Origin of the sequence: Paenibacillus sp. M2, assembly GCF_046713495.1 — a bacterium.
Classification (GTDB): Bacteria; Bacillota; Bacilli; order Paenibacillales; family Paenibacillaceae; genus Paenibacillus; species Paenibacillus amylolyticus_B.
In genome coordinates, this window is record NZ_CP169648.1 from 5,641,837 (window position 1) to 5,699,507 (window position 57,671).

Here is a 57,671-nt window from a genome sequence, read left to right on the forward strand (position 1 = left end):
AAACGCGAACTACTCTTCCTCGCTTGTGTGCTCGCCGGTTCAACCCTGTTAAATGCATTGCTCAAGCTGGTATTCCAGCGTGCCAGACCTACCATTAACGGGATTATCGAAGTGAGCGGCTATAGCTTTCCCAGTGGGCATTCTATGGCAGCATTTAGCCTGTACGGTGGACTGGCCTTTCTAATCTGGAAACATGTACCCACCGTCACAGGACGTGTTCTGATGATTGTTGCCAGCGCCGTATTTATACTGACCATTGGTATAAGTCGTATCTACTTGGGGGTGCATTATCCAAGTGATATCGTAGGCGGATACTTCTTGAGTGGTTGCTGGCTCTCCACATGCATATGGTTTTATCGGCGGCATTTGGAGCGCATGTCCCAACTGCAAAGCAGAAGACTGGCATAATCTCCGACAGCTCTCGCACATAGAAATACCCGGCTTTCCTTAACTGAAGGATAGCCGGGTATTTTTATATTCTTATATTTGATCCTGAATCCATCCTGAACGAGTTCAGAACCTATAAGAACCCGCCTGTCCTATTTCAAGGAACAGACGGGTCTTGATTTTTATACCAAATTATAACACTTCACCATTGGATTCGATGACTTTTTTGTACCAGTGGAAGCTCTTCTTCGGTGTTCTGCTCAAGTCTCCGTTACCATCATTGTCCTTGTTGACATGAATGAAGCCATAACGCTTCTTCATCTCTCCAGTGGACGCACTAACCAGGTCAATACATCCCCACATCGTGTAGGCAATCAGATCCACGCCATCCGCTACCGCTTCTTTCATCTGTTCAATGTGACCTTTCAGATAATCAATACGATAGTCATCTTGAATGGAGCCATCTTCCTCAACCACATCGACAGCACCTAGGCCATTCTCAACGACCATCAGTGGAATCTGGTAACGGTCATACAGATGATTCAGCGTGTAACGCAATCCTTTTGGATCGATCTGCCATCCCCAGTCGGAAGCTTCGAGATATGGATTTTTGATACCACCCAGCAGATTGCCTTCAGCTCTCTCCAGGGACTCATCTGCACTTTCTACTAGAGACATGTAATAACTGAAGGAGTAGAAGTCTACGCAACCTTCACGCAAGGTCTGCTCGTCTCCCGGTTGCATCTCGATCTGGATACCTTCTTCGGCGAAGAAACGTTTGGCGAATCCAGGATATGCTCCACGAACCTGTACATCACCGCAGATCATATTGGAGATTTGGTCTTTCTTCTGTGCAAGCAGCATGTCGTCCGGGTTACATGTGTTTGGATAGGTTGTCATGAAAGCGACCATACAGCCGATCTGGAAATCAGGGTTGATCTCATGTCCCAGCTTCACCGCTTTGGCACTAGCAACGAATTGGTGATGTAGTGCCTGGAAACGAGTTTGTGGATCATCCACTCCATCCACCAGCGTCTCTTTGCCTTCAAACAGAATACCTGCAGCCATATATGCACCCATTGGCATTGTCAGACAGTTGATCTCGTTAAACGTCAGCCAGTATTTCACTTGATCTTTGTAGCGGTTGAAGAGAGTTGTACAGTAACGAATATAACAGTCGATGACTTCACGGGAAGCCCAGCCGTTATACTTCTGTGTCAGACCGAATGGCGTTTCGTAATGGGAGATCGTTACGAGCGGCTCAATATTGTACTTTTTCAACTCGGCAAAGACATTATCGTAGAACTGCAATCCCTCTTCGTTTGGCTCCAGTTCGTAACCGTTCGGATAGATCCGGGACCAGTTAATGGACATGCGGAACATTTTGAAGCCCATCTCTGCCATCATGGCAATATCTTCTTTGTAATGTCCGTAAAAGTCAACCGCTTCATGGCTCGGATAATACGTGCCCTCTTCCAATACAGGCGTAATCCGGCGTGGAATCGTGTGGGTTCCCCCTGTCATCATGTCAGACGTGCTTGGCCCTTTGCCACCCTGGTTCCATCCACCCTCGAATTGATTGGCAGCCGTTGCGCCACCCCAGTAAAATCCTTCTTTCATTGTCATGACCAGTTCCTCCTTCATAATTAACTCATTTCGATATAAAATGCTTGATATTATGCGAGTAGCCGTTCCGGTCACGAATCGTTCTTCTGATCGCTGTTATCCTCGGATTTCTTTTATTCTTATTTCTAAATGGAAAAAATCCGATGATAGCGTTTGCTTCCAAAGTAGCTTTCTTACAGAAAGCTTTTAGCGAACACTTCGTTTCGTCAGAATCGATATCGTCCCCTTCACTACTTCGCAATAAATGAAGAACAAGTTATAAGACTGAGTCAAAACGTCTTCGTAAGACCATGTAACCAGTGTACCACCCATACCCTGACACCTATTGTCATGGTATAATCAGAGCATGGAAAATAACCGACTATTTCGAATGTTGCTTTTGTTATTGGAGAAAAAGAAAGCCACTGCACCCGAACTCGCCCGTATGTTCGAGATTTCTGTACGTACGGTGTACCGCGATATCGATCGGCTAAGCGCTGCGGGCATCCCCGTCTATACCACGACCGGAAAGCATGGCGGTATTCATCTGATGGACAACTATGTCATGGACAAGTCCCTGCTGTCGGAAGAAGACCAGAATGAAATTTTGATGGGACTATACAGCATCAGTGCGATCCCACACCTTAATAGTGCTCATATGCTGCAACGGCTGACCGCCCTGTTTGATCACAAGCTGGATTGGATCGAATTCAATTTCTCACCATGGGGCAGCATCCCTCTGCAGGAGAGAGAACTGTTCAATCAGGTGAAGCAAGCCATATTAACGAATCAACTGATTACGTTTCATTATGTTAATTCGGATGGAGAGAAGAGCATTCCAACGGTGGAGCCACAGAAACTTATATTCAAAAACAGTACATGGTACTTCAAAGGATATATCCATGATGACCCTGACCGGAGAGAATTCGAGACATTTAAGATGAAACGGATCACCCAGTTGACTTTTCTGGCGAGAAAACACGATCAATCTGTTACTGCCGGATCAAACGACCCTGAATCAGAAGCAGCTCCTGTCCTGACTCCTCTGACACTCTCGTTCTCCAGCAATATTGCATACCGAGTGTATGATTTTTTCGAACCTTCCCTCATTAAAAAAGAGCCTGATGGCAGGCTCCGTGTGTCTCTCGAATTAAATGTAGGGGAATGGCTCTACTCCTTCCTGCTGTCGTTTGGTTCTGAGCTGACCGTCATCGAGCCTGTTCATGTTGGACAGGAATTGCTCAGACGTCATATCCAAGCCGTTGAACATTTGCAGAACGTCATGAACAAACTACCCAACAATGAATGATATAATATAGGCCTATACAACTTTTGATCACAGCTGACTCTCCATCATCCATCCGACCGAAGGAGGTTTATCCATGCAAGACATTAGACGCAACAATGTGGAACGTTTCAAAGGTTTTGGTACGTTATACGATCAGAACCGACCAGCTGCTCCCACTGAAGTGGTGGATATTCTAACGACATATCTTGGCAGCACACCGCGCATGGTCGCAGATGTTGGCTGTGGCACCGGCTTATCTTCGTGGATCTGGCTTAATGAGGCAGAACGCATCATCGGCTTCGAACCCAGCGATGACATGAGGTCTGTAGCAGAATCCAAGTGGGAATCTGCCGGGAAGCCGGATAACTTGCGGTTTGTGTCCGGCTTGTCTCACGACCTCGGACTACCAGATGGCAGTGTGGATGTGCTGACCTGCTCCCAATCATTTCACTGGATGGAGCCGCAACCCACACTGCGTGAGTTTGCACGAGTACTTCGTACAGGGGGCATATTTGCTGCCTACGATTGTGACTGGCCACCAATGCTGGACTGGCAGTTGGAACAAGCCTATCTGCAGCTGAATAAGGAAGCAGATCAACGAGCAGCCAGTCTGGCTCCCCAGGATAGTCAGGCACACAAATGGAGCAAGAATGGGCATTTGCAGCAGATTCAGCAGTCCGGGCTGTTCCGATATGTTCGGGAAATCGTATTTCATCACCACGAGACCTTTGATGCAGACCGATACGTGAACCTGGCCTTGAGCCAAGGCGGCTTGCAAACGGCGTTGAAGCTCGGAGCAGATGATCTATTAACTGCTGCCGACGAGTTCAGAGCGCTGGCTAATCGTGTATTTGACGGACAATCCAGAAGAGTCCTCTTTTCTTATCGCATGCGCCTCGGTATTGTCTGAATGTAGTACGTCGCTTGCATCTCTCCTACATACCAAATGCCAAAAGGAGGTCGTACATGTCATAAGCATGACCTGTACGACCTCCTTTTGGCTATATTCTCAGGAAGAGAATATGTCACTTAATTGTTGCTCTTGTACATTCAATGCCAACACCAATTTTGTCGGGTCTTGTCTTGAATAAATGACGTTAATGATATGGCCTTGCTGCACTTGCGGCAGCGCAGAAGACAAAATTTCTTTTTGCGTTGTCACATTAAACGTTTCACCATTTGTCTTTGTTATGCTAAGTTTGAGTTGAAGCTTGATCTTATTACTGCCTCCACTGCCAAGTGGAGTGACATCGAGAATCTTGGCCATCGCTTTTTCGCCTGTTCGTGCAATATCCATCATCTCAGGGGATACCCCTTGTTGTACCATCTTTTCATCCAACAATTGCTGCATATCCTCCTGTGATAACTGTCCTTTCATATCAAGCCCTACCTTGCGTTCATCCTTCACAGAGACCACTAACGGAATGAAGCTGCCCGGCTGAAACTGTGCCATGGAGGTCAGTGGAATAACGGTTTTCATCTCCGTATCGTATTTCTCGCGCCCCTTACGTGAAACTGTCAGACCCAATCGAACCTCCGGCTGTTCATTAATATACGTCCCCGTCTGTTGTATAGTCTTAATGACCCCAACTGCTGGTAAACCTGTCTTCACTCGACCTACGCCAAAAATATTGCTCAAAATCGCAGGAATAAAGATCAGTGCAAACCCGGCAAAGATCGCCGGAGTGTACCACCATGCCTGCATAATCATAAACGGATCATTCCACATCTTCTGTGCCAGAAATGGGGAGAACCCTACTCCAAACACAGTTAATACGCCAATGAATCTCAGGAAACCTACCATATGATCCACCCTCTCTTAATCCTTCTCTTACTATCTCTATCCATACCTCTAACGATATATCTATTTATCGTTGTTATACGTATTGTACACATGGGGTATCACTGTCTTATAAGCAAAGACCTTCTAAATGGACACTAGTCCCATATAGATCAGTTCGGACGGATTCGCTGGATTCTGACCCAATCCCACCCGATCTCCAACTCGTGGAATCTGCATTTTGGACACCAATGTCTCCAAGGTTCGCTGATACTGGTTACCGTTTGTCTCTGTCACATCCAATACAAGCACAACAATCGGATCAAAGTTGATCAGTTTGCCTGTATCGGTGATCGTCACCACCGTTGCTGTTGCCGTTAATGGAAGCGAACCACTCGCGGCCAATTGTGCCTGCTTTGCCGAATCCAGACTTTGGTTGATTGCCTCCCGATGTTCCTTGGATACGAAACCTTTCATCATCCTGCCAGTGAGTCCTTTATTCATCATTTTATCCGCTTTAGCAATCGCATCTTCCTGTTTGTTCTTTTTACCGAACCATCCCATAGTAAGCACCTCATTTGTTTTATTTTTATTTATAGTTAAATTATAAACACCGCGGCTTGTCTTTGAATACCCTTCTGGCGGCATACAAAAAAAACGAAAAATCCGGTAATTGAATGACCGGATAATCGTTTCTTAAGTAAGGATCGAAGCCAATTTCACAAAAAAAGGTCCGCTAATCTGATCTTCATTTCACGATTGCCAGCCATTTTTTGTACCAAGTGCGTTGGCAACGCACAACATCATGCCAAAAACATTAGAATTTTAGCCCATAAGCATAAGTATTACGAATACACACTTTTTCAACCTTTTACACTGAGCGAGCTATTCCCCGGAATCAGCCCCTACCGCTGAAACGTTTGATCGCTTCCTCGGTCACTGGCTGGAATAGATTAACGAGATTTCCATCAGGATCACGAAACAGCACAGCACGATTCCCCCACGGCATCGTGGTCGGTTCCTTTACCCACTCGTACACAAACGGCTTCAAGCGCTCGTATTCGGCTTCAACATCGTGGACACGGAACTCGAGGATGACCGTGTGATTGTTGGCTGCCACGGCAGAATCAATGCCAAACAGGGGCACCGTCTGGGAGTGGCCGATTGCCAGGGTGCAAGATGGCATAACGAGTTCGGCAAAGATAGGCGCGGGACGTACCGCCGAAACACCCATGACTTTCTCATAAAATTCAACAAGACGATTCACGTCGTCGGTAATAATGCGTACAGAAGCAAAATACATAAAATACACCCTTCCTGTTATAGAATAAAAGTACCCTATCATTGTGTGGGGCCTGAATCGGCCTTCTATCCCTTTATATTTACTTCAAATATGTTTACTTAAGTGATGATAAAATAACGCTACTGACAACGGTATGTCAGTAGCGTTATTCAACATTTGTACTTCTCCTGGTTAATACCATTTCGTACTAAAATTAATTTTGATTCATTCTACTTTTTGCGTAACAGATATACCAGCTTCCGATAATACATGGCTGCTTCCTTGTATTTCCGCTGATCCTCAGACACTACAGCCATTCCCTCATATAACGGTTCAAGCCGCATGACGTGCTGCGCGGATTCAAAATAAGGCAGACACGCCAGTGCCCGCTCCATGAAAACCTCGCGATCTCCATGTGCAAGAGCCAGATGGCTCTGGTAGAAGGTTGCGCTCATCTGCTGGTCCTGTGTTGTTGCACATTTCAAAAGTTGATCTACACTCTGTGCAAGCACGCCCCAGTTCTTCCGTGCCAAAGCTACTTCGCATCGATACACACCGATGAGCGGCTGCATGGCCTGCTGTGTTTCTTCCGTTTCCTGCTGCAATAGTGACTCAAATCGTTCAATCTCCGCTTGTGCCTGATCCAGTTCACCTGTCATCGTTAACATAACAATCCGATTGTTGGCAATCGCCGTCACCAGATCTCCCTGATTGCCTGCATACACGAGGTTTGCCTCCGCCATGGTTAATGCAGAAAGTGCCTCCTGAACCAGCCCCATAGCAAAACAATAACCACTATATGCCACATATAACCCAGACAACCGATGGAACATCCGCTGATCATAGACATGACGCATTGTAAGCTCGAATACCTGTTTTGCCTCTTCATACTGTTTGACCTGAATGTAGGCTTCCATCTTGATATTTTGCACAGACAGCCAGAATTCACTCCCAGGAAGCGCCAGATCACTGAGCCTGGTTGCGTGAGTTAGTACATCTACAAAGGCCATTTTGGAGCGATAATATTGTATTTTATAGAATAAAAGTGCTTTGACTAACGGGCGCGGCAGATCGATATCGTCTGGACGACCGTATTTCTCCAGATAAAAATTGAGGTAGGAGGTATGTATATACTCATGAGCCGTAACATCGTTTAATTGTTGATAATAGACCGCCTTCATCAAGGCCGTTGTTAGCTCAACGGTCAGCGTGTCATCCCGATCTGCCAGAGCATGCACCGTATCTTCGGATATCGCCGACGCTGGAACAGACATTTGTTCGAAGATGGCCTCTGCCCGTTCGAGTGTTTCCTCGTCCTGTGCCGCAGCTTTTAGAATATAGGAAGGGGGTACCCCAAGACGCCCGGCGATGGCTTCTGCCAAGTCCTCAGGGAGAGGATAACGATCCGCCAGGATATTGGTAAAGTGGGCCTGCGTGACCAGACCTTCCACAAGGTCTTTACGGGAGATTTGTTTTCTTTTGCTTAGCAGTTCAATGCGTTCCTTCAGCATGGTATCCCTGTCCTTTCTATCCTAACAAGCGAGTACATTCTATTCCATCATCGCAAAATTAGAGATATAACGCCACCCTTCCGGCGAAATCAAACGAAACGGTTTCCGTTTCCGAGGTAATTGTTTTACAATAAGAAAGTATGTGTAAGAGCATTTTATTGAAATGCTGAAACATGAGCTGAATATGAAAGGATGCAAATAAATGATTATTAAACCAAGAACACGTGGTTTTATTTGTACCACTTCCCATCCTGTAGGTTGCGCTGCGCAAGTGCAGGAACAGATTGATTATGTGAAATCCCAGCCGGAGCTGAAAGGACCGCGTAATGTGCTCGTGATCGGTGCTTCCACTGGATACGGTCTGGCGTCACGCGTCGTTTCTGCTTTTGGAGCTGGAGCGAATACAGTCGGCATTTATCGTCCAAGCAGTTCCACAGAGAAACGTACGGCTTCTGCAGGCTGGTACAATTCCGCTGCATTCGAAAAAGCCGCAGAGGAAGCAGGCCTGAAATCGTACAGCGTTACAGGTGATGCATTTGCAAACGAAACACGAGACAAAGCCGTTGAACTGATTCGCAGTGAACTCGGTCAAGTTGATCTGGTTGTATACAGCGTAGCCTCGGCACGCCGTACCGATCCGAACACGGGTGAAGTATTTAACTCTGTGCTGAAGCCAATCGGACAATCCTACACGAACAAAACGGTGAACTTCCACACAGGCGAAATTAGCTCCGTTACCCTTGAACCGGCAAACGAAGAGGAAATTCGTCAGACGGTAACCGTTATGGGCGGAGACGATTGGGAACTTTGGATGGATGCCCTGCAACAAGGCGGCGTGCTTGCTGACGATGCAACAACGATCGCTTTCTCTTATATCGGTCCTGAACTTACGCATGCCATTTATCGTGATGGTTCCATCGGTCAAGCCAAGAATCATCTGGAAGCGACTGCACACAAGCTGAATGATCGTCTAAGTGCAAAAGGTGGACGTGCGTACTTAACTGTAGCCAAGGCGCTGGTGACTCAATCCAGTTCTGCAATTCCAGTCGTGCCGCTGTACATCTCAGCATTGTACAAAGTCATGAAAGAAAAAGGCTTGCATGAAGGATGCATCGAGCAATTGCAACGTCTGTTCGCTGATCGTTTGTATGCGGGGGGAGAAGTTCCAACCGATGCCGAAGGCCGTATTCGCATTGATGATTGGGAGATGAGAGCTGACGTTCAGGAAGAAGTGGCGAAGCTCTGGAATGAGTTGACCACAGAGAACATCTACGATCTGTCCGATCTGGAAGGTTACCGTCGCGAATTCTTCCAGCTGTTTGGTTTTGAAACCGATGGTGTGGATTATGAAGCAGATGTTGATCCCAACGTTGAAATGCCTCATCTGGTGAACTAAAGAAGTTTGGGCGTGGACGTTGAACCTAGGTTATTGTTTTCGTTAGCACTTCTGATGTAATGCTAGAGATATGATATTAAAATCAAATGAAGAAGGAGGAGCCGATTGGCTCCTCCTTTTTTTGTCCTTACTAATTCCGCTCAACAATTCCAATTTCCGTATCCATACATTCTTTCGTATATCCCCTACTTAAATTGATTTAAGCTGCTTTTTCAGCTCTTTCGGTACCGTCTTCTCAATAGTAATAGAACGCGCTCCATGCATGGACGCAAAGAATTGAAGCCCCTCCCGAAAATCCGTAATCCATTCCTCCACAGGTGGAGCAGTCTCTTCCATTGATAACAAACGAACGGTAAGTACTTCAGTTTTGCGATCAAGTCGTGGGTCCATACGCCCAATCAACCGATCACCGTGAAGAATAGGCATGGCATAATAACCGTAGGTTCTCTTCACCTCTGGGGTATAAATCTCCCATTTATAATGAAAATCGAATAAATCAACAATACGTTCTCTTCTCCATAACAGGTTGTCCAGCGGCGGCAGGAAACGGACCGGGCCTGACGGATCATAGTGCGGCTCTTCCCTTTCCATGTGCAGCAGCAATTCCTCATCTTCAGCACGAATATAATAAGGCGTGGCCACGTCCTCCACCTTAAGCGGGATCATTCGCCCATCTGACACACGGGCAGCAATATCGGCGCGTCGTTCAGCCGCTGTAGATTTCAGCCAACCGAGACGGGGATCACGGGCATCTACGACACGATACGCATAAATGTATTTATCCAGCAGAGCCTGTCTCTGGGCCAACACATCCATGTCTTCTTTCATCGGAAGTCCCTGTTGCTGCAATCCGGATTCGGTGATATGGAAATAACGTTCATTCCCCTGCCTCGCCACCACACGAATTACAGCGGAGTCTAACAGTAAATTCAGAGCAAGTGTCGTATCCTTGGTCTTCGGCACATCTGCACTGTCCCAATAACCACTAACCCGCTCAACAGCACGGAAGGCTCTTGAAGGTAAAGGTCCTTCTTCCTTCAAACGCTGTAACACATGCTGCACTGTTTTCTCCAAACCTTGCAAGGACGGAGCCAGACGCTCCCTTAATCGAGCACGCACAGGTTCAAAGAGAGCATAGTCTTCCATTGGAATGACACAGGCAGCATTTGCAAAATATTCAAACACCTTGTGATCACTCAGCAACGTATTTAAGCTGTCAGCAGTATAACCAGGGTCACGGGCTCCCAGCACCAAATGCTGGTTTCCAGTTACAGCAGCCACAGGATCAATCTGCACGCAACCAAGGGAGCGAATCAAACTCAAAACTTGGCTGGGTCCCGAAGGTAAGGAAACGGCGGGCCAACGTCCCAGTAAAGCTTGCGTTTGAAGCAAAAAACGCCGAACGATTTTTTTATTCATGTGCAGCGCTGTTGTCATATGTATAGGTTCTTCCCTTCATTTAGTGTACAAAATTCTATCGTCTTACTTATCCAGCAATCCGTACCTTATAGACAAAATAAAAAGAAGCACTACCATCCTGGATGATCTGCTTCTTGTGTTTGACCTTTTGCAATTTTTCCTGCTTCGTAGGCATGAGCCGTACATGCTGGGATAACGCACCATAATCTCCGTTAACTCTTCGGCTCTGTTCCGAGCACCATTGACCTGACCGCTCTGCTTTACGTAATGCTTTTTGTGTTTGTGTACGTGCCATAATGGATCACACTCTCCTTTGGTTGATATACACTCAATATATCATGTGCAGCTATGCAAGTGAAGGTGAAGCTTTTTTGTTGAAGAGGATAAGTAAACCATGTCATCCAAATTATAATTATTTAAGCTATGGCAAAGGGAAACTGCAACGTAAATTGCCCATTTTCCTCAGGAAGAGTGAATAAAACCTGTTGCAATATAATTAATACAAAAGTTCTTGAAATCAAAAAAGGCCGCTATTAATAGCGGCCTTTTTTGATCTTTCATCTTCTTTATTGTTCAACTTTAAACCATGGACCTGCATTTTGTATGACACCCCATAGTTTCGCTGGCAACACAAGATCTCTAACGTTAGATGATTTAATCACGTTTTGGATTTCCGCCTCCCTTCCTTGTTGAACTTTTTCAACCCACTCTGGATCGGAGATTAATACACGTCCAATTACCGCTAAAGAGAGTCCTTTCTCCATGCTTTCAGAGACATCCTCTGGGCTTTCCAAGGAACCCGCTGCAATTACAAAAATCCGATTGTTGGCATGTTCAACAATCAGCTCAAGATACGTTTTTTTGTTATCTTGGTTATATTTTGGTTTTGATGTAAGGGCTTGTACCAAGGAACCATGAACATAATCAACATTTTCTTCAATCAGTTTATCAATCAGTGCGTAAGTATCTTTCATTCTAAGGGCATCTTGTTGATGTTCCTCTGGGGAAATGCGGTAACCTAAAATAAATGGTTTTGTCGAATATCTCTCAATAGCTTTTTTCACCTCTCGAATAACAGCTATTGGAAAACTCAGACGTTTTTCCAGTGATCCCCCCCATTGGTCTTGACGTTTGTTGAAGAATGGAGATAAAAAGCTTTGAAGTAAAAAACCGTGGGCTCCATGGAGTTCAACACCGTCAAAACCAGCTTCAATTGCACGTCTTGTAGCTTCACCGAACGCATGTATAATTTCCAGAATTTCTTCATGCTTGAGTTCTCTAGGGGATACTGCTTCAGTCAGAGCAACACCGCTCGGACTTACCACGTCACCATTAGGAACTAATTCAGCAATCGCTTTATCTCCAGCATGGAACAATTGAAGAATTGCTGGAGCTCCTCCACTCTTAGCAGCATCTGCCAATTTTTTTAGACTAGGGATAAATGAATCATTATATGCGGCGAATTCATGTGTAAATCCAATCCCATTGGGTAGGACATGAGTACAGCCCGTGATAACTAAACCTACACCATTCACTCTTTTTTTATAATATGCAACTTCCTCATCGGAAATCGTGTAATCATCATTACTTGACCATGTCGTCATCGGAGACATAACCACTCTATTCTTTAAGGTAATCCCTTTATTGAATATAAAGGGTTCAAACAAGTTATTAAATTTACTCATTGTACGTTCTCCTTTGTATTTTGATTTCTAAGTACTTATTTATGGAACAGATGAAGGTAACCCTATCTCATCCATCCCAACCACAAGTTCTACTCAAGAATATCAGGTTAACCTAAGGGGAAGTAAAGCAGGGATTTGATACGTAATTTAAAAGGATTTACTTTTAATAATTTTCTATTTTGATAAAATAACAGTTACAGTAACTGTAACTATGGAGGCGATCAGATGTTTTTTTCAATGAAATATGTGGTGGAGAATTATAATATAACTGCAAAGACACTTCGATTTTATGAAGAGCAAGGGATATTACCGAATATTTCACGCGACGAAAAGGGGAATAGAGTTTATACCGAACAACAAATCGATTGGATTTCTTTTATTCTTTGTCTCAAAGAAACAGGAATGCCACTTTCTAAAATTAAAGACTACAAGGAATCTTATGAGATGGGGAACTCCACCTATTTAGAAAGAGAGGAAATGTTAAAGAAACATAAAATTGAATTACAAAAGAAAATCGAAGAAAGTTTGAAACATATGGAAGAAATAAATTATAAATTAGCTATGTATGAACTTCAAAAAGATGAGGTTAGGAAAAATCCTAACCACAATTTTAAATGTCACGGTCTTGAGGTGAACATTGTCGATACCAGGGGGGGTGAATCAAATATTCGGAATGCTACAACCAACAGATGAACAAACGGAGCACTAAATATCTATCCAGAAAAATAACCAGTCGCCTATATTTACCTAGCGATTGGTTATAATTATTTTAAAATCTGCATCTGTCGCATCATCCATTTTTTTGAGGGAGTCTCCACGGTTTAAAACGTTAATCCTGACTACATTACTACTTTCGATATTTAAAAATCTACATTAAAGCACAGTAGCACAATGCACCCTAACGGGATTGCCGCTTTCGCCGGGACTGCCACGTCTCGATTGGCTCATGGTCATCTTCTTCGATCAGTTCCAATGCTTCTTCCACTCTTCTGGCTTTGAATAACAGAATTAATTCCATCAGGTCCTCCCGGTCCAGCAGCTTCACTCCATTAACCGCTGCAAGCGTCCGACAGGCTTCGGTGTAACGGGCGGACGTTAATACAATTGACCGGTCGGCTTCATAATAACGCATGGATGTATATATCTCCTGCACAGCACTCAACCCTACGGGATGGTTCGCACCATATCGCTTCGCTTGTATAACACTTCGTCTGCCGAGTCTATCGACAAATACCAGATCTGCCCCAAAATCCCGGCTGCTCGTTGTCTTATGCACCTCATCGTACCCGAGCTCTTCGAATAAATGATAGAGATATAATTCAAATTCCGAACCATCCTCCATCTTGTCGATGTCCTTTATTGTAATTTTGCGAGGATTGGCTTCACTTCGGATCCGCTGCCCGCGCCCGATAACACGCCGAATAATCCAGGCCAGCAGCAACAATATGATGATACATCCAATGACCCATTGGGTCACATTTTCACTCCAGTTCATAACTATTCTCCTTGTTTCATTTCCTATGTTCTATCCAACGTCTTACGCAGATATGGCTTGTCACCGCACTAAATATATCAGACTTCCACCTTCATCGAAAGAAGATGAATTCCCTGTAACCGTTACGCTTCTCCAAACATAGCCATTTCGACAAACCAATGATAAAAGGTTACAGTGCGTTCGGTTGAATTCAGCTTAACTTTAATGGTAAAATTCAACAATCGGTTCTATTTTGAACTGAAGAAGAAAGGTGGTTTATCACTTGCATACATTGACCAAACACAAGTCCAAAACATGGGCTGCCCTCATTCTCAGCGGCATGCTCCTCTTCACCATGAATACAACAGGTTACGCCGCTGCTTCAACCGAATCCATGCCCAAACCGGCGTGGACGTCATCTTCCCTGATGTTATCTGAGGCTAATACAGAGAAAGATGTCCTGATCAAGGGAATTCATGCCGTGCCATCCAAAAATCTTGTATATGTACATGCCTCCCAGCCCGTAACGAAAACAAGCAGCAAAACAACACTCGACTGGCAACTGGACTCTCTCCAAGCATTCGATGTTACAACTGGACAATTGAAGTGGAATACGATATTCCATGAGAAAAGTGGTCCTTATACCACCTACTCTGATTCGGTATATGCCAGCAACGGTACGGCTTATGTATATATGGAATATTCAGACAAAACCAAAAAATTGTACTCATTCAATACATCCGGAAAAACCAACTGGGTCAAAACGGTGAACTCACCCGCAAGCATATCCCTATTGGATAACGATACACTGATGGTTGCTTCAAGTCAGGGCGTGCAGTCAAATGGTTCCGTTCGCTCAGCCATCTCGTTATATGACAAAAAGGGCAAATTGATTACCGAAAAGACCATTAACGGTAACGTGCTTAAGGCTGATCATGGTCGAATTGTAGTAGATGCCAGTAAACAAACGAAGGTAGGCAACTTCTGGCAGCAAGCTGCGAATCCCAAAGTAGAGATCTATGATCGTACGTTGAATCGTCTGTCCTTCTATCAATTCCCTGCCAATGCAAATACATTAGGAGATGGCGGGGGTGAATCGCTGGCCATTCTCGACGATGGTTCCATCATTATGCGTGCGAATTTCGAAAACACCGGTAACCGACTGATGGGCTTTGGCACCGATGGCAAGCTTGCTTGGGGACGTGCCATTGCTGGTGATGCCTACATTCAGACAGCTGGCAACGGTTATACAGTCTTTACAGGGCAGAAGCTGGAACTGTACACGATGAAAGGCAAAGTGACTGAGCGTACGTTCAAGGACGCACAGCCTGCATTGATGCATGTCGACCAGACACAGGATGGTCAGTATCAGCTTGATTTTGCCAAAACAGGATACATTCTTGATCCTCAGACGCTGGAAGACGTGCACATCTACACGACCAGTGCCTTAGTTCCTTCATTAGAAGGGGTCTCAACCTATGTCGATGATGTCATCTATTCCATGAACAATGAGACATTGTCCAAATATGTATTAAAGGCTACTGCAAAATAATGAACGGAGCGCTTCTGTATGACCGTCTAAACGGTTGACAGGGCGCTCTTTTATTTCAAATTCGCCTGGCTCCCCTTACTTGTCATTTCTTCTCATCCTGTTATACTGGTAACGTTCTCTTGCTTCACCCTAATCTTGATAGGCAAAAGGAGCTTAACCTTCCTATGATTATTCAGTACATTCGATACAGATAACTTGGGGCATAGCCATAAACCTCTTTTTTTGAATTTCGTGCAGAGGTTTATTTGTTATGCCCTTTTCTTCAGTTATCCAAATCTGAATGAATGGGGTGTTATTCCATGTCTGTCCATCGCAGAGAACGCAGCGCTGCGCTTATTAATCCATACATCCATATGTTGAACTGTCCCATCTGTCATAGCCCTATGGCAACCATTAACTCAGGGAGCATTCAATGTGTGTCCAGACATAGCTTTGATTTTGCAAGACAAGGCTATATCAATTTCATGACACGTTTTTTCAAGGGCAACTATGACAAACGTTTATTTACAGCCAAAAGGAATATCTTATCGGGAACCGGTATTTATGCTCCTTTGACCGAAGTACTACGCAGGTGGATCGCACGTTATTCCGTTGACATCAGCTATCCCGTGCATATTCTGGATGCAGGCACAGGAGAGGGAACATTTCTGCAGCAGATTACGCAGAATACTCCAGCCGTTGGCTGGGGCATCGATATTGCCAAAGAAGGCATTGCCATGGCTTCCTCTGCCTACAACCAGCAAATTTGGTTTGTCGGCGATCTGGCATGCAGTCCGTTTGCAGAAGGTCAGCTGGACATCATCCTGAATATATTTTCTCCTTCCAACTATGAAGAGTTTGGACGAATTCTGAAGGATGGGGGATGGATCATCAAAGTCATCCCCCATGAACGATATTTAATTGAACTGAGAGAAATGCTGTTCCTGAATCGACCTGATCGAGCAGACGTCCGGGAACTTACGCTGGACCGATTCCGCAAACATCATCATCTCATCGCCAGCATTCCGCTGACCTACACGCTGCCCGTCACCGAAAACATGCTAGATTCACTCGTTCATATGACACCACTTTCCTGGCATCGGTCGAGATCATCCCTGGTGAGCATTCAAGCTTCCCTGTCGAAGATTACCATTGACGTAGAAATACTGGTGGGAACAATCAGATAACCATTATGGCTGATTTCAGCCGCCATACAGTCAAAAAGCCGGGCGAGTTCCAACTGGAACTTTCCCGGCTTCTCATTTGATCTGATGCATTATTTCCAGTTCTGCTCGATAAATTCGTCCCGTCCGGATAACGCACGGTCTTCCTTATAATGTTTCTCGTTTTTCTTGTGGTATTCCTGATGATAGTCTTCAGCCGGATAGAACACGACGGCATCCCGAATTTCCGTAACGATCGGTTGAGTGAATCGTCCGCTGGTTGCCAGTTCCTGTTTGGACTGTTCAGCAAGCTCACGTTGACGTTCATTATGCACAAAGATTGCCGTACGATACTGTGTCCCCCGATCCTGGAACTGTCCTCCGTTATCTGTCGGGTCAATCTGAGGCCAGTATAGCTCCAGCAGTCGTTCATAAGGGAATACATCTGGATCAAATGTAATTTCAACCACTTCGACATGACCGCTCTCCCCGGTTTTGACCTGCTCATATGTTGGATTCTCGACGTGGCCGCCAGCGTAACCTGATATAATGCCATGAATGCCCGGTTGTTCTTCAAACGGTGTAACCATACACCAGAAACATCCGCCGGCGAATGTAGCTTTTTCCATTCCGTTCATCCCCTCTTATCTAAACTACGTATGAATATAGATAGCATTACGCATATCTTCTTATATTTTAAAACAACAAGAGGTTGATTGAAAGCCATCGTTATGGCTCTCAATCAACCTCTTCATTGGTAATTTGTTTTATTCATTTGGTAATGCAATTTAGCTGACAACTTTATTCAAGAACTGATCTTGAATGAGTTACCCGCGACTACGTCCCATCGAACGGAAGATCAAGCTTACGATGGCTACAAGAACGATCGCACCGATCAATGCAGGTACAATGTAGAATCCGCCCATCTCAGGACCCATATCTCCCAAGATTACTCCACCTAACCATCCACCGATGAAACCAGCAATGATGTTACCAATAACACCACCTGGAATGTCACGACCAACGATCAAACCTGCCAACCAACCAATGATACCACCGATAATTAATGACCATAACCAACCCATATCATTCACCTCTAATTAAAGTTTTTGTTGTTGTCTGTCTACTATTAACCGCTACAGAAGCATTTAAACAATTGGCATAAAAATTTTTGCATATTACCTTTTGTCCCCATGCATCTTTCTCTGCAAAACAAGCCTTAGTCAGGTATGAAACAGATCGCGTTACTTTCCGGCATCTCACCAGCTCAGGGCTGCGTTATGTACCTCCCGAAAGTCATTGTATGTTAGAGCAGACAAGGTTAGTATCACCAATTGAGGTAGGATTATTTATAAAATTGCGTCATATTATAGGATGGATGGGTTAGATCTGATCAATAAAAGCCTGCACGACCCTTTCCTGGCTGCGCCAGCCAAGTATGTTTATGGCTCTTGTCCAGCTCGCCACGCATCGACTGAATGACTTTCACAATGTCTGTCTGTCCATTCTGATGCCATTCGAGCGCAACGCTCACATACAACTCACCCAGCTGCGCAAGCGAAAACGTGTCGGTCAGACGAGCAGCTTCAATTGCTCCTTCTTCACCAGCAAATATGGTGAAGCCCCGCTGGCGCAAATATTGCAGGCGCAGCGCTTCATCTGGCAGCGGAATTTCGTAAGCCCGGTCAAACCGTCCAGCACGGTTCATGAGGCCAGGGTCTATTTTCTCAGGATAGTTCGTTGTCCCGATCAGGAAAATGCCTTCTTTGGACGTAGCTCCATCCAGTGTATTCAGGAAAAAGGAACGGACTTCATCCGGCATCGAATCGATGTCCTCAATGATCAGTACCATCGGTGCGAGCCGCTTGGCAGCCTCGAACACTTCACGCACCGATTCACTGTTGGTATACTCCGTTATCTGCCAATACGCAGCCGGTCCCGGAATACTTCCTGCAATGGATTTCACCAATGTGGTCTTACCGTTTCCGGGATGTCCATACAATAGAATGCCCCGTTTGTACGGGATATCGTAATCTCTGTAAAAGGAACGATCTGCTTCGAAGAACTGATCCAGCGAGCGGAAAATATCCTGCTTGATCTGTGCCGAGAGAACAACATCCTCTCTTCCTACGGAGCGAGTAATGGATTCAACATGACGATCGCTGCCATTGCGGGCATCGGTATACACCGTCACTTTTTTCATATTTTGCTGACGTTCCCGTTCCCGGACACTTCCCAGAAATTGCTTCATCTCCTCATCACCGATGGCAAAGACAAAGTCTTCACTGTATATCCCGTTCTCTCGGAAAAACGGAACCCGTACGAGCGCAACGCCCCATTTTGGATAGGCAAATACATTGTTTCGAATGGAGTAATGCACACCATAAGTGGGTACATCCCCATCATCGTCGTAATGCAAGGTCTGAAGCTCCAAATCTTCGAATATGCGGGCTACCAACTCCACTTCGTCACTGCCATTTTGCAGATCCTCCCGGAGTAATTCCCAGTATTCATTGTTCGGGTCAGAACTGGCATAAAGCTTGTACTCAACCCCATAGCGCTGATGGAGCGCCTCACTGATTCCACGAATCAGCCTTGAATAGATGGCGTACCCTTCCACTCGAATTCGGGTATCATGTTGTTCGTCATAGGTATAGATCGCCTGGGTTGGATCTGTTTGTTTTTCGTTTATTGTCATTATTTCGCTCCCTTTACCGCTACAAGCGGTTTGCATTTGGCTACAACTTGAGCCAGGCCTGCGCCGGTAACACTGTCTATAATTTCATCTACATTTTTATAAGCCTGAGGTGATTCATCAATAATGGATTCAAGTGAGCGTTGGTTTACCACAATCTCATCTTCTGTACCCACACCCAGTGCCGTAGCAAAATCTTCCACGCTAATCAATCGTTTTGTTGCCGTCCGTGAACGGATACGACCCGCACCGTGACATATTGAATAATAATTATCAGCACCCTGCGGCTGACCTACCATGATATATGAAGCAGTTCCCATGGAACCGGGAATAAGCGCCGGATGCCCTGTTGCCAGATAAGGCTTTGGATTGTCCGGGTGACCTGCCGGCAACGCACGTGTCGCACCTTTACGATGCACAAAAACGGAACCTTGGTCTGCGTGAGATTCCTCCCAAGCATAGTTGTGCATCAGATCGTATAACGTACGAAATTCACATTTGGAGCCAAACACATCCCGGAATGCTTCGCGAATAGCATACGCAATCAGGTGACGATTGACAACAGCGTAATTCAATGCAGAATACATCATGTTCACATAATGACGACCTTCCGCATGCTCCAGTGGAGCAAATACCAGTCTGGGATCGGATGTACCCAGGTTAAGCCGCTGCATGACTTTGGCAATTGCTGACGAACTCGTCTGACTTACATACCCACCCCATGCACGAGAGCCGGAATGAATCATGACCACGATCTGTCCATCGTACAATCCCCAAGCTTCGGCGATTTCACGATTCTCTTCAGCGATCTCAATCGCCTGGATCTCGGCAAAATGATTCCCCCCACCCAGTGTACCGAGCTGACGATGCGAACGATGCCACGTCATATCAGGAACGTGGTTTAACACATCCTCATCGTAACTGAACTTGCTGCTTTCCACATGTGTCATCGCGGTTGATTTTTTCGGTGTATAGCTGTCCGGAATATACTTTTTGGGTAAACCATGCAGTCCTTTACGAACGATATGCTCCAGTCTGATATCCGAGTAATGACCTCGCTGGTTCGCCTCCATCGGCAATACTTTCTCAATGGCCTTGACGAGTTTGCGGCGGAGCTTGATGTCTTTCAATTCGTCCTTATGCAGGTTCGTCATATGCACTCGCATGCCACAGCCAATGTCACTGCCCACAATGGAGGGAGATACGTAGCCGCTCTGCGCATCCCACACGGCTGTCGTTCCAATGCAGGTACCTACACCGACGTGTACGTCTGGCGTGTAACTCATATAAGAAATTCCCGGAATCTGCAGATTATTGTTTGCCATCTCGAACACCTTGTAATCAAGCGAGGAGAAGAGTTGTTGCGCCGCGTATACGGTTAGATCACCTGCAGGCAATTTTACTTCATGCCGGTAGGCTCCTGTTAATTCGTTTGGATTGGTAAATAAATTAAATTCTGTATTCATAAAAGTGTATTATTCCTTCCTGTACGTTCAGCAAATTCGGTTTGCTGATTCATCTGTAAAATAAAACTAAAAAAAGCCATAGGCTAATCGCCCATGACTTCTACTGAATGACAATAACGGAGAACAGAGCAGCATAAACATGCTGTGTGTCTGTCATCCATCGCTATAATATAAGCGAAGAACGCATATCGATTATCAAACCCGCTAAACGATATGCCTATCCCCTATGTCGACCGTATGAGGCCAATGAAACGATGAGCCGGATATGCTATTGTGTCTACGTTGCGCCCTGTTTGAATCAAATCATAACCAAGCATCATGTCTCTCAGCCTCCCTTCGTTAATGTTAGTCTTATATTAAGGGGACTAGAATTCATGTGTCAACCCTTTTCTTGGAAATTGGTCCATGGTGTAGATTGCATATGTAAACAAAAACAGGAGATTGTCCTAGGACAATCTCCTGTTTTCCAAATAATAATGATGTTGTTAGCGTAACATGATTATTACAGTCCTGCTTGTTTTTCCAACTCTTCAACCGGATTTTCGTCTTCTTTTTCAGGTACTTTAGAAGACAGGAACCAACCACATACCGCAATGGTGATCAGTACAATATAGAATCCGAATTTCCAAATTTTATTTTCCGGGAAATGCTCATCCAGAACACCCAATGAAGGGTGTGCAAGTGTAATAACGGCCAGCTTAACCCCTACCCAACCTACGATTACAAATGCCGCAACTTCAAGTCCTGGACGGGAATGAAGCAATTTTACAAAGTATGAGGCTGCAAAACGCATGATCACAAGCCCGATGAATCCACCGAGGAAGATAACGATAAACTGTCCACCGTCGAGTCCGCCAATTGGAGGCAATCCACTTGGTGGCAACGCCACGGCCAAAGCAACAGCAGCCAGAATGGAATCAACTGCAAATGCGATATCCGCTACTTCGACTTTGAAAACGGTCATCCAGAAACCGGATTGTTTTTTCGGTTTCTTCGGCGTTGAATCAGCTGCTTCATCTGTCTTATTGCGACTACCCAGTATCTTTTTAACGATATGGTTAATCGAAATGTACAGGAGATACAAGGCACCGATCGCTTGCACCTGCCATACATCGACGAGGAAAGAGATCAGGAACAACGAACCTAAACGGAAAACAAATGCACCCATCAGACCATAGAACAACGCTTTTTTGCGCTTATCTTCAGGCAAGTGTTTAACCATGATTGCGAGTACCAATGCATTATCTGCTGCGAGTAATCCTTCAAGGACCACTAAGACAGCAAGCACCCACCCATATTCTAATAATAATGAAACATCCAACATTGACTCCTCCTTAATATTCTTATGATGTACAAAAAAAAGGACCTTTACCATCACTGGTAAGGTCCTTTTATATCCACAAAAAGAGACCTTTACCGAGCATGAAAACTTGGTAAAGGTCTCGCTAACAACAAAATTGCTGCCAATAAAGCCGGGGATATGATCCCGAATTGACGACTTTACTGTAAAAGCTACTCCCCTTTAACAGGAATATGTAGTTTTAGTTGGAACGGGTTGTTTAACCTGTACTCATCATATTTCATAACGTTAAATAAAGTCAAGCTTTATTTAGTTGACGATACAGCTTACGGAATACGACAACATCGTAGATCATATTCCCCAGCGGAATGAAAGAAACAAAGAACAGAGCAATTGGACGACGCAGACGCCATTTCTGTGAGGTGTACATAGTCACCATAAATAACAAATACATTAAAAACAAAAAACCGTACAGATTTCCAAACCATGTGACAGCCTGCGGCATAATCCCTGCATCTCTCAACGGAAAAGCAACAAAAAGTAACAACACGTACGAAATGCCCTGCAACCACAACATCAGCCGGAAGCGCCCCAGCGTAGAATGTAACATTATTTTCCTCCTGCTTTTATACATGTAACGAATTCAATTGTTCCCGTACAGTATATCACAAAAGCTGAATATCTCGCTTAATGCCAAGCAGCAGATTATTCCTGCTCGCTTATATGGGTGATTCACCTACCCTTTCGCAGGAGCCAAATGCTTTAACTTCTCATAAGATATATGACGAAGATTGTTACAGATGTCGGACAAGGAGGAGCCGGATCATGAAAATAGCTATGGTTGCACCCGAGAAATTGCCTTTGCCCGGTAATGGTTCCGTGGAAATCTGTATCCTGGGCATCGCTCGTGAACTAGCCCATCGCCATCAGGTAACCATTATAAGTCGTCAAATGAAAGGTCTCGCCGCCACAGAACAGATCGAAGGGATCACCATTCAACGTGTCCCTGCTTCGAGTCCTGTCATGTACACCAAAGCAGTCATACGTTTGTTATCCCAGCAACCCTATGATGTAATTCAAGTGGATAACAGGCCACGAAGTATGGCTACCATCAAACGAGCTTTTCCACGCACTCCCGTTGTACTCTATCTTCACTCATTAACGTTTGCTCAGCCCGGACCTTCCAAACTCACATTAATGAAAAAAGCGGATTGGATTGCCGTCAACAGTCATTCCCTGCGACAAAGGTTAGGCCGCAGATTTCCGTTGGTAAAACACCGAATGAGTGTTGTTCCATTGGGTGCAGATCTAAGCCGCTTCAGACCTGTTGAATCCAGCGAAGAACAGATTCATCTGCGTACACAATTTGGAGTAACGAAACCATTCTCTATTCTGTATGTCGGCAGGCTGATCCCTGGAAAAGGTGTAGACGTATTAATTCGTGCGACTGCCCTCCTTCAGCAACAGATGCCTGTTCAACTGGTTGTTGCAGGCAAAGGACCTCCGTATTACATGCGTAAACTTCGCGAACTTGCCCAAAAACAAAAGGTCCATGTTTCCTTCCGTGGTCAGATAAACCATGAGCACATCGATCAGTTGTATCGGGCAGTGGATTGTCTGGTCTGTCCGTCTCAAGAACATGAAGCTTTTGGCCTGGTTAATGTTGAGGCGATGGCTTCAGGATTACCCGTTATTGCTTCGGATAACGGAGGTATTCGTGAGATTATTGAATCAGGTATCAATGGATACCTTGTCACTGCTTATAAGCGCCCTCAACGTTTCACCTCTTACCTGTACAAACTTGCAAGCAATCCCACTTTTGCCGAGAAGTTAGGAAAGGCTGGCCGGGACAGCGCAAGGGCATATTTCAGTTGGGCAAGAACAGCCATGCATCTGGAAGCGACCTATACCAGGCTCATCCGTAAATGAGCCTTCTTTTGTTACAATGATCAAGCTTTTTCACGAAATTGCCATCCCTTAATCAAAGAATCCATCTGCGGAACAGGAATGTGACTCATCTCAATTAACTCCATAATCACCATATCTCTCATCATGAATCGTACTTTGGCACACGTTAGTTGATGAAACACATCGTAGAATGCCGTCCCGACCCAACATCCATGAGGTACGACCAGCGGATCATTAACGATATAACCTACAGCTCCAATCGGTGGAATAACAACCTTAATTGCTTGATAATCCAAACGATTATCTGGATCTTTGACGAGATACACGGTATCCCCCACATGTAAAGCCTGTACTCCATGGTAGTGGTCCATCCCATACATAGCTGCGAATAATTTGGTGCTCATATTACCTGCTCCTTTTCCTGTATTTCTCCATGATTAAAATTTTTACAATGATACATCGGTTTCATAATGTTCCAACCACTCGACAAGTTGCCTGCGTATCTCTCTACGAAACTCACGAGGTTCAAGTACCTCTGCTTCGGGCCCAAATTGATACAACCATTTCAAAAATTCTCTGCTGCTATTCAGTGTCACTTCAAATAACAATCCCCCATCCGACATATTCGTCATTCGCGGGCGAACAAACATTTCTTCTTCTTTTATGTAGGGGGCCACTTTCTCAGAGAATCTTACCTTGAAATGGATATGCTCGTCTCCACGGTCAATAGACCATGTGTTTTTCATGTACTGCGTTATGTTGAAATCACCCTTGTCGAAACCGGCATTTGTTCGTGTCACATCCAAAAAACGGCTGATCCGAAACAATCGAACTTTTTGCAGCAAATGGCAGTATCCAATCAAATAAAAACGTTGATCACGTGGAATGAGATAATAGGGATCGATATCCCGGACTGTGATCTCATTTCTTGTCAGCGTATGATATTGAGTACGAATGGTTTGCTGGCTTAGAATAGCTTCGATAATGGGAATCAGCAAATTAGGGTCTTTTCCTTCCTCACGATAAGCTGGCGTGCCCATCCGAATAATTCCCGCAATATTCTCTACAATGTCACTGTTTCTTGATTTTAATTTGGTATGAGCCGACATAACCTTGTCAAACGCTGAATCAAACTCAGCAGGTAACTTGGAGGTATCAACTACGGACGGGAGCAAGGAGAAAACCATTGCTTCCTGTTCAGTAAAATCTAACGGATACATCGCAAACTCACCAATAAATCGGTACCCTTTGCCGTATCCTTCATTCATAATCGGGGCGACCCTATCCAAAATCCGGAGATCACGATAAATCGTGCGTACAGTCGTACCGCATTTCAGCGCCAATTCCTTGGCCGAAATTCCAGGATTTGCTTGTATAGCCTGAAGTATACGCAGCAGACGAATTAATTTCTCTGTCATGTAGTTTCTCCCCTTCGATATTTTATCGGCAAGGAAAACTAGTTCCTTTAGTACAGAACTAAATCTTTAGTCCCAATATTATTTTCGCAATTTCACCATTTTTGTATAGTCCAATTGCACTCTTACCCCCTTTTAATATACATTCTCTTACTCGCTTGCGTAAAACATTAACCCAAAAGCCCTTAAACCTAAGCCTGAAAGCCTATACAATTTTCTAAAAATAATACAAAAAAAGCCCAGATCTCACCAAAGAGACAAGGCTTTTCTCGGAATTGCTAGTTATGCAACTGTAATAATTGATTCATCACATTTGCCATATGCTCACAGAGTTCAGGAATGTCCCCCATCTGGTCTTCATTCACACTGCGGTCAAAATGTACGTGTGCCGTAAGGTTATACGTGATTGGCTGTTCATCAAAGATATATTGGATGTTCTGGCACATCCTCTGCTCAGGCCAGCTCTTCTGTAATATCGGACGAATAACCGTGCACTGCTCCTCAGGATGCTTCACAACCATACTGAATCGTAGCTCCAAGCGGCAACCCGGACTCGCACCAGGCGTCTCCAGGATCTCCGCTGCAAGCTCCTCAAGGGAACTGCTTAATACAACTTCCCCTGTTACTTCCGGGCGATCCCTGAGACAGAATTGTAATGTGAATTCTCTGGACATCACTGCCATCTCCAGCCGATCTTTACGCCCCGTAATCTGAATACGTTCATCCAGGTTATCCATATCATAGAGATAATTCTCAAACCCGACTTTCAAATTGTCATACACCGTTGGATCAAACATTGAATTAAACCTACTTTCTTACCCTTTAACAGTATTGTAGTACATTCTCATTTTTCATGCGAACGATGTGCCTATTGAACTCTCTTGCTCGGAAAATAAAAAAAGCCCAGTCACGAGGACTGGGCTTTGGTTAAGAATGGGATCTGGCAAGATCCCGTAGCTTGGCTTATTCTTCTGTAGCTTTTTCTTCAGCTGCCGACTCAGCTTCCTCAGCAGAGGCCGTTGGCTCTTCCTCAGCCGCTTGTGGCGGCATGACGGACGCAATGATGGATTCAGGTGATGTTACGAGTGTCAAACCTTTATCGAGTTTGATATCCGCAGCAGTCAAGCGATCACCAATGTCCAATCCACTGACATCCACCTCAATGGATGTTGGCAGATCCGCAGGCAATCCTTCTACTTCCAGCTGTGTCTCCTGTGTCTGGAATACACCGCCAGCTTTCGAGCCAGCCGCTGTACCCTGGAAGTCGATCGATACACTTACGCTGATTGGCTTGTTCTTGGAAATTTGCAGGAAGTCTACGTGCAGCAAACGTCCATTACGCTCTTGCTGATCCTTGATCAGCACCGGAAGCGTTTTACCGCCCTCAAGTTTCAGGTTGAACATTTCGGAGCGGCCTGTGCGTGCCACTTTCAGCATTTCTTTTTCATCTACATGTATTGAAGCACCTTCAAGTCCCGGGCCGTAAACGACTGCGGGAACTCGTCCGCCTTGTCTTAACAGGCGCAGTGCTGCACCTTTCTTTTCCGTTCTTGGCGTTGCTGTAAGTTGAGCCATTTTTCCGTTGGATTTCATGATTGAACATCCTCCTTCAAGGGATCACTACATTATATTTGTTGGAAAGCACTGAGGCTTATCTCATAGACCTTAATGGTCTTTTTTCCTTTGGCCGAATCGTGGGCCATATCTATATTTACCCCAATGATAGAGGATCTCAAACACGAAACAGGACAATTAATTATTTTTTGGCAAGTTATGCGGCTTCTAATCAGAGCAAAAAAGCAGTCGGAATCTCTTCCAACTGCTGATTTATCAAGGTTTTGACGAACTACATTCGACGTTATACATAAAGAAACTATGCGCTATTACGATCCTCTGTTTTTTCGCTTTCACGAATGATCTGCATCTCGTCTGATCCGCTACGCACAATAATGTGTACATCCCCGTCTTCAGGTACAATGTCCACGTAACGGTCTCCGCACGTATCTTTAGCTTCCCATTCGTTCAATCGAATGATCAATCCCAGGTGATGCAGACCCGGAGCAACCCGGAAGCGGGCTTCGGCGGCATTTCCGACTTGTTCCAGCCGTACTGCTCCGTCCTCCATACCTGTGCCCCACACCCAGACATCCCAACCTTCATAATGCTGGTCTTCCCGTTCGTATCGAAGCGTGACCGTTCGCGAAATCTGTTTATGAATCGTCACGGCAAGCGTTGCCCGAATTCCTCCAGCTTCAGCAATAATATGGGTTACTCCAGGTGTCATCGCACGTACGATCCCTGCTGCACTCACCGCTGCAAGTTCTGGATGAGAAGAGCTCCAGCGTACATTCGAATCCTGAAGCGGCTGACCAAATTGATCAAGGACCAAGGCACGGAAGCGACTGATTCGAGTCATGTACATGACTGGTTCGCCCACAATTTCGATTCGTTCAGCATGACGATAATCCACTTGTAACATACAGCTTGCCGTTATGTTCCCACAGTGGACTGTAATCGAAGCTTCCCCTCGTTCCAGTGCATGGATTGTTCCATCAGGCTGGATCTGAAGAATATCCGGATCAGAAGAAGTCCAGGTAACTGGAGCCTTTTCTACCACATTGCCAATGCTGTCCCGTACGATCGCTCGTAGTTGAGTGGACTCCTTAGGACTATATACCTGGCGAGGAAAACTAATCTCCACTGTTGATGGTTCAGCGCCTCCAGCTCGCTCTGTGTCATACAGTACCATTAATGACCATCGTTCTATCTGCACAGTACCACGAACCGTCTCGATCAGATCTGTACCTGCCTGATGATCATTGACTACGACATGCCAGTCCCCTTCCCCCAGGTCCACATGCTGCTCATGTTCCGTTCCGTTATAGATGACCATAATCTGATTCCAGGTGTCCTGATTCGCACCATCCTGAAGTATAAAGGCAACCACATTGCCATCCGCACGAATTATACGAAGGTGATTTCGTACCTGTTCAGCATCAATCATACGAAAAGCGGGATGTGTGCGACGCAGGTGAATAAGACCACGATAGTAGTCGAACACCGGTCTGAACCGTGATTTGTTGGCCCATGTGATGGCGTTCACCGCATCCCCGCTCCGATAACTGTTATGATCACCGGCTTTGGATCTGAGCATCTCATCCCCTGAATGCAGAAACGGAATTCCCTGAGAAGTAAGCAAAATACCGGAAGACAGTAACGAGCGACGAACCATCTCGTGATCCAAAACATCATCTGCATCCACATACCGATAAGGATCTGCTGCTTTTACAGCGGACTCAGCACTCCCACCACCCACGGGCTGTCCGTCCTTCCATACGGGAAATCCTAATTCATGCCTAAGGTTCATTGTTGTCGCAATTTTATCCCACAGATTGAGATTGTCATGAGCAGTTACATAATTGACAACCTCCACAGGTGAAGATGTGAAATCATCCAGTGCTCCTGCCAATCCTCTGAGAATCTCATATTCCTGCCCTCCGGCACCCGTGACAAACCCTCTGCCACTGCCATCACTATCGCCCTTGATTGCACTGCGAAAATGATCATTAAATACTGCAAATCCCTGACCTCGCTGGGTTCCTTTTAATGTTTTGCGGTCCAAAGGCGAATCTCCACCCGTCCAGGGTTCCCCATAGATCAGAAATGCCGGATCGATATGCTCCCGCAATTCGCGTGTCAACTCATTCATCGTTTCCGTATCAATCAGAGCCATAAGGTCAAATCGAAATCCGTCCACATGATATTCTTCTGCCCAATATCGGAGAGAATCCACAATATATTTTCGCACCATTGGACGCTCAGTCGCCAGTTCATTGCCTACACCGGAACCATCACTGAGGGTGCCATCCTCCCGATAACGGTAATAATAGCCGGGTACAATCCGTTCAAACGGTCCTTCTTCCACGCTGTACGTATGATTATAGACAACATCAAGTACAACGCGAATACCTTGTCTGTGCAGCGACTGTACGAGTGATTTGAGCTCCCGAATTCGAACTGCCGGATCACGAGGGTCGGTAGCGTAGGAACCTTCGGGAACGTTATAATGTTGCGGATCATATCCCCAGTTGTATGGTGCTCTGACATTCGAACCAACATCCGCTGTAGCGAGTTCATTCACCGTCTGATAATCCGCCACAGGCAGAAGATGTACATGAGTGACTCCCAGTTCGGCAAGATGGTCTACGCCAATGCTATTGCCAGCTCTATCCGTCAGACCGGATGCTGTGAATGCCAGATATTTTCCCTTATACGGAATATCTGCATGTGGGTCTGAGGAGAAATCACGGACATGCAACTCATATAACACGGCATCGACAGGACGCAGGAAAGCAGGTTTGACATCCAGGTCCCAATCGGCCGGATTGGTGGTGTCAGGATCTATAATAGCCGTTCGTTGCCCATTGGCCGTTACCGCTCTCGCGTAAGGATCAACAACGACTTCAATCCGCTGATCATCATGGATAATTCGGTACATATAATAATGGCCTGCCCAATCACCGCTGAGCTTCAGACTCCATATTCCGTCCGTATCGCGCGTCAGAGTATGTTCCTGCCCATTTTCATGATCTTGTACTTTACCACTATCGTTGTAATGCCCTTCATCTTCAAAAACCAATATATAAACCCGTTGTGCCGTAGGTGCCCACAATTTAAAAGTACTTGCAGCACGAGTATATGTTAAGCCAAGATCGTTGCCTTCGTAACAAAAAGAAGTCCATTCCGGCATCGTTCCCACCGCCTTTATATCCATTGATTTCGTGTTGTCCCGATGTTACGGAGTGGGACGTTGTTTGTCAACCCGGGGTTGTCTGTACTAACATATCGGTTCGATTCGAGTATTCAATTAGCAATCGCTTTCAAAATATAGGATATGAAAACAAGTGCCATAGATTGACAGCATTTGTACCTGTCCTGACAAAAAAAGTTTGGAATATACAAGAATAAATTACAGGATGTCATTGGGTTGAGATTAAACTACACCAACAGGTGCATAGCATACAAAAGTTCCAGACATGACAATGTATAGCCCTGCGACCAAGGCAATGGTTTCTGACGCATCAATAAATCCCCCTTTCTTACGGAAAAGGGGGATTTGTTTTATCTCAATTTATTTGATTAAATTCGATGGATTGGATATCTAGAACGTGGCCTTGTTAGCAATTTTACTAATGGTTTGTTGGTACCCTTCAATTCTTGGCAATCATTCCATTCATCAGGAATTGGAATACATCACCGTTATGGATAGCCCGTTCACATGTACCTGTCCGCCCTGTACGTTGCGTATCGGATCAACGCCGGCTTGTCCTTTCTCTACAATTACATTCCATGTTCCTGCGGGAACAGAGATGTCACGTTTTCCCTTTGCCCCGTTATAGATCACAACAATGCGATCCCACGAATCTTTAGCTGCTGTACCGTTCAGTTCATACGCTAGCAGCCCATTATTTTTTTCGATTAGACGAACATGCTTCTCGATCTCTTCCCGTGTACGAAGCCGAAATACGGGATGCTCTCGCCGAAGACGGATCAGCCCACGATAATAATCAAACACCGGCTTGAAAAGCTTCTTCTGCTCCCAATGTATGGCATTGACCACGTCTCCACTCTGATGGCTGTTGGCGTCCCCATATTTGCTGCGAAGCAGCTCATCTCCAGCCGCGATCAGAGGAACACCCTGGGAGGTTAGAACAATACCGTTGGCAAGCAGACAACGCCTAACGGTCTCATTCTCCAGAATGTGTTCCGGATCAATCTGCAGGTAAGGCTTAGCCTTCTCTACTGCCTCTTCCGCACTCTGGCATCCACGAATACTTCCATCCTCGTCATAGGTAAGGAAATTCAAGGTATCGTGAAGTCCTTGTGTACGTGCGACTTTGTCCCACAGGTTGAGATTATCATGCACAGTTACATAGTTAATCGTCTCGGATGGACCATCCGTAAAATCCTGAATAGCTCCCCGGACGCCAGTCCATAATTCGTCTTCTTTTCCGTCCGCACCCGTCGCAAATCCCGTACCCATGCCATCGCTGTCTCCCTTGATCACTCCGCGGAAATTATCGTTAAACACAGCAAAACCCGCTCCGCGCTGCGTTCCTTTTAGGGTCATATCATTTCCAAGCGGCGAATCCAGTGCGCCCCATGGTTCACCATATAACAATATGGAAGGTGACACTTCGGAGTGCAACTCCGCTGCAAGCTGTTTCATCGTAGTGGTGTCGATCAGGCCCATCAGATCAAAGCGAAAACCGTCCACATGGTACTCCTCTGCCCAGTAGCGGACCGAATCGATGATAAACTTGCGAACCATGGTGCGTTCAGTAGCCACTTCATTACCTGTACCTGAACCATTGCTATAGGTTCCATCAGCGTTTTGACGATAGTAGTACCCTGGTACAAGTTTTTCAAAAGAGCTGCCTGCCGTATCAAACGTATGATTATATACCACATCCATAATGACACCTATTCCCTTGTTATGAAGGGCAAGCACCATGGATTTGAACTCACGAATTCTTGTCTCCGGGTCGTCTGCACGTGATGCATAGGAACCTTCCGGGACATTATAATGAAGCGGATCATATCCCCAGTTATAGTTGGAGGCATCCGTCGTATCACCATCTACTCTGGATTCATCCACCGTCGCAAAATCAAATACGGGTAGCAAATGCACATGGGTAATCCCGAGTTCAACCAAATGATCGATTCCCAATGTGTTGCCCTCCGAATCAAGCAGACCCGTCTCGGTAAAAGCCATGTATTTGCCTTTATTCGTAATACCAGATGATGGGTGAATGGAAAAATCACGTACATGCAGTTCGTACAGGACTGCATCGTCAGGACTGGTCAATCCCAGGCGAATATCCTCACTCCATCCCTTCGGATGTGTCTGCTCCAGTCTGACAATGACACCCATTTCTCCATTCATGGTCACTGCTCGTGCGTAGGGATCTACAGCATGGGTTGAATGTCCATCTTCGAAAGTAGGCTTGTACATGTAACGGTAGCTACTCAAATCACCCTCCAGTTCCAGCACCCAGATGCCTTCTTCTTTCTTTTGCATAGGTAACGCCTGCTGTTTCCGTTGATTGGGCTCATCCTCCGGGGTCCCCCCTGTCAAAGGTGGATACAGAAGTAGTTCCATCTGAACGGCTAACGGTGACCAGACTTTGAAGCGACAGACTTGTGCTTCTAATGTGACACCTAAATCTCTTCCTTTGTATGTATCTTCTAAAATCAATAGTTCCTGCTTACCCTCTTCAATCATGTGGTTGTTCCCCTCTCGTTGAGAAAATTATGAATATGGATAGAACGAGTGCTCCTTACCCTTTATACCCGTTCTGCTGCCCAACCATAATCCCAATTACACAAAAGAAGACAAACGTCATGTAGATTCACATAACATCTGCCTTCTTTATGGATAAACGAAATCTCTCTAATGAGGTACCTGGGATTGGAAATCATTCCGGCTGGATTGATCGGCGTGGTACAAGACCACGTCCCCATCTTGCATCGGCCAGCTTCTCCCCTGATTATCTACCGGACTATAATCAAAACCTTCCATTTGCCATTGATTCATCAACGGTGCATGAATATATTGCAGATGAGGTGCATTTGTATTGCCACTGCGCAAAGTTTCGATATTGAAGTTGACTGCAATGTAACCGTCCCTCAGAAATACCGTTGCCTTGTCATCCAATCGGTTTTGTCTGGCAAGCGATTCGAGATCGGTTCCTTTGGGCACTGCATATACATCCGCTGGCAAGCTATATTCCCCATACCAACGCTGAATCGCTGCATTCGCCCGATCCACATTAACACTGGAGGGAATATCTGTTTTTGGGCCAATGAGTGTGCGGATCTGTGAAGGAAGAATCATCCAGTTATACCGACCTACCCACGTTTTATGATGAGAGGTCTGATCCACAAATCGAACCATATGTTCCGCCATTGTACCCTGATTGCGTTCCTTCTCCGACAGTTCATAAGTATACTGGTAGCTCGCTGTATCACCTAACTCCGTACCGGGAACATTCCGCAATCGTGAGTTCAGGACAACAAAACGTTTTTCTAAATCTTGTGCCGATCCAATACGAATGAGTCGTTCCTGTCCCCGATGGTAGTATAAATCCACTTCTTGCCTGGTGGTGCCATCTTTACTCACAAAAGAGAACGTTGGCGTGATTCGGATACCATCCTGTTTGCCAAACATATTACCCTTGGTTTTCAGATCAAACTTGAAATGGTAACCCGTCTTCACTGCAGCATTTCGGAACCCCTGTACCGGATGACTGCCGGGACGAATTGGCAGGACATAGGGAGCCAAATTACCTCGGGGATCTCCGTCGATACTGTTTCCTCCGGACCAGTAGCTCACATCCGTTGATTCGGGGCTGCCCATCCGCTTACGGAACACGTTCTCCCAGTTATAGTCTGAAATATCAGTGATGTGAAAATCATATAATCGTCCGATAACCTCTACAGCAACGGTATCTGCTGCGACATGATGGGTCAGATTCGTGTTCGCATCCTGCTGTTCAGTGAAGTTTTCAGGTGCATTTTCGGCGATATTTCGAAACTCAACCTGGTAATTCCCTTCATCTACCCATACAGGAAGATAAAAAGGGGTGTCTAACTGATTTACCGGAATATCCACCCATGTCATGGCCTGAATAAACTGACTTCTGGCACCGTTATAAACATCGAATGGGAAACGAACCTGTTTGATCCGGAAATATTTCGCATAATCATGGTTTCCATAACCAGGGTGACTCGCTACATCCAGATGCTGCCCTGAAGTTGGGATTCGTACAATAAACGGACGCTCTAAAATAAGTGCAGCTCTGGTCGGATCAGGCGTAGTCTTCTGGTTATGCGGCTGATCATCGGATACCCAGGCATAGTTCACAACTGGAGTATGTACTGTCACCGAGTTGATGCCCAGAATGGTAAACTTCTGATCCTGCCCACCGTTAACATTGCCAGGGAGCAGTCCATACGTAATCTCACCTGTGGTGGGCTGGTTAGCTTTGTTCATCAATGTGTTTTTGATCGTCAGACGGTTCTGGTACAGAACATCATCTCCAATCATGCCAGGTTGCGGGATCGTCCCAGGTCTTGGAGCGGTTTTCTCCAATGGGGCAGGATCCATAATTGTCGCTCCATTAAAGGCCACCTTGTCGTTATTAACAGTGTTCTCTCTAACCTTCGCTTCAGCTTCAGATTGAAACAATGACGTTTCATCCGGCGTAGGCGGTTCAGCCGAACCACCCGGAACCCCTTGGATGCCAAGATCAATTTCTTGACATGGCGCAGGTTTCACATGATTGGTAACCGCAGTATCCATAGCCGATTGCAGAGTCGGCGGTGTATATGCATTGGGCATCAGGGTCACGGTGTCACCATAACCGCCTAGTGCATAGTTAGATACTTTGGCCTCATTTAACTTGTATACCTCCAGGTTATCGATCTGCCAATAGCTATATGTCCTTGTTACTTGCATCGTTTTATCCCCAGGGACGTCAAGTTCTCTGGGCTCAGGAGGTGTTCCTGGATCCCCCTCACCACTAGACGCTCTTCCCGGAATCGTCCAGGTTTTATGATAAACCCTTTTCACAGGAACCGTGTAAGTCACCGTTCCTGTCATGTTAACCCAACGGTGCTTAAACAGATATTCCTTGGCCAAGACATGAGCATAGAGATCTTCCGAAGTTGGAATACCACGGGTAACATCGAACTTCTCAGATCCACGCTCGTCTGCCTTCAACACACCTCGGACAGACGGGTCCATAACCGATGCTTCGATAACCGTACCTCTACTAGGTGGACTGATGGTCACAGGGCATGCGTTAACAGGGTCGCCCCCCGGATCACCACCTTCTCCGTTATCCGTACAATCCTTCACCTCAAGCACCTGAGTCCCTTGTTCATCCAGTTGCTGAGCAGAATCAAGAAAATGAGCTTTTATGGTAGTGCTACCCACGATCCCTTTTGTCGTGATTTTGCCATCAGAACCGATCGTTGCCACAGCCGGATTTGAACTCTGCCACGTCAATTTGGGATGAGCCGTCAGTTTATGAACAGAGCGATCCGGTTTGGTTAGAACTGCTTCTGCCTGTAGTGGTGTTGAATTGGCTTTACAAGCATTAGGCAGATTCACAACGAGTCCTGGCTCAGACGTAACTGTTATGGTGGCGGTATCCGAGATCAGGTATGTACCATTGTTCCAGATTGCACGCACAGTGACCATGCCTGGACTTTCGGCTTTTAACATCCCTGTCTTCAACTCTATACTCGCAATTGTCTCGTCAGAAGAAAACCATTTGATCTCTGCTTCTCTTCGGGATACGTCGATGCCAGTGTTGAAATCTGTTTCGCCGTAGTGCCTTGTACTAACATTGGCTTTCATTTGCTTTGTTTGCCCGATTGTTAAACTTGAATCTGGTGTTACATCGATTTCTTTCTCTTCGACCAGATCGCCTTCCCAGATGATGTCCATTGGTGTATGATAGGCAACGATTTGCTTCAGACAACCTTGATTTGTTCTACCACCATTCTCATAATCATCCCACTCAGTTACTTGATGTGAGCCCCCTGTTTTAGTAATGATTTTCACTACACTACTACCTTCTCTTATAACCGTAGTACCAACGCCAGTATAGAATAACTGCTTGTTGCTTGTTTGATAGTCTACACTCTTAATACGAACATTTTCTACCATTCGCTGTGTAACTCTTTGAGATTGAAACTCTGGCCAATGTTCAGCGGGCCATATAGAAAAATCCACCTCATTAGGTATTTCTTTCTCAGCTGGGTACGGTCTAGAACATGAATTACTATTAAGGTTATCCGAGAAAGTTGGTCCGTTAGTGTGATCTGCCCTGAAGCTACCATTATCAAGCTGATACCAATAAACACCCGGATTCGCTACCCTTTCTAACGACTGTATTGTATTTGATATTTCTTGTTTCTTGGGTCCATACGAATCCGAGCTTGCAGCTTCTATAGGAGATGATAAATTCAAACATAGTATATTAATAAGAAAAATTAAGATAACAATTAGGGATTTCTTCTCACCATGGACCTGCAATAATAATTCACCACCATTTAGTACTACTTACATATTCTGAATTTGTAGTACATTTTCACTTTTTTCATTAAAGATATATGCCCCACTTTTCCCTACTAAAACGGATGTGATCCAAAATCTCTTCTTCACATCTTTTTTTATCAAATCTCTCGAACTTTCTGGAATAGTAACTAACCCGTTCTTAGAGGTGTGCTTAAGATCCAATCGATTAAATTGTAAAAAACCACTATATAGGCCGCCATTAAAGGTGATTAAGTTGGATTTATCAATTTTGGATGTAAAAGATATATCTGCAAAAGCCATATAATTACCTTTGAATAGATGTGTTTCTGGACCAATAAATAATGGTGCATAGATACCTTTTGCTTTACCTTGGGTAACATCTACGACAATATATCTATGGAGTGTAACTACACCAGATTTATTAGATAAATTAATTTCTTCTTTAGATATATCACTTACTTTAACTGAGTTCTTCGTATACCTATAATTACTAATCGTCGTTAAATTCGTACCCGTCGTGCCGACCTCTCTCATCTCATTCAGGTCACTGTACTTACCGGCATCCGTGCCCTCCACGTCCATATAACGCAGCAAAATCGCCGATACTTCTGCACGTGTGGTGGAATCCGCGGGTTTTAATGTGCCATCCTGGAAGCCAGCCACAATGCCAGTCCCACGAACAAGGGCAAGATACGGAATCTGCTCGGCACGAATGGTGCCGCGGTTCACTTCTGGTGTAGGAAGTAGCGTATTTGTTGTGTCATTAAACGCATCCTGGAAGCTGGCTCCGGACTTGATCAGTCCATTGGCAATCCATTTCATCATCTCGTAACGCGTTAGCTCCGCATTTGGATTGAAGCCTTTGGCGTAATCGCCCGCGTTAATGAATCCTTGTCCTACAAGCTGGCTAACCGCCGCTTCAGACCAATGTCCCTTGAGATCAGCAAAGGGATTCTGCCCTTGTACCTTCTCTAGTCCAGTCGCGCGGGCGAGTATTGTCGCATATTCCCCACGCGTGATTTTGCCATTGGGACGAAACGTTCCGTCCTGGTAACCAGAGATCAGATTTTTTTCATAAGCTTTGGCTATTGTGGCTTGAGCCCAATGCCCCTTGATATCCTTGAACTTGCTAAGGGCATTGTCACTTGTTCCCGACGCCGCATTCGCTGTTGACGTCAAATGTACGGGGCCAATCGGTAATAGTGCTACTGCCAATACAGCTGTCGTTACCAACCCGACGATCCAAACATTCCGTTTTTTCTTCTTCTCGTGTCCTTCAATCTGCTTCTTCAATCTACTCACGCTCCTATGTACCTTAGTATGGGGATGCTTTACTTGGTCAACCTAGTCACTTCTCTTCATAACCAAAACCTAAATTTGACATAATAATCAATATTCTACCATGTCGTACTAGGCTATTGGTATTATTTTTCGTCCATCCCCATCACATCAAGGCGTGCAACGCTCCTTCCATAGACCCACTTGATTCGCTTAAAACAAAAAAAAGGCCATGAATCCGCAGATTCATAGCCTTATGCTTTAAGGTGTGTGGTCTTTCTTATGATATTGGAAAAAGAACTCTCTCATAGAATAAACCATATCATTCCAATTGATCAACCTTTTTTTTATTTCATTCAGCTTTATTTTCCGTTCAATTCCTTATAGGATGCTTCCAATTCCGTGATCAATTGATCACCACCGGCTTTTCTCCAGTTTGCGATTTCCTGCTCCCAACCTGCATCATCGATTTTACCCATAATGTACTTCGTCTGCGCATCCCAGATCATCTGATCCAGCTCCTGACCACGCTCAGTATATATTGCCGAAGACAATGTGAGTGCCGGATTAGCGATGGCGTATTGCTCATTCTCACGCGCCATCTTTGTACCTTTCATTCCAATGGGAACATCGACCAGTTCAGGTACATTATAACCTTCAATGCTTAACAAATTATCCCGATAGGGCTTCACTTCACGCTGATAAGCGTCAAAATCCTTAAGTTCGGTTTTCCCATCAGCCGTCTTGGTGTAGTGCACATCGAGCAATCCGCGGAGCTGCAAAGCGCTCAATTCCTCATCCATCAACTGATCCAGGAACGTGAGAACCTGCTTCAATTGCTCCTCATCTGTTACGGACGCTTTCGGGATGACCAGCATTCCGTAGTTCCCTGGTTCCCCAGCGATTCGAATGCCGTCGGTTCCCTGGAACGGAGCCACATCAATTTCTCCATCCGGAGCGTTAGGTGTAAGCCGCTGTTGAGAGGACTTTCCGTTCTGGGCCACACCGTTAAGCTTCATACCAACCAGGCCGGAATCCATTTTTTTGTCCGCATCAGAAGGGTCCAGAGCAGGGAAATCACTATTAATCAGTCCCTCGCTGAACAGTCGCTTGAAGAGTTTCATTGTATCCACATATTCGGTAGTCAAGAACTCCGGGGTCAGTTTCCCGGCATCATCCACACCCCATTTGTTGACACCGCCAATACTTACAGCAATCCGCGTCAGTGGGGAAGAGACACCCTCATTATACTTTTTGAAAAGCAGTGCGCCGTACGTATCTTCCTTACCATTCCCGTCCGGGTCATCCTTACGAATAGAGCGCATCACTTCATACCAGTCATCCAGCGTTTTGGGTATATCCAGCTTCAATGTATCAAACCAGTCCTTGCGATATACGATCGCAGTCCGTCCAATATCCCGGAAGTTCGGAATACCGTAGACCTTGCCTTCAATTTTGATATTGTTAAAATAAGCTTCGGATTGGGCAGACAGGTTTTTATAATCCTTCAAGTAAGGCCCAAGTTCCCAGAACAATCCCGTTTTGGCGGCATTAAATGTGGTCGGTACATAATTCACACGCATAATGGTTGGCATCTCACCTGAAGCAACCATAACATTCACCTTATCATCAAAAGCAGACTGCGGAATCCACTGTACATTGACATCCGTATTTGTATATTCCTCAATCTTCTTTTCAATCCCGTTCTCCTTGGCCGGTATATCTCCTACCTGCATTAAAGAGATGGAAATGGGAAGTTTACCTTCCCCTGCAGCAGGTGCTTTTTCTCCCCCACAACCTGCAAGCAATCCAGCGGACATTGCACCAATTACAACGATTCCGCCTAAACGGGACATTGGACCTTTTGGACTCATGAACCATCTCTCCTTTTTCATAGCCAAATTGTTCAGCAATCTTGCCTCACTTTACTCAAACTAGCCATGTATGCGCTGTCATAAGTGTTCTAAAAAGAAGAACCAGCATTACGCCAGTTCAATCTCCACTCCTGCCAAAATGAACGGAGCGACCGATTTCGGATCATTGATCCGAATGGACTCGGTCACATAATACTCATAGGACCCGTCACGATACGGGCTTCCTCCAAGACCGGCTCCGCCATTACACTGCGTCAAGGACAGCACGCCTTCACGATCCGTTTGCAGCAGATGCTGTAGCAGACCCTGATACCCTTTTTCCGCAACCGCTTTGAACTTGCCACTTAGATATCCTTTACGCACACCCTTGGCCAATGCATAGACAAACATTGAGGTGCCTGAAGCCTCCAGATAGTTCCGCTCTCGTCCCGGCTGATCCAGCAAATGTGGCCATAGTCCGGTCTGTTGGTCCTGCACATGCACCAGGGCGTTTGCTACGCGTTCGAAGATACCCACGATCTGCCCTCGCTGCGGATGATCTACCGGCAGATAATCTAATGTATCTATAACCGCCATCACATACCAGCCCATCGCCCGACTCCAGACATGTGGAGAACAGCCCGTTTCTCCCGAACTCCAACGCTGTTCTTTGCTCTCATCCCAGGCATGGTACAAGAGACCGCTACGCGGATCACGTGTACGTTGCTCCACCAGCAAAAGCTGTAGAGCCGCCTTGTCAAACCACTTCTCGTCACCCGTCACCGCGCCATACTGGGTCAGATACGGAGTAGCCATGTACAATCCATCCAGCCACATCTGGAAAGGGTAAATCTTCTTATGCCAGAACCCGCCTTCACTCGTATGTGGCTGTCCCTTGAGCTGAGTCATAAGCAAATCAGCAGCTTTGCGGTACTTTTCTTCACCCGTTTTCTCATGCAGCAGGAACAGTGATTTTCCCTGATTGATCTGATCCAGGTTATACTCCTCGATCGTATAGGAGCGAATCGAGCCATCTTCCTGAACAAAATGATCCATCAGCTCACGGATATAGTCAAAATACTTTTGCTCCCCGGTGTGCGTGTACAGCTCCTCGAGTGCTTTCAGAAAGCAACCATTTTCATAATGCCAAGTGGAGTAAAGCTCATGGTTGCGATAACTTTCCATGAATTGCTGTGCCATGCGCACGGATGTGAATTGCATTGTTTCCTTCATGATCAAGCCTCCGCTTCCGGCTCTTTATTGAGCCTGTTTTTTGTAATCTTCGGCATATTCCTCACGAATCTTGTTTCCACCCGCATTGCCCCAATTCTCGATTTCCTTTTCCCAGCCACTTTGATCGATCTTGCCCATAATGTATTTGGTTTGTGCATCGGCAATCACCTGATCCAGATCCGCACCACGGTCACCATACGTTGGAGAATATAACGTCAGCGCAGGGTTTGGCACAGCGTGCTCCGCCAGTTCCTTGGCAAGTGCCGTACCTTTTTCACCCAGTTCGGTATCCTTCAATTTCGGTACGTTGTATCCTTCGACATAAGGAAGGTTGTCACGGTAAGGTTTCACTTCACGCTGGAATGCATCGAAGTCACTCATCTCCACCTGATCTTCGCTTACTTTGGTGTAATGTTTGTCTTCCATACCACGCATCAACAGGGTCGCCATCTCAGGGTCCATCAGTTTATCCAGGAAAGAGAGCAGGTTCTTGAGTTCTTCTTCCGATTTCACCGTCGATTTAGGGAATGCCAGAATGCCCGAGTTACCCGTCTGTCCTGCAACACGATCTCCATTGGGTCCGAGCAAACCAGCGATGTCTACCACACCATCCGGATTGTTTTTGGACAGACGCTCTTGCTGACTTTTTCCATTCTGAGCAACACCTACACGGATACCCACAACGCCAGAATCATACTTTTTCTCCGCTTCCGTAGAATCGAATACGGCAAAGTCCTGGTTCAGCAGTTTCTCGTCATACAAACGTTTCAGCAGATCCAGTACCTGCATATATTCCGGTGTCATGAATTCCGGCGTGAAGCTGCCATCCTCCTCGACCTTCCACTTGTTAGGTGCACCAAAACTTACACCAAGGCGCGTCGTGAAGGAATATTGGTCCTCATTGTATTTTTTGAAAAGCATCAGTCCAAACGTATTATCCTGACCATCTCCATCCGGATCGGAGGTTGCCAGTGTTTTAATCGTCTCATACCATTCATCCGGTGTGGTTGGCACCTTAAGATTCAGCTTCTCGAACCAGTCCTTGCGATAGATCACGGTAGCTCGCGCAATATCGGAGAAAACAGGAACCCCATAGATTTTGCCCTCTACCTTGATGTTGTCAAAAAAACGCTCATTCTGTGCCGACAGATTTTTGTAGTCTTTCAGCAATGGGCCCACTTCCCAGAACACGTCATTACGCATCGCGCTGGTCACCGTTGGGTTATATTGCACTTTCACAATTTTTGGCATATCGCTTGATGCGATCATCACGTTAATTTTGTCATTGTAGGCCGATGCCGGAATCCACTGGATATCCAGTTTGGTATTGGTATACGCTTCAATCTTTTGCTGAACTTCATTGCCCTTGCTTGGCACGTCACCCACCTGTGCAATGGCTATAGACACATTTTGTACGCCGCCCTCGGCAGCCTGACCCTCGTCTGATCCGCATCCTGCCAGCAAACCTGTCACCAGTGCCAGTGTGCTCAAGACAGCTACGGCTTTCTTTTTTGTTGCTTTCATAACATGAAAACCTCCCCTTTTTTATGCAGTCATATTGTCAAAATGTACTGGCTTTGATGCATGTGACGACTCAACCTTTCACCGAACCCAACATTACTCCTTTGGCAAAGTGCTTTTGCAGGAATGGATACACCAGCATAATCGGGATCGTGGAGAATACGATTACCGCCATGCGAATGGTAAGCGGCTGGATCTCGGTCTCTTCGATACTTGTGTCTCCGATTCGGCTCTGTGCCAGAATGACAATCTCACGTAGCCAGACTTGGACAGGCCACTTCTCACTATCGTTGATATAGATAACAGCGCTGAAGAAACTGTTCCAGTGGGCCACCGCGTAAAAGAGTGAAAAGGTTGCCATGGCTGGCATGGATAACGGCAGTACAATCCGGAACAATACGCTGACATCGTTACATCCATCAATTTTGGCTGCATCCTCCAGTTCGTCGGGAATGGCCTGGAAGAAGTTTTTCAGTACGATCAAGTTAAAAGCACTAATGGCAGTAGGTAACATCAGCGACCATAACGTATCCGTCAGGTGCAAGGATTTCACGACAAAGTATGTTGGAATCATCCCGCCACTGAAGAGCATCGTGAACAATACACCGAGCAAAATAGGCTGGCGTCCACGCAAATATCTTCTGGAGAGCGGATAGGCCATAAGTGACGTAAACAGCAGGTTAATGAAAGTACCGATCACCGTAATATAGACCGATACACCCAGACTGCGAATCAAAGTATCTGTAGAGAAAATGTAACGGTATGCCGCCAGAGAGAACTCTTTTGGAAAAAGGATGAATCCTCCCTTAGCCACTTCATGCGGACTGGTAAACGAGACGGCCAAAATATAAATGAACGGGATGACCGTCACGATTCCAATCAACAGCAGCAAGCCGTGATTGAGAAAATCAAAGATCCGGTTGCCCCACGTTTTATCCTGTTGCATCTTAATGTTCACTCCTGTCTGGTGAAGAACGTCTGCTCCCGAGGGTTAGTAAACGCCTTCCTCCCCGAATTTTTTGGCCATCGTATTGGCACCAAGGACAAGCGCCAGCCCAACGACCGATTTGAACAACCCGACAGCAGCACTATAACTGTACTGTGCCTGTGTAAGACCCTTCGTGTACACGTAGGTATCAAATACCTCGCCCACATCCCGGTTCGTCGGAGTCAGCATCAGGAAGATCTGTTCAAAGCCAGTATCCAGGAAATTGCCCAGACGCAGAATGAGCAAAATGACGATTGTACTGCGAATGGCCGGCAACGTAATGTGCCAGGTTTGGCGCCACCGATTGGCGCCATCAATCCGGGCAGCCTCATAGAGCTGTGTATCAACACCGGAAAGTGCTGCCAGGAAGATAATTGTGCCCCAACCGACTTCTTTCCAGATGGATTGTCCGACAATCATCGTTCGGAACCAACCGGGTTCAAGCAGGAACGCCACTTTTTGTCCAGTCAGGTTATAGAGCAATTCATTAATTGCACCACCCTCAGTTGTGAACAGCATGTAGAACACACCGACAACAACGACCCAGGAAACAAAGTGTGGAACATAAACAAGCGTTTGTACAAATCGTTTGAAGCGTTCACGGCGAACTTCATTCATCATAAGTGCCAGTACAATCGGCAGTGGGAAAAAGAACACAATGTTATAAATGGCAAGTAAAAATGTATTCCGAAACAATGTCCAGAACTGTGGTTCTCCGAAGAAACGCTGGAAATGTTTGAACCCTACCCAGTCACTTCCCAAGATGCCCTTGTAAGGCGTGTAATCCTGAAAAGCCATCGTGATGCCATACATGGGTATGTATTTGAAAATAACAAAGTAAAGCACACCCGGTATTAACATGATATACAGCCACCGGTTTTTGATAATGTCCCTCCACAGCAGGTTTTTGTCACTGCGGGTAGCGGGCCGTGTTCGAGCCGCCGTTTCGGCTTTCATATTGTCTTCCTCCCCACATTGGAAACGATTACAAAAGATCACTTCCTGAATTCATGTCTTCATTGTGGAGGATAAACGAATGACTGGCTATCATCTCCTTTTAGCCTTTTGTTTTTCCTTATGTAGCAAGGGTTTAGCTCATTTCCCTCATAGAATCTAACAACGCAATGAACTGCTTTCAACCTCTATATTCCTGTCTTAACTTCATGGAGAAAAGCGGTCTTCACCCTACACCTGGACATGAAAAAGCCTGCCTGCCATGGCGGGCAGAGCAGGTTTTTTTTATCGCTGCTGCTCCCGGTACTTGCCGGGGGTTGTTCCTGTGATTTTTCGAAACGTACGGATAAATGCGGTTGGATTGGTATAGTTTAATTTCTCGGCAATCTCAGATATTTTAAGATTTGTTGTTTGCAGCCAGGTCTTCGCTTTTTCCATACGATACTCTGCAAGATATTCCGTAAAATTGACTCCGGCTTCCTTCTTGAATACCCGACTTAGATAGACAGGATGAAAATTAAGCTCAGCGGCACAGGCTTCCAGCGATAATTCACGGTCATAACGTTCCTCGATCAAACGGATCATGCGCCTTGCAATGTTCATGTATTGGGATTCTTCCTGTTCTCGCCAGAAACGAATGACGGGCAGGAACAGCCGCTTGCGGAACCAATTGGTCATTTCGTCCAATGTAGACAACTTCAGCAAATGTGACATGGATGCTTTTTCGCCCAGTACCTCAGCCACATCTCCACCTTGCTCCTGCACAAGTTGATATACACGAGACAATAACTGAACCATAATGACGGGGTATTCACTGAAATGAAGCTTTTTGTCTGCAAGCAGTCCCAAATATTGCTTAAAGTAGGTGTCCGTTTTCTCTTCATCTCCTTGCTTGAGCGCAGAAGCGAGCTGATCCTCGATCATACGTAACTGGGTATACAACGCGGCCTCCATCTGACCACGTGGCTGAATATCTTCGTAATGCAAAATAATACGGCTGCCCAGACTTACCCGGCCTTGCAGAGCCTCTCGGCTCTCCTGAACCCCTCTTGGCGTATCACCAATACAAGTGTAAGAACGACTGATGCCAATACTTACGGGCAGATTCAGATAGGTCACGACACGTTCGCGAATCCAGTCTGCCTGAGTGTGCATCCATTCCTTCAGCTTCACCTCATCCGTAAGTTCGGAGGCAAGTACGGTGACCTGAGCATCATCCAGCATAACCGGCGTGAACCGAACTCCTGAAGGAAGGAGCTCACCTACCATATTGTTGACAGCAAACAGCAGCAGATCGCGATCCTGTTCCTCATATCGGGTCCCTTCCAAGGTATCGATCTGGAGCATAAGTACACCAAGACTCGCCCACCCTGTCGGGAAATCGTACAATTCTCCCTGATATCTGAAATCTTCTTCCGAGATTTTACCTGTTAGCAGTTTGGTCATAAAAAACTCTTGAAGATGCACATGCTGCCCCTTCATCTGCTCACGCATCGTTTTCTCCGAACTGAACAGTGTTGACAATTGCTCCTCAATATAGATAAATTCATCCTGACGGCGTCCTGATGGAGTAACTGGAGAATCCAACCCCTTCGTAAATTGCAGCAGTCTGGAGATCGGTGAATACATCCGCCGACTGCCGTATATGGCGACCAATCCCGTTACACATAACATGACCAGTGTAGCAACACCGGTAACCAATGCAATTTTCTGTGACTGGGCCGTGATCTGTCCAAGAGATACAACGGACACGTATAACCAGCCATTGAGTGGAGATTGCCTATAGCTAACCGCCACTTGGTTACCTTCCACCTCTGCACTGAAGAAACCTTCTGGCTCCCCCGTCGTTTGCACCATTTCATGAATTTCCTTATTCAGCGTGTCATACTTCCCGTCTTGCTGCATATCGTTCAGAAAATACTTCTGCTCCCGATCCAGAACGTACATATCTCCAGAATTCGTATTTCGGCTCAAAAACGTACTCAGTTCCGTATCGGCGATATCAATCACAAGAAATCCCTTTGGTTTCACATTGGTTGGCATCATCGGGATTTTGAATACCATACTGACCACATTATCCGATGATATAAGGGCAGGTGCCTGTTCGGGTGTCAGTTCACCCATGCCAGCTGAAACGGGTACACTTTCTTTGGATGAACTGGCATTCTGAGTAACCCAGAACAGGCTGTTAGTGTAGGTCAGATAAGAACCAATCCGGTCCCGAATGCTGAAATCATCCAATTTGCCAAAAGAACGCATCGAAACAACCCAATCTTCGTCCAGATTAACCAGATAGGCTTGGTCAATGTTCGTAACCGCTTGCAAGTTGTTAAAGCCTGACGTCAGGTCACGAATCTCTTGAAATTCGCTGCTGTCCAGCGGTTTCTTCATCGCTTGAAGTACCAAGGGCGAATTGACATACTGGATGGATGATAATTGCAGGCTGCGCAGAACTTGTTCTACCCGCATTTGGGTCTGATGCAATATCTGAAGGTTGCTTTCACGTACTTTCTGTTCAATGTCACGTGATGCAATCGTATACGAGACCGAACCAATAACAATGACTGGAAGGGCTCCGAGGATCAGGGTAAAGCAGAGCAAACGCAGTAAATACTTAGGCAAGAAGAGCATCCTCCTTTATACGTATGTTTATTAAATTAAATCGCTTTCATTGGATTATTTTACTATTGTTATTTTAAAACCCATTCTTATTCAAGTCCACTCATTTATTCTAAAGGTTGACTTCAAACCAATTTCCAGTTTATATTGGTTGCATATTCCTCAATCAAAGGAGAGATTTTTAATGTCGGTGAATGTTCTTAACTAACCAAGTTTCATATTCAGGAGTTTGGCCTTTCATTGCGTTTGTGCCCATATGGCATACGTGTATTTCATGATGCGCCAGATCCCTGTACTTAGTTAAGAACAGCGGATATCATAAATCGCCTCCGGGATTGTCATTGTCCGGGTCTATTTCCGCGCTGAGTTCAGCGCGGATTTTTTATTATAGACCTATAGTGGACTTTGCTTTCCCATATGTTTAGGGCGGAGAATGACGTTTGTTCATTCTCCGCCCTTTTTGCGTTTTCCAGGAATATGTTTCGCGTGCCAACTGCAATCCCAATTCAAATTCAAGGAGAGATTACGCATGAATGAGAACACATTAAACAGTCTGGGTTATCCACAAATTCAAAAAAATGTTGCAGACTGCGCCCTGTCTTATCTGGGCAAACGTTATGCCAGAGAACTGAAACCGATGGTAGATGCTCACCTGATCCAGATTCGCCTGGAAGAAACAGCAGAAGCTGCTGCGTTGATTCGTTTTGGCGCCAGTATCCCCCTCCCTTCACTGGACGGAATGGAGACCATTATGGATCTGCTTGGCACCGGTTATCTATTCAGTGAACGTGACTTCAGTCATCTCGCTCAGTTCCTGCGGAGCTGTGCACAACTTATGAAATACATGGAGGGCAAATCCGGGGTCGCTCCCACCGTTAGTCGCTACGCTGCATCTATGATTCTGATCGAACCTTTACTGAGTGAGATCGAGCGCTACATCCATAGTGGACGCATTCAGGATCAAGCAAGCAAAGAACTGATTCGAATCCGCAAAAAAATGACGGTGAATGGAGAACGCATGAAACGAAAGCTTGATTCTCTGGTGAGCAAACATCGCTCGATTATGCAGGAGCATGTCATCAGCCAACGCGGAGGAAGAACCGTTCTGCCCATTAAGAAAGAGTTCCGTAAACAGGTGAAAGGCAGTGTGCTGGATGAATCCGGCAGTGGGCAAACCGTATATATCGAACCTGTTGAGTTAGTAAGTTTACAGATGGAATTGGCGGCTCTACAAGCGGAGGAATCCAGAGAGGAGATGAGGATTCTCGGTGATTTAACCTCTCTGGCCGAAACGTATAACCGTGAAATCGCCCTGAACACCGAAACGGTAGGTGTATTAGACTTCCTGTTTGCCAAAGCCAAATATGCGGCCACCATGGACGGACGCAACGTTCGAGTCAATACTAAGGGCCATATCAGTCTTCAACGTGCACGTCATCCGTTCATGGGTTCTTCCATGGTTCCCCTTGATTTTGCAATCGGCAGAACGTACTCGTCGCTCATTATTACTGGCCCGAATACCGGGGGGAAAACGGTCGCACTCAAAACACTTGGTTTACTAACCCTGATGATGCAATCCGGTTTGCTTATTCCGGTGGAGGAAGGTGGCGAGATGGCTGTTTATACCGAGGTAGCAGTTGATATTGGTGACGGGCAGAGTTTGGAACAGGCGCTCAGTACATTCTCTGCACATATTCGCAATATGATTGGCATACTGGAACAGGCCAATACGTCAACTCTGGTGCTCATTGATGAGATGGCCTCCGGCACAGATCCCGGTGAAGGTGTCGGACTGTCCATCGCCATGCTGGAGGAACTGCACAGCCGCGGAGCAACCGTTGTGGCGACAACGCATTTTGGTGAAATCAAACATTTTGCTGCGGCCACGCCAGGATTCGAAAATGCTCGTATGGAATTTGACACTGTTTCTCTCCAGCCGCTGTATCGATTGCGTATCGGAGAAGCTGTGAGAGCTATGCTTATTCCATCGCATTAAAGCTGGGCATGCCACAGCGAATTATCGAGCGATCCAAGTCCCTGTCGGATCAAAGTATTTCGAGAGATCGTACATTTGTGTTCACGTCACCTCCTTTGGAAACTCCGACCATGACGCCTGAGCGTTCCTTTAAGGAGGCAGACGACTCGGCAGAGTTATCCAAACGGAATCAGATGAAGAAGCATTCAAAGAATTCAATCGCTCTCCACAAAAAGACAACAACCAGAGAGTCGGATTCTCCTGCTCCTGCCAAAACATTTCGCAAAGGGGATCGGGTATATGCGGCCTATCTCAATCAGTCGGGTATCGTATGTGATGTGGAGGATAGCCGTGGAAATATCGGGGTCATGTTACGTGGACGCAAAGTAAAAATCCATAAGAAACGCCTGACCCTGCATATATCTGCCAATGAGCTTTATCCGGGTGACGATTATGACTTGGACATTGTGCTGGAAACAAAGGAAAATCGAAAGAAACGTAAGTTGATGGGACGCAAACATGTGGAAGGCCTACAGATCGAATTACCGCCTGAAGAATAGTCGATGGGAGAAACAAATGTGGTGAACTGGAAGTCATATGTACAGAGTGAAATCCATAATCACCGGCACATTTCTGTTATACTGGGACCAGTATGTTTAACTTCAGCTCGTAGTTATTCCACAGGGAGGGAAGAACTGTATGTCTGCAGAACAAGACGATCAAGAGCGCATCCATATCGATGTTCTTGTCTGCCCATTATGCGGGGAAGCTAATCGCTGTTCCTATGCCGCAGGACATCCTCATTCGGAATGCTGGTGTAACCGGGCTACTTTCCCCGAGGGTGTGTTTGACCGCATTCCGCCAGAGCAGCGCCGAAAATCATGCATATGTCAACGCTGTTTGGATGACTATGCCGATAAACTCCAACCAAAAGAAGAGCCACACAGTTAACAACTGTATGGCTCTTCTTCTATTATGCCTCATCTATACTGTTAGCTGGCTACCAATGTTCTTACATTTGGTTATACTGGGCAACAGCCTGTTCAAGCACCGGATGATGCTCATCCATGGACGTATAATGGTGGAGGGTTGCTGTAATTCCCTTCTCGCGGATCATGTTCTGCAGTTCAACTGCTTCCGGATCATCGGAGACATCGAACTTGCAGGCTGCTGCCATACCCATAGCCAGATAAGTCGTATCAGTTCCATCCGCATATGCCTGAAGGGCCGGGCGAACCAGACGATCATTCGGAGACAACTTACGCAGCGGGGAACGACCAACACGAGTAACCTCATCGGTAAGATACGGGTTGACAAACCGTCCCAATATTTTGACAATATACTGCTCATGCTCGTCAGGATTAAATCCAAAGCGCTTCACCAGAACTTTTCCAGTTTCCTGCAAAGCACCGTAGACAATCGATTTCACCTTCTCGTCGGCAATAGCCTTCTGAATCGTGTCATACCCGTGCACATTACCGATATATGCTGCAACGCAGTGTCCTGTATTAACCGTGAACAGCTTCCGTTCAATATACGGCTCCAGATCATCGACATATACAATGCCCTCAACCGGTTTGAATGCAGGAGCCATCTGGGAACGATCCACCACCCACTCGTAAAAAGGCTCCACCTGTACATGTAACGGGTCTTCATGATGCTGAATAGGCACAATCCGGTCTACGGCCGAGTCTGGAAAATAGACATACTGATCTGCAAGGGAACGTACTTCTTTATTGAGCAGAGCATACACATGCTCTTTCAATTGTGTACTGGCTCCAATGGCGTTCTCGCAAGCGATAATGTGAAGCGGGTTTTGAGCAGGACCGGAATTCAGTCTTTTCTCAAGTCCCTTTGCAATCCCTGGTGCAATATGTTTCAGCACACCCACACCCACTGCGGTTGTAATCAGATCAGTTTCCACAACGGTTTGGGCAACCGTCTCCAGTTGGGTTCCATCGATTGCATTTACGCCTGTGACGGTCTCCTGATCCTTGCTCTCGTTAGCCAGTTCCACCGTATATTGCCCCCGTTGCTGAACAGCGGTTACCAAGGTCTGATTCACGTCGGAGAAAACCACCTCATACCCTGCGCGGGACAGAATCAAGCCGATAAATCCACGTCCAATGTTACCTGCGCCAAAGTGTAGGGCCTTCATAGCTCCATTTCACTTTCCAGAATAGCGATTACTTCTTCAGCTGTTTTCGCAAGACGCAGGGCCTCCATATTCTCATCCTCAGCACAGATCACCGCGATGCTAGTCAAGATTTCCATATGCTCCCCGCCTTGAGCCGCGATACCTATGACCATATAAGCCTTTTCTTCGCCAAAATCAACACCCTGTGGATACTGAATGACAGAGATACCTGTGGATAAAATGAAAGCTTTGGATTCCTTCGTACCGTGCGGGATCGCAAGTCCGTTCCCTACATAGGTCGAGACAATCTCTTCTCGTTCAATCATCTTCTCAATGTAATCAGCGGTAATATGTCCCGCATCCTTCAGAATCTGCCCTGCCATACGAATCGCTTCGTATTTGTCCTGAGCCGTCGCATTCATGATGACTTTATCTGTTGTTAACATACTCATAATGGTTGACCTCCAATTTCGGTTTTACTGCGATAAAATCCAACAAGTTCCTGAGACAGGTAATGAATGAGTTCATCCCTGATTCCCTTTTCCAGCAATGTAATCATTTCTTCCTGTAATAACAGTGCGCTGATCTCACTGAGAACCTCCAGGCTTTCCTTGGATAATTCTCTGGGACCGAGCATCAAAAGAACATGGGTAACTCCTGCCGGATCATCCGGCGTACGAAGGAGTGGCTCCGTGAGCTGAAACAGACTGATAGACGGCCTGTATATCCCCTCACTTCGTGTATGAAACAGTGCAAGTCTTGTGCCGGGAATCTTCTGACTCCCCACTGCTTCACGTGCCTCCAGCCGTTTTGCAATCTCCTCTGGTCCCTTCAACACACCAGATCCATGGAGTACGTTGCACATCGCATACACCGTTTTATAGAACCCGATATCCTGATTATCCAGCGGGTACACCTGAAACTTGCCAATAATTCGGACGATTTCAACTAAAATAGCTTCCATTCCATCAGGGTCCGAGTAACGACTTGTTGTCTGAACCTCTGCTTCACGGGGCTTATTATGCTGTCGTTGTAATGTTGTTGTTCGGATAAAATGACGCAGACGTTCGCTCTCTTCTGCCGTAAGCAGTGGACTCACTTTGTAATACTGATGCTCATCCATCGGCAGATCGACCGTCGATAACACCAGATCATATTGATCTGTAGGTATCCGGGCAGCTTCATACCAGGACACGCTATCCATGATTCGAATCTCGGGAATCTCCTTGGACAATCGGCTGGATAGCATGCGTGATGATCCAATTCCGCTTGTACACACGATGATCGCCCTGATCTCCCGTTTCAATGTACGCAACCTCTCGATGGAAGCCCCAAAGTGCATGACCAGGAAACCAATTTCCTCATCCGGAACGTCTGTGCCTGGCCAAGCTTGCCCCACAGATTTTTTGACATCTTCAAAAAGTGAATCATAATCCTTCCGGATCTGCTGCAGTAGCGGATTACGAATCATCTGGTGCCCTTCAATACGCTCCATGACAGGTTGCATATGAGCAAGCAGACCTTCACGAAGCAAACGATCCTCATGAAAGGCGTAATGCGTTCTCCCCTGCATCTGATCAATCAGTGAATGCACCCTGTCCAGTAAAATTAAGTCGTCTATTGGCAACAGCCGCGAAGAGTGAATCCGCTGCTCTGTCTCAACTAATAGTCTGTGAAAATAAGCTTGCTCCTCTTGGGAGAATGTCAGCCCCAGTTGAGTGGATAACACACTACACAAGCGTGAAGCCATATAAGGCGGAACCTTCATCTCATCTTGCGCTGCAACTGCATCTCCCGTGTTCTCTCGTAGAGACATACCACCAATACCAAAACCTTTACGAATACGGACAACCGCTACGGATAATTGAATCAGCAGCTTCATGTATTGACGTTCCGGGATGTTCTCCAGCCATTCAATATCTGGTTGCCATAACGCATTTTCTATCGTAAGCACATCACCGTGTCCAATCATATCCAGCAATTTTTGGTTTACGATGGAGCCACCTTGTTCAGGTTGTCTTCCGAACAGGTCGGATTCATCCAGAAATTCCAGAGCAAGTGCAGCTATGGCTGTGCGATGAATCGTCTCACTCCCGTTAATCTTGACGCCATATCCACGTCTGCGAACCAGTTTTAGTCCCGCCTGACGAATTCGTGACTCCAGATCGTCCAAATCCGTGGTTACGGTGGATACGGTCACTTTCAGATCCGAAGCCAGAGCGAGTAACTTTACAGGCTCCGCTTCATCAAGCAGGATGCAAAGCATGAAGAGCTTACGCTCTTCCGGCGTAAACTCTACATATTCTTTACCCTCTAGTTGCTGGCGCAATACAGCCAGATCATCGGAACTGGCATCAATTCGGATACCGGTTCCCGATTTTTTTTCCAGCCTCATGCCCAAGGGTTCAAGCCATTGTTCAATCATTTGCAGCTCCCGGTGAACCGTTCGGGTACTGACCTTTACTTCAACGGCGATTTCGCCGGCTGTTACTTCATGTGGATGCTCCAGCAGAAACTCCACGATTTCACGTTGTCTTTTGGTAATACTCATATCTCAGCCTCCGGCTCAGGGAAAACAAATGCGTACAATTACTTTAGACGTTCAACGAGCGCATCGTATTCCGGGCTTTTTAGGAAGTTGTCGATGGATATATGTTCTGCGTTCGGCGCAACGGAGCGGGCACGATCGGTTAATATTTGTTGTGTGATGACCACATCTGCATCTGGCGGGATATCACTGATGGCCGTATTGGTCACCGTAACGTCAATCCCCTCTGCCTTCATCTTCTTGCGAAGAATGGAAGCGCCCATGGCACTCGAGCCCATACCTGCATCACAGGAGAAAACAATCTTCTTCACATCTGTTTTCACTGGAGAAGAAGCCATATCTGCGGCTCTGTCTGCTTCACGTCGATTAGCCGTAATGCCAGCGTTTGGCACGGTTCCTTGACTCTTCATGTCTTTCATCCGACTGGATGCGGACTCCAAATCTTCGTCCTTTTGTTTACCCGTTTTCAGCAACACCGCTGCAACCAGGAAAGATACGACGGCTGCTACAAGCACCCCTGCGAGCATCGGCAGGTATCCACCTTTTGGTGTTAAGAGGAAATACGCGATAATACTACCCGGTGATGGTGCCGAAACAAGTCCCGCTCCGGTGAGCATGAATGTTAATGTACCTGCGACGCCACCCGCGATTGCGGCAAGAATCAAAATGGGTCTCATCAGAATGTAAGGGAAGTAGATCTCATGAATTCCCCCGAAGAAATGAATGATAACGGCACCTGGTGCAGAAGATTTGGCCATTCCGCGTCCGAAGAAACAGTAAGCAAGCAAGATACCAAGTCCCGGACCCGGGTTCGATTCAAGCATGTATAATACAGATTGCCCTAATTCTCTCGCTTGATCTGTTGCAATCGGTGTCAGAATTCCGTGGTTGATCGCATTGTTCAGGAACAATACTTTACCTGGTTCAATGATTAGGTTGACCAGTGGTAACAAGCCCAGATTCATTAAGCCTTGTACCCCGGCAGACAATACTTTGCTAATTGCTTCTACAGCAGGCCCGATGCCCAGTAGCGCAAAAATCCCCAAGATCCCGCCAATAATACCGGCTGAAAAGTTGTTAACCAGCATTTCAAATCCGGCTCTAATTTTACCTTCAATGGATTTATCGAACTTTTTGATGATCCATGCTGCCAGTGGTCCGGCAATCATGGCACCGAGGAACATCGGGATATCACTACCCACGATGACCCCAATGGTCATAATGGCACCCACGACACCACCACGCTGACCATGCACCATCGTACCCCCGGTGTAACCGATTAACAGTGGCAGCAAATATTTGATCATCGGATCAACTAGCTGCGCAAGCGTCTCGTTAGGGAACCAGCCTGTTGGAATGAACAGAGCCGTAATTAATCCCCAGGCGATGAACGCTCCCATATTCGGCATGACCATACCACTCAGGAATCGGCCAAAACGCTGAACACCAACCCGTAGCCCACCTTTGGAATTGGACGATTGGTCCAAATTACTCATTGTATTATCCTCCTTGGATCAAGTGATTATGATTTATGAAAGGGGTATCATTTCTCCCCTGCTGTAATCCTAAGCGAGAATGCTCTCCTGTTCAATGAAATGAAAGCGTACTTTCGTCATGAACAATGATGACAACATTAGGTTATGTAATCGTTTTAATCGATGCATAATGGCTGAATCCATTGGTACGCAAGGCTTTTCTTGCCTATGACTTTTATCATTTCCAGAATCATTTTCTAACCTATAGCTTGGTCCAATCAGGTGATTTACATCCACAATCTGCTTCAATCCACATTCAAAACTATTCCTGGAAAGCACAAAAAACCTGTGCAAGCATCCGGCTCACACAGGTGGAAACAATATGAAGCTCATTTCATTTGGTTATAAAATATATGTTAATAAGTACAAGTTCGTTGCTACTATTCTTCCGTATGTTTACGATACGCGTCTGCATTCATCAATGTAGACAATGCTGCTGTCAGATCTCCCTCAACACGAATCTCAATCATCCAGCCTTCCTCGTAAGGAGAGCTGTTCACAAGTTCAGGTGAGTCCTGCAACGAATCATTGACTGCAATAATAGAACCTGTGACGGGAGAGAACAAGTCCGAAACTGTTTTGACCGATTCTATTGTTCCGATACTGTCCTCTGCTTTTACATTGGTTTCAAGGTCAGGCAATTCCACAAACACAATGTCACCCAGCTGATGCTGCGCGAACTCGGTAATACCAATACGTACAGTATCCTCCCCTACGGTTTGCACCCATTCGTGCTCTTCACTGTACAGGAAATCACTTTTCAATTCGCTCATCGATATCCGCCTCGCTTTTCATTAAATGAGTGCATGCGTTCTTTGACCTTAACCCTTTTCCCAGAACATAGCGTATGATATTTATGAATCAAATGTCAAGATACCTCACAATTTATTTGCTGAACACCTCTAAATCCTGTAACCGGATTACACTCTTTCTTCATATACTGGTGAATATTAGAATAGTAAGCGCAGTCTTTTTAAATACACGAACAATAATACTTAAAATATATTAAATATTCGGTTTTTATTCATTATCAATGATATCGTTCTTGACATCGGTAGTGGATTCACGTTTTAATGAGAGGAGTAAATGTGTTTATTGGACTATGTTATACTCGCGGATGAATGTAAAGGGAGAGATTACCCGTGACACCCGATTCGGGATGTACATGAGGTAACGCCGAAGGAGTAAACCACCGATAAGCGGGGGTGAATCTCTCAGGCAAAAGGACTTTTACGGGACGCAACTCTGGAGAGAATCTATTCGCCCTGTGCGGGCGTTATGATCACCCAAGGGGAAACCTGCTGCACAACGCAGCGGGGTAACTCTCAGGTACAAGGGACAGAGCCTTAGAATACAGCGTGCTACTTGGCATGCCGATTCTTTGGCCTGTCCTTTTCCTTTTTCCCAAAAAACGAAAAACAGGATGTCGAACGGCGCTGCCCTAGCTGCTTACCATACTTATGTTATGAAAATATCTAGCTGAAAAATTTAAAAATACCCTGCTTCATTGATCCACGATTATATTTCCGGCCGGTTGACGGTCCATGACGAGGTGATTTGATGTCCGATTTGCTTAAAACACCACTCTTCCCCCTATATCAGCAATACGAAGGTGTACGGTGCATTGATTTTGGAGGCTGGGAGCTTCCGGTGCAATTTAGCGGAATCCAAAAAGAACATGAAGCGGTACGCGAGCGCGCTGGACTGTTCGATGTATCCCATATGGGCGAATTTACAGTACAGGGTGAGCAGGCCGAAGTTTTTTTGCAACAAATGACGACCAATGATGTGACCACGCTGGTTCCCGGTCAAGCCCAGTACACCCTGATGTGTTATCCAGATGGCGGTGTGGTGGACGATCTGCTCGTGTATAAGCTGAAAGATCAGCATTATATGCTCGTCGTTAACGCCTCCAATATCAACAAGGATTGGGCGTGGCTGCAAGAGCACTTGATCCCTGGCGTAAGCATGACCAACGATTCGGAGCAGACGGCGCTGCTCGCCTTGCAAGGTCCACTGGCTGTAGACATTATCGGAAAAGTTACAGATACGGATGTATCCACGATTGAACCGTTTCGTTTTGTGCAGGATGCTGAAGTATGCGGAGTAAAATTACTGTTGTCCCGTACCGGTTATACCGGTGAAGATGGCTTTGAGCTATATGTACCTGTGGACCAGGCTACTGTAATCTGGAATGGATTAATGCAGGCTGGAGAAGAGCATGGGCTGGTTCCAGCTGGACTTGGTGCAAGGGATACGCTGCGTTTTGAAGCCAAGCTGCCTCTGTATGGGCAGGAATTATCGGCAACGATCTCTCCGCTAGAAGCTGGCGTTGGTATGTTTGTGAAACTGAATGCCGGACCTTTTATCGGACACGAAGCCTTGTTACAGCAAAAAAATGACGGGCCCGCCCGTAAACTGGTCGGCATCGAAGTACTGGAGCGCGGTATTCCTCGCCCCCACTATCCGATTTACGCCGAAGGCGTACAGATCGGTGAAGTGACAACAGGCACGCAATCACCTACATTGAAGCGTAATCTGGGGCTTGCCCTCATCGACAGCAAATACGCTGCGCTGGGAACCCCGCTTGAGATTGAGATCCGCGGCAAGAAACT

Annotated in this window: 44 protein-coding genes, 1 pseudogene and 1 riboswitch (2 of these 46 only partly in view); of the genes and pseudogenes, 11 read left to right on the forward strand and 34 right to left on the reverse strand. The window is 46.0% G+C overall.

The features are described from left to right. Positions 1 to 408: the 3' portion of a phosphatase PAP2 family protein gene (locus ACETMN_RS25900; protein ID WP_411735324.1), read on the forward strand. 258 nt of this gene lie to the left of the window's left edge; the window shows 408 of its 666 coding nt (coding positions 259-666); its start codon lies beyond the left edge, outside the window; the stop codon is at positions 406 to 408. A 171-nt stretch (positions 409 to 579) separates the two neighbouring features. On the opposite strand, the gene ACETMN_RS25905 is transcribed toward ACETMN_RS25900, so the two are convergent. Then, complete coding sequence (locus tag ACETMN_RS25905) at positions 580 to 2,013, reverse strand: glycoside hydrolase family 1 protein (RefSeq protein WP_091020341.1); 1,434 nt, start codon at positions 2,011 to 2,013, stop codon at positions 580 to 582. 346 nt (positions 2,014 to 2,359) lie between these two features. Here ACETMN_RS25905 and ACETMN_RS25910 point away from each other — a divergent pair, with 346 nt between their 5' ends. Both ACETMN_RS25910 and ACETMN_RS25915 read left to right on the forward strand, forming a co-directional pair. Continuing rightward, a complete protein-coding gene (locus ACETMN_RS25910; RefSeq protein WP_411735325.1) occupies positions 2,360 to 3,301 on the forward strand; it encodes a helix-turn-helix transcriptional regulator in 942 nt (313 codons plus the stop codon). A 73-nt stretch (positions 3,302 to 3,374) separates the two neighbouring features. Further along, entirely contained in the window at positions 3,375 to 4,190 is an 816-nt protein-coding gene (locus ACETMN_RS25915; RefSeq protein WP_210109091.1) for a methyltransferase domain-containing protein, read from the forward strand. 99 nt (positions 4,191 to 4,289) lie between these two features. Here the strand turns inward: ACETMN_RS25915 and ACETMN_RS25920 are convergent, their stop codons facing one another. From ACETMN_RS25920 to ACETMN_RS25935, 4 genes are all read right to left on the reverse strand, one after another. Beyond that, the gene (locus tag ACETMN_RS25920) at positions 4,290 to 5,084 is read right to left on the reverse strand and encodes a hypothetical protein (protein ID WP_411736439.1); all 795 of its coding nucleotides are present in this window, start codon (positions 5,082 to 5,084) and stop codon (positions 4,290 to 4,292) included. Between the two features lie 123 nt (positions 5,085 to 5,207). Then, entirely contained in the window at positions 5,208 to 5,624 is a 417-nt protein-coding gene (locus tag ACETMN_RS25925) for a hypothetical protein (RefSeq protein WP_411735326.1), read from the reverse strand. 334 nt (positions 5,625 to 5,958) lie between these two features. Then, positions 5,959 to 6,363, reverse strand: a complete 405-nt coding sequence (locus ACETMN_RS25930; protein WP_091020348.1) for a VOC family protein — start codon at positions 6,361 to 6,363, stop codon at positions 5,959 to 5,961. A gap of 209 nt (positions 6,364 to 6,572) precedes the next feature. Next, complete coding sequence (locus ACETMN_RS25935; RefSeq protein WP_411735327.1) at positions 6,573 to 7,853, reverse strand: XRE family transcriptional regulator; 1,281 nt, start codon at positions 7,851 to 7,853, stop codon at positions 6,573 to 6,575. Between the two features lie 202 nt (positions 7,854 to 8,055). Between ACETMN_RS25935 and fabV the strand changes: the two genes are divergently transcribed. Further along, positions 8,056 to 9,249 carry an enoyl-ACP reductase FabV gene (gene fabV, locus ACETMN_RS25940; RefSeq protein ID WP_036617082.1) on the forward strand — a complete coding sequence of 398 codons (1,194 nt, stop codon included), beginning with the start codon at positions 8,056 to 8,058 and terminating at the stop codon, positions 9,247 to 9,249. Positions 9,250 to 9,438: 189 nt separating this feature from the next. On the opposite strand, the gene ACETMN_RS25945 is transcribed toward fabV, so the two are convergent. The 3 genes from ACETMN_RS25945 to ACETMN_RS25955 form a co-directional block, all read right to left on the reverse strand. Further along, entirely contained in the window at positions 9,439 to 10,668 is a 1,230-nt protein-coding gene (locus ACETMN_RS25945) for a DNA glycosylase AlkZ-like family protein (protein ID WP_411735328.1), read from the reverse strand. Between the two features lie 67 nt (positions 10,669 to 10,735). Then, positions 10,736 to 10,963, reverse strand: coding sequence for a hypothetical protein (locus tag ACETMN_RS25950; protein ID WP_091020354.1), 228 nt, complete (start codon positions 10,961 to 10,963; stop codon positions 10,736 to 10,738). A 271-nt stretch (positions 10,964 to 11,234) separates the two neighbouring features. Further along, positions 11,235 to 12,353, reverse strand: coding sequence for an NADH-dependent flavin oxidoreductase (locus ACETMN_RS25955; RefSeq protein ID WP_105601763.1), 1,119 nt, complete (start codon positions 12,351 to 12,353; stop codon positions 11,235 to 11,237). A 225-nt stretch (positions 12,354 to 12,578) separates the two neighbouring features. Between ACETMN_RS25955 and ACETMN_RS25960 the strand changes: the two genes are divergently transcribed. Continuing rightward, positions 12,579 to 13,046: a MerR family transcriptional regulator gene (locus tag ACETMN_RS25960; RefSeq protein ID WP_210109096.1), complete on the forward strand. Its 468-nt coding sequence runs from the start codon at positions 12,579 to 12,581 to the stop codon at positions 13,044 to 13,046. A gap of 205 nt (positions 13,047 to 13,251) precedes the next feature. Here ACETMN_RS25960 and ACETMN_RS25965 read toward each other — a convergent pair whose 3' ends face one another. After that, positions 13,252 to 13,848 (reverse strand): restriction endonuclease, encoded by a 597-nt coding sequence (locus ACETMN_RS25965; RefSeq protein WP_091020359.1) that lies wholly within the window; start codon positions 13,846 to 13,848, stop codon positions 13,252 to 13,254. Between the two features lie 271 nt (positions 13,849 to 14,119). Between ACETMN_RS25965 and ACETMN_RS25970 the strand changes: the two genes are divergently transcribed. Both ACETMN_RS25970 and ACETMN_RS25975 read left to right on the forward strand, forming a co-directional pair. Further along, on the forward strand, positions 14,120 to 15,379 hold the full coding sequence (locus ACETMN_RS25970) for a hypothetical protein (protein ID WP_411735329.1): 1,260 nt from the start codon (positions 14,120 to 14,122) through the stop codon (positions 15,377 to 15,379). 353 nt (positions 15,380 to 15,732) lie between these two features. Continuing rightward, positions 15,733 to 16,545: a putative RNA methyltransferase gene (locus ACETMN_RS25975; protein ID WP_411736440.1), complete on the forward strand. Its 813-nt coding sequence runs from the start codon at positions 15,733 to 15,735 to the stop codon at positions 16,543 to 16,545. Positions 16,546 to 16,634: 89 nt separating this feature from the next. Here ACETMN_RS25975 and msrA read toward each other — a convergent pair whose 3' ends face one another. The 6 genes from msrA to ACETMN_RS26005 form a co-directional block, all read right to left on the reverse strand. After that, positions 16,635 to 17,150, reverse strand: coding sequence for a peptide-methionine (S)-S-oxide reductase MsrA (gene msrA / locus ACETMN_RS25980; protein ID WP_091020364.1), 516 nt, complete (start codon positions 17,148 to 17,150; stop codon positions 16,635 to 16,637). Between the two features lie 198 nt (positions 17,151 to 17,348). Next, positions 17,349 to 17,606 carry a GlsB/YeaQ/YmgE family stress response membrane protein gene (locus ACETMN_RS25985; protein ID WP_017686880.1) on the reverse strand — a complete coding sequence of 86 codons (258 nt, stop codon included), beginning with the start codon at positions 17,604 to 17,606 and terminating at the stop codon, positions 17,349 to 17,351. Between the two features lie 308 nt (positions 17,607 to 17,914). Then, positions 17,915 to 19,219: an ATP-binding protein gene (locus tag ACETMN_RS25990; RefSeq protein WP_091020366.1), complete on the reverse strand. Its 1,305-nt coding sequence runs from the start codon at positions 19,217 to 19,219 to the stop codon at positions 17,915 to 17,917. Further along, on the reverse strand, positions 19,219 to 20,682 hold the full coding sequence (locus ACETMN_RS25995) for an RtcB family protein (protein ID WP_179198675.1): 1,464 nt from the start codon (positions 20,680 to 20,682) through the stop codon (positions 19,219 to 19,221). The genes ACETMN_RS25990 and ACETMN_RS25995 overlap by 1 nt, the downstream gene beginning before the upstream one ends. A 502-nt stretch (positions 20,683 to 21,184) precedes the next feature. Beyond that, positions 21,185 to 22,003, reverse strand: a complete 819-nt coding sequence (locus tag ACETMN_RS26000; RefSeq protein WP_036617064.1) for a TerC family protein — start codon at positions 22,001 to 22,003, stop codon at positions 21,185 to 21,187. Positions 22,004 to 22,280: 277 nt separating this feature from the next. Continuing rightward, complete coding sequence (locus tag ACETMN_RS26005) at positions 22,281 to 22,592, reverse strand: DUF3817 domain-containing protein (RefSeq protein ID WP_179198676.1); 312 nt, start codon at positions 22,590 to 22,592, stop codon at positions 22,281 to 22,283. Positions 22,593 to 22,807: 215 nt separating this feature from the next. Between ACETMN_RS26005 and ACETMN_RS26010 the strand changes: the two genes are divergently transcribed. Then, positions 22,808 to 23,911, forward strand: a complete 1,104-nt coding sequence (locus tag ACETMN_RS26010) for a glycosyltransferase family 4 protein (protein ID WP_411735330.1) — start codon at positions 22,808 to 22,810, stop codon at positions 23,909 to 23,911. Positions 23,912 to 23,931: 20 nt separating this feature from the next. On the opposite strand, the gene ACETMN_RS26015 is transcribed toward ACETMN_RS26010, so the two are convergent. From ACETMN_RS26015 to ACETMN_RS26080, 14 genes are all read right to left on the reverse strand, one after another. Beyond that, complete coding sequence (locus ACETMN_RS26015; protein ID WP_091020372.1) at positions 23,932 to 24,294, reverse strand: HIRAN domain-containing protein; 363 nt, start codon at positions 24,292 to 24,294, stop codon at positions 23,932 to 23,934. A gap of 42 nt (positions 24,295 to 24,336) precedes the next feature. Further along, entirely contained in the window at positions 24,337 to 25,308 is a 972-nt protein-coding gene (locus ACETMN_RS26020; protein WP_091020373.1) for a helix-turn-helix transcriptional regulator, read from the reverse strand. A 275-nt stretch (positions 25,309 to 25,583) separates the two neighbouring features. Continuing rightward, positions 25,584 to 26,087: a hypothetical protein gene (locus tag ACETMN_RS26025; protein WP_411735331.1), complete on the reverse strand. Its 504-nt coding sequence runs from the start codon at positions 26,085 to 26,087 to the stop codon at positions 25,584 to 25,586. A 181-nt stretch (positions 26,088 to 26,268) separates the two neighbouring features. Then, positions 26,269 to 26,898, reverse strand: coding sequence for a 50S ribosomal protein L25 (locus ACETMN_RS26030; RefSeq protein ID WP_091020376.1), 630 nt, complete (start codon positions 26,896 to 26,898; stop codon positions 26,269 to 26,271). 280 nt (positions 26,899 to 27,178) lie between these two features. Continuing rightward, on the reverse strand, positions 27,179 to 30,055 hold the full coding sequence (gene pulA, locus ACETMN_RS26035; protein ID WP_091020378.1) for a type I pullulanase: 2,877 nt from the start codon (positions 30,053 to 30,055) through the stop codon (positions 27,179 to 27,181). A 486-nt stretch (positions 30,056 to 30,541) separates the two neighbouring features. After that, positions 30,542 to 32,590 carry a type I pullulanase gene (pulA, locus tag ACETMN_RS26040; protein ID WP_091020381.1) on the reverse strand — a complete coding sequence of 683 codons (2,049 nt, stop codon included), beginning with the start codon at positions 32,588 to 32,590 and terminating at the stop codon, positions 30,542 to 30,544. Positions 32,591 to 32,758: 168 nt separating this feature from the next. Beyond that, positions 32,759 to 36,043, reverse strand: a complete 3,285-nt coding sequence (locus ACETMN_RS26045) for a DUF5704 domain-containing protein (protein WP_411735332.1) — start codon at positions 36,041 to 36,043, stop codon at positions 32,759 to 32,761. A 396-nt stretch (positions 36,044 to 36,439) separates the two neighbouring features. Then, positions 36,440 to 37,717 carry an S-layer homology domain-containing protein gene (locus tag ACETMN_RS26050; protein WP_411735333.1) on the reverse strand — a complete coding sequence of 426 codons (1,278 nt, stop codon included), beginning with the start codon at positions 37,715 to 37,717 and terminating at the stop codon, positions 36,440 to 36,442. A gap of 338 nt (positions 37,718 to 38,055) precedes the next feature. Beyond that, positions 38,056 to 39,567, reverse strand: a complete 1,512-nt coding sequence (locus ACETMN_RS26055; protein WP_411735334.1) for an extracellular solute-binding protein — start codon at positions 39,565 to 39,567, stop codon at positions 38,056 to 38,058. A gap of 108 nt (positions 39,568 to 39,675) precedes the next feature. Continuing rightward, entirely contained in the window at positions 39,676 to 40,779 is a 1,104-nt protein-coding gene (locus tag ACETMN_RS26060) for a glycoside hydrolase family 105 protein (RefSeq protein WP_411735335.1), read from the reverse strand. Positions 40,780 to 40,803: 24 nt separating this feature from the next. Beyond that, positions 40,804 to 42,303, reverse strand: a complete 1,500-nt coding sequence (locus ACETMN_RS26065; RefSeq protein WP_411735336.1) for an extracellular solute-binding protein — start codon at positions 42,301 to 42,303, stop codon at positions 40,804 to 40,806. Between the two features lie 70 nt (positions 42,304 to 42,373). Then, entirely contained in the window at positions 42,374 to 43,246 is an 873-nt protein-coding gene (locus ACETMN_RS26070; RefSeq protein ID WP_036617041.1) for a carbohydrate ABC transporter permease, read from the reverse strand. Between the two features lie 45 nt (positions 43,247 to 43,291). Next, a complete protein-coding gene (locus ACETMN_RS26075; protein WP_076212382.1) occupies positions 43,292 to 44,245 on the reverse strand; it encodes an ABC transporter permease in 954 nt (317 codons plus the stop codon). A 282-nt stretch (positions 44,246 to 44,527) separates the two neighbouring features. Continuing rightward, positions 44,528 to 46,864, reverse strand: a complete 2,337-nt coding sequence (locus ACETMN_RS26080) for an AraC family transcriptional regulator (protein WP_411735337.1) — start codon at positions 46,862 to 46,864, stop codon at positions 44,528 to 44,530. Positions 46,865 to 47,390: 526 nt separating this feature from the next. Between ACETMN_RS26080 and ACETMN_RS26085 the strand changes: the two are divergent. Together ACETMN_RS26085 and ACETMN_RS26090 are read left to right on the forward strand one after the other, a co-directional pair. Then, positions 47,391 to 49,396, forward strand: a pseudogene (locus ACETMN_RS26085) (endonuclease MutS2). Between the two features lie 139 nt (positions 49,397 to 49,535). Continuing rightward, positions 49,536 to 49,787 carry a cysteine-rich CWC family protein gene (locus ACETMN_RS26090; RefSeq protein WP_411735338.1) on the forward strand — a complete coding sequence of 84 codons (252 nt, stop codon included), beginning with the start codon at positions 49,536 to 49,538 and terminating at the stop codon, positions 49,785 to 49,787. 61 nt (positions 49,788 to 49,848) lie between these two features. On the opposite strand, the gene ACETMN_RS26095 is transcribed toward ACETMN_RS26090, so the two are convergent. From ACETMN_RS26095 to gcvH, 5 genes are all read right to left on the reverse strand, one after another. Next, positions 49,849 to 50,994 (reverse strand): mannitol-1-phosphate 5-dehydrogenase, encoded by a 1,146-nt coding sequence (locus tag ACETMN_RS26095; protein WP_411735339.1) that lies wholly within the window; start codon positions 50,992 to 50,994, stop codon positions 49,849 to 49,851. After that, on the reverse strand, positions 50,991 to 51,425 hold the full coding sequence (locus ACETMN_RS26100) for a PTS sugar transporter subunit IIA (protein ID WP_017686856.1): 435 nt from the start codon (positions 51,423 to 51,425) through the stop codon (positions 50,991 to 50,993). The genes ACETMN_RS26095 and ACETMN_RS26100 overlap by 4 nt, the downstream gene beginning before the upstream one ends. Next, entirely contained in the window at positions 51,422 to 53,524 is a 2,103-nt protein-coding gene (locus tag ACETMN_RS26105) for a BglG family transcription antiterminator (protein WP_411735340.1), read from the reverse strand. The genes ACETMN_RS26100 and ACETMN_RS26105 overlap by 4 nt, the downstream gene beginning before the upstream one ends. A gap of 38 nt (positions 53,525 to 53,562) precedes the next feature. Continuing rightward, positions 53,563 to 55,017 carry a PTS mannitol transporter subunit IICB gene (locus tag ACETMN_RS26110; RefSeq protein WP_091020396.1) on the reverse strand — a complete coding sequence of 485 codons (1,455 nt, stop codon included), beginning with the start codon at positions 55,015 to 55,017 and terminating at the stop codon, positions 53,563 to 53,565. 419 nt (positions 55,018 to 55,436) lie between these two features. Then, positions 55,437 to 55,829: a glycine cleavage system protein GcvH gene (gcvH, locus tag ACETMN_RS26115; RefSeq protein ID WP_047844042.1), complete on the reverse strand. Its 393-nt coding sequence runs from the start codon at positions 55,827 to 55,829 to the stop codon at positions 55,437 to 55,439. Positions 55,830 to 56,173: 344 nt separating this feature from the next. Then, positions 56,174 to 56,296, forward strand: a riboswitch (glycine riboswitch). A gap of 320 nt (positions 56,297 to 56,616) precedes the next feature. Here gcvH and gcvT point away from each other — a divergent pair. Then, on the forward strand, positions 56,617 to 57,671 hold the 5' portion of the coding sequence (gene gcvT / locus ACETMN_RS26120; protein WP_091020397.1) for a glycine cleavage system aminomethyltransferase GcvT. The gene runs 82 nt beyond the window's last position; the window shows 1,055 of its 1,137 coding nt (coding positions 1-1,055); it begins with the start codon at positions 56,617 to 56,619; its stop codon lies beyond the right edge, outside the window.

Excerpts from the sequence above, each read along its gene's own strand:
- ACETMN_RS25905 (WP_091020341.1), bottom strand. The coding sequence starts at position 2,013 with ATGACAATGAAAGAAGGATTTTACTGGGGTGGCGCAACGGCTGCCAAT.
- ACETMN_RS25910 (WP_411735325.1), top strand. The coding sequence starts at position 2,360 with ATGGAAAATAACCGACTATTTCGAATGTTGCTTTTGTTATTGGAGAAA.
- ACETMN_RS25915 (WP_210109091.1), top strand. The coding sequence starts at position 3,375 with ATGCAAGACATTAGACGCAACAATGTGGAACGTTTCAAAGGTTTTGGT.
- ACETMN_RS25920 (WP_411736439.1), bottom strand. The coding sequence starts at position 5,084 with ATGGTAGGTTTCCTGAGATTCATTGGCGTATTAACTGTGTTTGGAGTA.
- ACETMN_RS25925 (WP_411735326.1), bottom strand. The coding sequence starts at position 5,624 with ATGGGATGGTTCGGTAAAAAGAACAAACAGGAAGATGCGATTGCTAAA.
- ACETMN_RS25930 (WP_091020348.1), bottom strand. The coding sequence starts at position 6,363 with ATGTATTTTGCTTCTGTACGCATTATTACCGACGACGTGAATCGTCTT.
- ACETMN_RS25935 (WP_411735327.1), bottom strand. The coding sequence starts at position 7,853 with ATGCTGAAGGAACGCATTGAACTGCTAAGCAAAAGAAAACAAATCTCC.
- fabV (WP_036617082.1), top strand. The coding sequence starts at position 8,056 with ATGATTATTAAACCAAGAACACGTGGTTTTATTTGTACCACTTCCCAT.
- ACETMN_RS25945 (WP_411735328.1), bottom strand. The coding sequence starts at position 10,668 with ATGAATAAAAAAATCGTTCGGCGTTTTTTGCTTCAAACGCAAGCTTTA.
- ACETMN_RS25950 (WP_091020354.1), bottom strand. The coding sequence starts at position 10,963 with ATGGCACGTACACAAACACAAAAAGCATTACGTAAAGCAGAGCGGTCA.
- ACETMN_RS25955 (WP_105601763.1), bottom strand. The coding sequence starts at position 12,353 with ATGAGTAAATTTAATAACTTGTTTGAACCCTTTATATTCAATAAAGGG.
- ACETMN_RS25960 (WP_210109096.1), top strand. The coding sequence starts at position 12,579 with ATGTTTTTTTCAATGAAATATGTGGTGGAGAATTATAATATAACTGCA.
- ACETMN_RS25965 (WP_091020359.1), bottom strand. The coding sequence starts at position 13,848 with ATGAACTGGAGTGAAAATGTGACCCAATGGGTCATTGGATGTATCATC.
- ACETMN_RS25975 (WP_411736440.1), top strand. The coding sequence starts at position 15,733 with ATGTTGAACTGTCCCATCTGTCATAGCCCTATGGCAACCATTAACTCA.
- msrA (WP_091020364.1), bottom strand. The coding sequence starts at position 17,150 with ATGGAAAAAGCTACATTCGCCGGCGGATGTTTCTGGTGTATGGTTACA.
- ACETMN_RS25985 (WP_017686880.1), bottom strand. The coding sequence starts at position 17,606 with ATGGGTTGGTTATGGTCATTAATTATCGGTGGTATCATTGGTTGGTTG.
- ACETMN_RS25990 (WP_091020366.1), bottom strand. The coding sequence starts at position 19,219 with ATGACAATAAACGAAAAACAAACAGATCCAACCCAGGCGATCTATACC.
- ACETMN_RS25995 (WP_179198675.1), bottom strand. The coding sequence starts at position 20,682 with ATGAATACAGAATTTAATTTATTTACCAATCCAAACGAATTAACAGGA.
- ACETMN_RS26005 (WP_179198676.1), bottom strand. The coding sequence starts at position 22,592 with ATGTTACATTCTACGCTGGGGCGCTTCCGGCTGATGTTGTGGTTGCAG.
- ACETMN_RS26010 (WP_411735330.1), top strand. The coding sequence starts at position 22,808 with ATGAAAATAGCTATGGTTGCACCCGAGAAATTGCCTTTGCCCGGTAAT.
- ACETMN_RS26015 (WP_091020372.1), bottom strand. The coding sequence starts at position 24,294 with ATGAGCACCAAATTATTCGCAGCTATGTATGGGATGGACCACTACCAT.
- ACETMN_RS26020 (WP_091020373.1), bottom strand. The coding sequence starts at position 25,308 with ATGACAGAGAAATTAATTCGTCTGCTGCGTATACTTCAGGCTATACAA.
- ACETMN_RS26030 (WP_091020376.1), bottom strand. The coding sequence starts at position 26,898 with ATGAAATCCAACGGAAAAATGGCTCAACTTACAGCAACGCCAAGAACG.
- pulA (WP_091020378.1), bottom strand. The coding sequence starts at position 30,055 with ATGCCGGAATGGACTTCTTTTTGTTACGAAGGCAACGATCTTGGCTTA.
- pulA (WP_091020381.1), bottom strand. The coding sequence starts at position 32,590 with ATGATTGAAGAGGGTAAGCAGGAACTATTGATTTTAGAAGATACATAC.
- ACETMN_RS26045 (WP_411735332.1), bottom strand. The coding sequence starts at position 36,043 with ATGGTAGAAAATGTTCGTATTAAGAGTGTAGACTATCAAACAAGCAAC.
- ACETMN_RS26055 (WP_411735334.1), bottom strand. The coding sequence starts at position 39,567 with ATGAGTCCAAAAGGTCCAATGTCCCGTTTAGGCGGAATCGTTGTAATT.
- ACETMN_RS26060 (WP_411735335.1), bottom strand. The coding sequence starts at position 40,779 with ATGAAGGAAACAATGCAATTCACATCCGTGCGCATGGCACAGCAATTC.
- ACETMN_RS26065 (WP_411735336.1), bottom strand. The coding sequence starts at position 42,303 with ATGAAAGCAACAAAAAAGAAAGCCGTAGCTGTCTTGAGCACACTGGCA.
- ACETMN_RS26070 (WP_036617041.1), bottom strand. The coding sequence starts at position 43,246 with ATGCAACAGGATAAAACGTGGGGCAACCGGATCTTTGATTTTCTCAAT.
- ACETMN_RS26075 (WP_076212382.1), bottom strand. The coding sequence starts at position 44,245 with ATGAAAGCCGAAACGGCGGCTCGAACACGGCCCGCTACCCGCAGTGAC.
- ACETMN_RS26090 (WP_411735338.1), top strand. The coding sequence starts at position 49,536 with ATGTCTGCAGAACAAGACGATCAAGAGCGCATCCATATCGATGTTCTT.
- ACETMN_RS26095 (WP_411735339.1), bottom strand. The coding sequence starts at position 50,994 with ATGAAGGCCCTACACTTTGGCGCAGGTAACATTGGACGTGGATTTATC.
- ACETMN_RS26100 (WP_017686856.1), bottom strand. The coding sequence starts at position 51,425 with ATGAGTATGTTAACAACAGATAAAGTCATCATGAATGCGACGGCTCAG.
- ACETMN_RS26105 (WP_411735340.1), bottom strand. The coding sequence starts at position 53,524 with ATGAGTATTACCAAAAGACAACGTGAAATCGTGGAGTTTCTGCTGGAG.
- ACETMN_RS26110 (WP_091020396.1), bottom strand. The coding sequence starts at position 55,017 with ATGAGTAATTTGGACCAATCGTCCAATTCCAAAGGTGGGCTACGGGTT.
- gcvH (WP_047844042.1), bottom strand. The coding sequence starts at position 55,829 with ATGAGCGAATTGAAAAGTGATTTCCTGTACAGTGAAGAGCACGAATGG.